The 55,635-nt window shown below is 72.2% G+C and carries 56 protein-coding genes (2 of these 56 running past the window's edge); 25 read left to right on the top strand and 31 right to left on the bottom strand.

The features are described 5' to 3' along the window. Window positions 1-515: the 5' end (the start) of an NAD(P)-dependent alcohol dehydrogenase gene (locus SOM35_RS04095; protein ID WP_320514484.1), read on the bottom strand. It extends 529 nt beyond the left edge of the window; only the first 515 of its 1,044 coding nucleotides appear in the window; the start codon lies at window positions 513-515; its stop codon lies beyond the left edge, outside the window. 195 nt (window positions 516-710) lie between these two features. On the opposite strand from SOM35_RS04095, the gene SOM35_RS04090 reads away from it, so the two are divergent. Beyond that, the gene (locus SOM35_RS04090; protein WP_320514483.1) at window positions 711-1,148 is read left to right on the top strand and encodes an OsmC family protein; all 438 of its coding nucleotides are present in this window, start codon (window positions 711-713) and stop codon (window positions 1,146-1,148) included. Between the two features lie 112 nt (window positions 1,149-1,260). Further along, window positions 1,261-2,763, top strand: a complete 1,503-nt coding sequence (locus SOM35_RS04085) for a threonine/serine exporter family protein (RefSeq protein ID WP_320514482.1) — start codon at window positions 1,261-1,263, stop codon at window positions 2,761-2,763. Between the two features lie 127 nt (window positions 2,764-2,890). On the opposite strand, the gene SOM35_RS04080 is transcribed toward SOM35_RS04085, so the two are convergent. Then, window positions 2,891-3,085 (bottom strand): DUF2795 domain-containing protein, encoded by a 195-nt coding sequence (locus SOM35_RS04080; protein WP_111075156.1) that lies wholly within the window; start codon window positions 3,083-3,085, stop codon window positions 2,891-2,893. Between the two features lie 160 nt (window positions 3,086-3,245). After that, window positions 3,246-3,938: a TetR/AcrR family transcriptional regulator gene (locus SOM35_RS04075; RefSeq protein WP_320514481.1), complete on the bottom strand. Its 693-nt coding sequence runs from the start codon at window positions 3,936-3,938 to the stop codon at window positions 3,246-3,248. A 204-nt stretch (window positions 3,939-4,142) separates the two neighbouring features. Here SOM35_RS04075 and SOM35_RS04070 point away from each other — a divergent pair, with 204 nt between their 5' ends. After that, window positions 4,143-4,463: a hypothetical protein gene (locus SOM35_RS04070; RefSeq protein WP_320514480.1), complete on the top strand. Its 321-nt coding sequence runs from the start codon at window positions 4,143-4,145 to the stop codon at window positions 4,461-4,463. Window positions 4,464-4,564: 101 nt separating this feature from the next. Here SOM35_RS04070 and SOM35_RS04065 read toward each other — a convergent pair whose 3' ends face one another. Both SOM35_RS04065 and SOM35_RS04060 read right to left on the bottom strand, forming a co-directional pair. Then, entirely contained in the window at window positions 4,565-5,476 is a 912-nt protein-coding gene (locus SOM35_RS04065) for an SDR family oxidoreductase (RefSeq protein WP_111075159.1), read from the bottom strand. Window positions 5,477-5,575: 99 nt separating this feature from the next. Further along, window positions 5,576-5,782: a hypothetical protein gene (locus SOM35_RS04060; RefSeq protein ID WP_320514479.1), complete on the bottom strand. Its 207-nt coding sequence runs from the start codon at window positions 5,780-5,782 to the stop codon at window positions 5,576-5,578. A 127-nt stretch (window positions 5,783-5,909) separates the two neighbouring features. Here SOM35_RS04060 and SOM35_RS04055 point away from each other — a divergent pair, with 127 nt between their 5' ends. Beyond that, window positions 5,910-6,722, top strand: a complete 813-nt coding sequence (locus tag SOM35_RS04055; RefSeq protein WP_320514478.1) for a hypothetical protein — start codon at window positions 5,910-5,912, stop codon at window positions 6,720-6,722. A gap of 20 nt (window positions 6,723-6,742) precedes the next feature. Here SOM35_RS04055 and SOM35_RS04050 read toward each other — a convergent pair whose 3' ends face one another. The 3 genes from SOM35_RS04050 to SOM35_RS04040 all read right to left on the bottom strand — a co-directional run bounded on the left by SOM35_RS04050 (window position 6,743) and on the right by SOM35_RS04040 (window position 9,703). Further along, window positions 6,743-7,525 (bottom strand): endonuclease/exonuclease/phosphatase family protein, encoded by a 783-nt coding sequence (locus SOM35_RS04050; RefSeq protein WP_320514477.1) that lies wholly within the window; start codon window positions 7,523-7,525, stop codon window positions 6,743-6,745. Continuing rightward, complete coding sequence (locus SOM35_RS04045) at window positions 7,522-8,136, bottom strand: sigma-70 family RNA polymerase sigma factor (protein ID WP_320514476.1); 615 nt, start codon at window positions 8,134-8,136, stop codon at window positions 7,522-7,524. The genes SOM35_RS04050 and SOM35_RS04045 overlap by 4 nt, the downstream gene beginning before the upstream one ends. A gap of 61 nt (window positions 8,137-8,197) precedes the next feature. After that, window positions 8,198-9,703 (bottom strand): LCP family protein, encoded by a 1,506-nt coding sequence (locus tag SOM35_RS04040; protein WP_320514475.1) that lies wholly within the window; start codon window positions 9,701-9,703, stop codon window positions 8,198-8,200. Between the two features lie 138 nt (window positions 9,704-9,841). Between SOM35_RS04040 and SOM35_RS04035 the strand changes: the two genes are divergently transcribed. Beyond that, entirely contained in the window at window positions 9,842-10,678 is an 837-nt protein-coding gene (locus SOM35_RS04035; protein ID WP_320514474.1) for a YdcF family protein, read from the top strand. A 39-nt stretch (window positions 10,679-10,717) separates the two neighbouring features. Here SOM35_RS04035 and SOM35_RS04030 read toward each other — a convergent pair whose 3' ends face one another. Together SOM35_RS04030 and SOM35_RS04025 are read right to left on the bottom strand one after the other, a co-directional pair. Continuing rightward, window positions 10,718-11,368 carry a GntR family transcriptional regulator gene (locus SOM35_RS04030; protein ID WP_221849814.1) on the bottom strand — a complete coding sequence of 217 codons (651 nt, stop codon included), beginning with the start codon at window positions 11,366-11,368 and terminating at the stop codon, window positions 10,718-10,720. 12 nt (window positions 11,369-11,380) lie between these two features. After that, the gene (locus tag SOM35_RS04025; protein WP_320514473.1) at window positions 11,381-13,525 is read right to left on the bottom strand and encodes an MMPL family transporter; all 2,145 of its coding nucleotides are present in this window, start codon (window positions 13,523-13,525) and stop codon (window positions 11,381-11,383) included. A gap of 87 nt (window positions 13,526-13,612) precedes the next feature. Between SOM35_RS04025 and SOM35_RS04020 the strand changes: the two genes are divergently transcribed. Both SOM35_RS04020 and SOM35_RS04015 read left to right on the top strand, forming a co-directional pair. Then, window positions 13,613-14,050: a MarR family winged helix-turn-helix transcriptional regulator gene (locus SOM35_RS04020; protein ID WP_320514472.1), complete on the top strand. Its 438-nt coding sequence runs from the start codon at window positions 13,613-13,615 to the stop codon at window positions 14,048-14,050. A 55-nt stretch (window positions 14,051-14,105) separates the two neighbouring features. Continuing rightward, on the top strand, window positions 14,106-15,113 hold the full coding sequence (locus SOM35_RS04015) for an LCP family protein (RefSeq protein WP_320514471.1): 1,008 nt from the start codon (window positions 14,106-14,108) through the stop codon (window positions 15,111-15,113). 72 nt (window positions 15,114-15,185) lie between these two features. Here the strand turns inward: SOM35_RS04015 and SOM35_RS04010 are convergent, their stop codons facing one another. The 5 genes from SOM35_RS04010 to SOM35_RS03990 form a co-directional block, all read right to left on the bottom strand. Beyond that, complete coding sequence (locus SOM35_RS04010; protein ID WP_111075285.1) at window positions 15,186-15,872, bottom strand: LysM peptidoglycan-binding domain-containing protein; 687 nt, start codon at window positions 15,870-15,872, stop codon at window positions 15,186-15,188. A 335-nt stretch (window positions 15,873-16,207) separates the two neighbouring features. Continuing rightward, window positions 16,208-17,359, bottom strand: coding sequence for a 23S rRNA (uracil(747)-C(5))-methyltransferase RlmC (gene rlmC, locus SOM35_RS04005; protein WP_320514470.1), 1,152 nt, complete (start codon window positions 17,357-17,359; stop codon window positions 16,208-16,210). Window positions 17,360-17,376: 17 nt separating this feature from the next. After that, on the bottom strand, window positions 17,377-18,279 hold the full coding sequence (locus SOM35_RS04000; protein WP_320514469.1) for an SMP-30/gluconolactonase/LRE family protein: 903 nt from the start codon (window positions 18,277-18,279) through the stop codon (window positions 17,377-17,379). A 53-nt stretch (window positions 18,280-18,332) separates the two neighbouring features. After that, a complete protein-coding gene (locus tag SOM35_RS03995; RefSeq protein ID WP_320514468.1) occupies window positions 18,333-18,956 on the bottom strand; it encodes a DedA family protein in 624 nt (207 codons plus the stop codon). Window positions 18,957-19,050: 94 nt separating this feature from the next. After that, window positions 19,051-19,803: an SDR family oxidoreductase gene (locus SOM35_RS03990; protein WP_253466328.1), complete on the bottom strand. Its 753-nt coding sequence runs from the start codon at window positions 19,801-19,803 to the stop codon at window positions 19,051-19,053. Window positions 19,804-19,854: 51 nt separating this feature from the next. Between SOM35_RS03990 and SOM35_RS03985 the strand changes: the two genes are divergently transcribed. The 7 genes from SOM35_RS03985 (at window position 19,855) to mnhG (ending at window position 27,320) form a co-directional block, all read left to right on the top strand. Continuing rightward, window positions 19,855-20,703, top strand: a complete 849-nt coding sequence (locus SOM35_RS03985) for an SDR family NAD(P)-dependent oxidoreductase (RefSeq protein WP_320514467.1) — start codon at window positions 19,855-19,857, stop codon at window positions 20,701-20,703. Between the two features lie 163 nt (window positions 20,704-20,866). Beyond that, window positions 20,867-23,737: a Na+/H+ antiporter subunit A gene (locus tag SOM35_RS03980; protein ID WP_320514466.1), complete on the top strand. Its 2,871-nt coding sequence runs from the start codon at window positions 20,867-20,869 to the stop codon at window positions 23,735-23,737. Continuing rightward, complete coding sequence (locus SOM35_RS03975; protein WP_320514465.1) at window positions 23,734-24,246, top strand: Na(+)/H(+) antiporter subunit C; 513 nt, start codon at window positions 23,734-23,736, stop codon at window positions 24,244-24,246. Before SOM35_RS03980 ends, SOM35_RS03975 begins: the two co-directional genes overlap by 4 nt. Further along, entirely contained in the window at window positions 24,243-25,976 is a 1,734-nt protein-coding gene (locus SOM35_RS03970) for a Na+/H+ antiporter subunit D (protein ID WP_320514464.1), read from the top strand. The genes SOM35_RS03975 and SOM35_RS03970 overlap by 4 nt, the downstream gene beginning before the upstream one ends. Continuing rightward, window positions 25,973-26,554: a Na+/H+ antiporter subunit E gene (locus SOM35_RS03965; protein WP_320514463.1), complete on the top strand. Its 582-nt coding sequence runs from the start codon at window positions 25,973-25,975 to the stop codon at window positions 26,552-26,554. Before SOM35_RS03970 ends, SOM35_RS03965 begins: the two co-directional genes overlap by 4 nt. Continuing rightward, complete coding sequence (locus SOM35_RS03960; RefSeq protein WP_181439275.1) at window positions 26,551-26,961, top strand: MrpF/PhaF family protein; 411 nt, start codon at window positions 26,551-26,553, stop codon at window positions 26,959-26,961. The genes SOM35_RS03965 and SOM35_RS03960 overlap by 4 nt, the downstream gene beginning before the upstream one ends. Beyond that, window positions 26,958-27,320, top strand: coding sequence for a monovalent cation/H(+) antiporter subunit G (gene mnhG / locus SOM35_RS03955; RefSeq protein ID WP_111075178.1), 363 nt, complete (start codon window positions 26,958-26,960; stop codon window positions 27,318-27,320). Before SOM35_RS03960 ends, mnhG begins: the two co-directional genes overlap by 4 nt. Window positions 27,321-27,333: 13 nt before the next feature. Here the strand turns inward: mnhG and SOM35_RS03950 are convergent, their stop codons facing one another. From SOM35_RS03950 to mgrA, 3 genes are all read right to left on the bottom strand, one after another. Further along, window positions 27,334-28,557: an MFS transporter gene (locus tag SOM35_RS03950; RefSeq protein WP_320514462.1), complete on the bottom strand. Its 1,224-nt coding sequence runs from the start codon at window positions 28,555-28,557 to the stop codon at window positions 27,334-27,336. A gap of 178 nt (window positions 28,558-28,735) precedes the next feature. Further along, window positions 28,736-29,914: a Fic family protein gene (locus tag SOM35_RS03945; RefSeq protein WP_320514461.1), complete on the bottom strand. Its 1,179-nt coding sequence runs from the start codon at window positions 29,912-29,914 to the stop codon at window positions 28,736-28,738. A 129-nt stretch (window positions 29,915-30,043) separates the two neighbouring features. After that, entirely contained in the window at window positions 30,044-31,087 is a 1,044-nt protein-coding gene (mgrA, locus tag SOM35_RS03940; protein ID WP_320514460.1) for an L-glyceraldehyde 3-phosphate reductase, read from the bottom strand. A gap of 54 nt (window positions 31,088-31,141) precedes the next feature. Here mgrA and SOM35_RS03935 point away from each other — a divergent pair, with 54 nt between their 5' ends. Next, complete coding sequence (locus SOM35_RS03935; RefSeq protein WP_221849771.1) at window positions 31,142-31,600, top strand: iron chaperone; 459 nt, start codon at window positions 31,142-31,144, stop codon at window positions 31,598-31,600. Here SOM35_RS03935 and SOM35_RS03930 read toward each other — a convergent pair. From SOM35_RS03930 to SOM35_RS03900, 7 genes are all read right to left on the bottom strand, one after another. Beyond that, entirely contained in the window at window positions 31,578-32,036 is a 459-nt protein-coding gene (locus SOM35_RS03930) for a MarR family winged helix-turn-helix transcriptional regulator (RefSeq protein ID WP_320514459.1), read from the bottom strand. The genes SOM35_RS03935 and SOM35_RS03930 overlap by 23 nt on opposite strands. A gap of 52 nt (window positions 32,037-32,088) precedes the next feature. Next, complete coding sequence (locus SOM35_RS03925) at window positions 32,089-32,823, bottom strand: phosphatase PAP2 family protein (protein WP_320514458.1); 735 nt, start codon at window positions 32,821-32,823, stop codon at window positions 32,089-32,091. Between the two features lie 82 nt (window positions 32,824-32,905). Continuing rightward, a complete protein-coding gene (locus SOM35_RS03920) occupies window positions 32,906-33,823 on the bottom strand; it encodes an ROK family protein (RefSeq protein ID WP_320514457.1) in 918 nt (305 codons plus the stop codon). Further along, complete coding sequence (locus SOM35_RS03915) at window positions 33,820-35,520, bottom strand: ABC transporter ATP-binding protein (RefSeq protein WP_320514456.1); 1,701 nt, start codon at window positions 35,518-35,520, stop codon at window positions 33,820-33,822. The genes SOM35_RS03920 and SOM35_RS03915 overlap by 4 nt, the downstream gene beginning before the upstream one ends. Further along, a complete protein-coding gene (locus SOM35_RS03910) occupies window positions 35,517-36,413 on the bottom strand; it encodes an ABC transporter permease (RefSeq protein WP_111075187.1) in 897 nt (298 codons plus the stop codon). Before SOM35_RS03910 ends, SOM35_RS03915 begins: the two co-directional genes overlap by 4 nt. 58 nt (window positions 36,414-36,471) lie before the next feature. After that, window positions 36,472-37,431, bottom strand: a complete 960-nt coding sequence (locus SOM35_RS03905) for an ABC transporter permease (RefSeq protein WP_221849767.1) — start codon at window positions 37,429-37,431, stop codon at window positions 36,472-36,474. Window positions 37,432-37,524: 93 nt separating this feature from the next. After that, on the bottom strand, window positions 37,525-39,321 hold the full coding sequence (locus SOM35_RS03900; protein WP_221849766.1) for a peptide ABC transporter substrate-binding protein: 1,797 nt from the start codon (window positions 39,319-39,321) through the stop codon (window positions 37,525-37,527). Between the two features lie 238 nt (window positions 39,322-39,559). Here SOM35_RS03900 and SOM35_RS03895 point away from each other — a divergent pair, with 238 nt between their 5' ends. Genes SOM35_RS03895 through SOM35_RS03885 form a run of 3 tightly spaced genes read left to right on the top strand, consistent with a single transcriptional unit; the run spans window position 39,560 to window position 43,024 of the window. Further along, the gene (locus SOM35_RS03895; protein ID WP_111075190.1) at window positions 39,560-40,744 is read left to right on the top strand and encodes an ROK family protein; all 1,185 of its coding nucleotides are present in this window, start codon (window positions 39,560-39,562) and stop codon (window positions 40,742-40,744) included. Further along, the gene (locus tag SOM35_RS03890) at window positions 40,737-42,275 is read left to right on the top strand and encodes a M81 family metallopeptidase (protein WP_320514455.1); all 1,539 of its coding nucleotides are present in this window, start codon (window positions 40,737-40,739) and stop codon (window positions 42,273-42,275) included. The genes SOM35_RS03895 and SOM35_RS03890 overlap by 8 nt, the downstream gene beginning before the upstream one ends. After that, window positions 42,272-43,024, top strand: coding sequence for a copper homeostasis protein CutC (locus SOM35_RS03885; RefSeq protein WP_320514454.1), 753 nt, complete (start codon window positions 42,272-42,274; stop codon window positions 43,022-43,024). The genes SOM35_RS03890 and SOM35_RS03885 overlap by 4 nt, the downstream gene beginning before the upstream one ends. Before the next feature lie 86 nt (window positions 43,025-43,110). Here SOM35_RS03885 and SOM35_RS03880 read toward each other — a convergent pair whose 3' ends face one another. Further along, on the bottom strand, window positions 43,111-44,067 hold the full coding sequence (locus SOM35_RS03880; RefSeq protein WP_221849764.1) for an AraC family transcriptional regulator: 957 nt from the start codon (window positions 44,065-44,067) through the stop codon (window positions 43,111-43,113). A 126-nt stretch (window positions 44,068-44,193) separates the two neighbouring features. Here SOM35_RS03880 and glgX point away from each other — a divergent pair, with 126 nt between their 5' ends. Genes glgX through SOM35_RS03865 form a run of 3 tightly spaced genes read left to right on the top strand, consistent with a single transcriptional unit; the run spans window position 44,194 to window position 47,363 of the window. Further along, window positions 44,194-46,212 (top strand): glycogen debranching protein GlgX, encoded by a 2,019-nt coding sequence (gene glgX / locus SOM35_RS03875; protein WP_320514453.1) that lies wholly within the window; start codon window positions 44,194-44,196, stop codon window positions 46,210-46,212. Window positions 46,213-46,252: 40 nt separating this feature from the next. Further along, a complete protein-coding gene (locus tag SOM35_RS03870; protein WP_290156248.1) occupies window positions 46,253-47,140 on the top strand; it encodes an SDR family oxidoreductase in 888 nt (295 codons plus the stop codon). A gap of 40 nt (window positions 47,141-47,180) precedes the next feature. Then, window positions 47,181-47,363, top strand: coding sequence for a hypothetical protein (locus SOM35_RS03865; RefSeq protein ID WP_320514452.1), 183 nt, complete (start codon window positions 47,181-47,183; stop codon window positions 47,361-47,363). Between the two features lie 96 nt (window positions 47,364-47,459). Here the strand turns inward: SOM35_RS03865 and SOM35_RS03860 are convergent, their stop codons facing one another. Further along, a complete protein-coding gene (locus SOM35_RS03860) occupies window positions 47,460-49,361 on the bottom strand; it encodes a BCCT family transporter (RefSeq protein ID WP_320514451.1) in 1,902 nt (633 codons plus the stop codon). A 93-nt stretch (window positions 49,362-49,454) separates the two neighbouring features. Between SOM35_RS03860 and SOM35_RS03855 the strand changes: the two genes are divergently transcribed. Then, the gene (locus SOM35_RS03855) at window positions 49,455-49,949 is read left to right on the top strand and encodes a CBS domain-containing protein (protein WP_320514450.1); all 495 of its coding nucleotides are present in this window, start codon (window positions 49,455-49,457) and stop codon (window positions 49,947-49,949) included. Then, window positions 49,946-51,232 (top strand): ArsB/NhaD family transporter, encoded by a 1,287-nt coding sequence (locus SOM35_RS03850; RefSeq protein WP_320514449.1) that lies wholly within the window; start codon window positions 49,946-49,948, stop codon window positions 51,230-51,232. Before SOM35_RS03855 ends, SOM35_RS03850 begins: the two co-directional genes overlap by 4 nt. Window positions 51,233-51,260: 28 nt before the next feature. On the opposite strand, the gene SOM35_RS03845 is transcribed toward SOM35_RS03850, so the two are convergent. Genes SOM35_RS03845 through SOM35_RS03835 form a run of 3 tightly spaced genes read right to left on the bottom strand, consistent with a single transcriptional unit; the run spans window position 51,261 to window position 54,189 of the window. Beyond that, a complete protein-coding gene (locus SOM35_RS03845; RefSeq protein WP_320514448.1) occupies window positions 51,261-51,731 on the bottom strand; it encodes a DUF4396 domain-containing protein in 471 nt (156 codons plus the stop codon). Further along, complete coding sequence (locus SOM35_RS03840) at window positions 51,728-53,956, bottom strand: heavy metal translocating P-type ATPase (RefSeq protein WP_320514447.1); 2,229 nt, start codon at window positions 53,954-53,956, stop codon at window positions 51,728-51,730. Before SOM35_RS03840 ends, SOM35_RS03845 begins: the two co-directional genes overlap by 4 nt. A gap of 5 nt (window positions 53,957-53,961) precedes the next feature. Next, window positions 53,962-54,189 carry a heavy-metal-associated domain-containing protein gene (locus SOM35_RS03835; RefSeq protein WP_320514446.1) on the bottom strand — a complete coding sequence of 76 codons (228 nt, stop codon included), beginning with the start codon at window positions 54,187-54,189 and terminating at the stop codon, window positions 53,962-53,964. 97 nt (window positions 54,190-54,286) lie between these two features. On the opposite strand from SOM35_RS03835, the gene SOM35_RS03830 reads away from it, so the two are divergent. Continuing rightward, a complete protein-coding gene (locus tag SOM35_RS03830) occupies window positions 54,287-54,613 on the top strand; it encodes a metal-sensitive transcriptional regulator (RefSeq protein WP_320514445.1) in 327 nt (108 codons plus the stop codon). Between the two features lie 117 nt (window positions 54,614-54,730). Continuing rightward, window positions 54,731-55,189 (top strand): DUF4383 domain-containing protein, encoded by a 459-nt coding sequence (locus SOM35_RS03825; RefSeq protein WP_111075199.1) that lies wholly within the window; start codon window positions 54,731-54,733, stop codon window positions 55,187-55,189. Between the two features lie 115 nt (window positions 55,190-55,304). Here the strand turns inward: SOM35_RS03825 and SOM35_RS03820 are convergent, their stop codons facing one another. Beyond that, window positions 55,305-55,635: the 3' portion of a VOC family protein gene (locus tag SOM35_RS03820; RefSeq protein ID WP_110903888.1), read on the bottom strand. Its footprint extends 26 nt past the window's final position; 331 of the gene's 357 nt are visible here — the last part of the coding sequence; the start codon falls outside the window, past its right edge; its stop codon occupies window positions 55,305-55,307.

Genomic DNA, 55,635 nt, shown 5'->3' with positions numbered 1-55,635 from the left:
CCGGCCAGGTTCGGCAGGGAGTTCTTGATCGCGTGGTACGGCGTCAGGGCCGCGTCGCTGAGGGGTGCGGCGGCGATCGGGTCGGCGTCACCGAGCGGGACGAGGTTGCGGGCCGGGACGGTCACGTACTCCGCCATGCCGCCGTCTCGCCCGAGGCCGATGCCCATGTACGGGTTGGTGGCGGCGTTCTCGCAGTAGGTGTCCTGCCCCTTGGAGCAGTACCGGCAGTGTCCGCAGCCGACCGGCCCGTAGACCAGGTACGCGTCGCCCACAGTGAAACCGGTGACGCCCTCGCCGACGGACTCGACCCAGCCGGAGTTCTCGTGGCCGAGGACGAACGCGGGCTGCTGTGCCCCGGGCTGACCCTCCTGGAACTCCCGGTAGACGGCGACGTCGGAGTGGCAGGCACCGGCGCCGGCCACCTTGAGGAGCACCTCGCCCGGGCCGGGGGTGGGCTTCTCGACGTCGGTCAGGGCGGGGAAGGTCTGGTACTGCTCGAAGACGACTGCACGCATGCCGCAAAACTACACCTGTCGCCGAAGTCACCACCGGGGCGACGGGCGGCCGACTGTCCGACCTGCGCGCCACCTGAGCCCGCGGGGCCACCAGGCTGCATCTTCCCCGGGAACCGGTTGCGAGAACGAGCGTTCTCCGATTGACTCGGCACCGAGGGTCGCACCCGGCCCACACCCCGAATGAAAGGAGCGGCCATGCCCACGCGCACCGCACGCACCGCCTGGAACGGCGGCCTCAACGACGGTTCCGGCCAGGTCGAACTCTCCAGCTCGAAGGTCGGCACCTACGACGTGTCCTTCCCGAAGCGCGCCGCTGACGAGGCCGGCGGCACCACCAGCCCCGAAGAGCTCATCGCCGCAGCGCACTCGGCCTGCTACGCCATGCAGTTCTCCGCCGTCCTCGGCGAGGCCGGCGGCACCGTCGAGTCCCTCGACGTCAAGGCCGACGTCTCGCTCGGCCCGGACACGGCCGGCTTCAAGCTCACCGGCATCGTCCTCACCGTGCACGGCGAGGTCACCGGCATCGACGAGGCGACCTTCCTCAAGGCCGCCGACGAGGCCAAGGCGACCTGCCCGGTCAGCAAGGCCCTCATCGGCGTCGACATCGAACTGCACGCCACCTTCGAGCAGTAAGCAGCGCGCACCGCACTGACGGGAGGCTCCGCACCGGACCGGTGGGGAGCCTCCCGTCCGTCGTCCCACCCGGCACCAGGCGGCGCACGAGGACGGCAGGCACAATGGTCCGATGGCCGAACCGCTCCCTCCCGGCCCCCGGCCGGGCCGTCCACCCCGTCCGCGCCCGAAGGCCCGGAGCGTCGCCCAGCACGACATGCGGGACGTCCGCGCGCGACTGCGCGGCACGATCTACGAGCACGTCACGCCGGACACGCGCTCGCTGCGGGAGCAGTACTCGGCCCGACAGATCGTCGACTTCTGCCTCGACCTGACCGAGGTGATGCTCGCCTCCGGTGCCGACACCCGGAGCGTCGAGACCGCCGTGATCGCGGTGGCCACGAAGTGGAACCTCGCGCCGCTCGACCTGGACTTCTCGGGCAGCTCGGTGACGATCCAGTACTCGCCGACCGAGGGCCCGCCGCTCGTCAAGATGCGCAGCACGCGCTCCGACGGTGCCGACCTGGGACGGCTGACGTGGGCGAACCAGATCGTCGACGACGTGATCCACGACGACCGGGACATGACGAGCGCCGTGAGCGCCCTCGTGGCGGTGCTCCGGATGCCGCCGCGGTGGCCGATGTGGCTCGCCGACGTGGGGCTGTCGGTGCTCGGGACCTCGATCGCGCTGCAGGCCGGTGGTGGTTGGCGGGCCGGCGTCGGGGCGTTCGTCCTGATGCTCGGCATCATCGTCTCCGGGCGGTGGCTGACCGGCCGCGGGTACCCGCAGTTCTTCGTCTCCGGCGCGCAGGGGGCGGTGGCGTCGGTGATCGGCACGCTCGCGATCTGGGCGGGTGTGCTCACCTCGACCGGTGCGGCGACGATGGTGGCGGCCCTCGTGGTGCTCCTGCTGCCGCACGTGCAACTGGTGACGTGGGCGCAGGACGCGATCTCGGGGTTCCGCGCGATGGCGGTCGCCCGGGCGTTCACGATCGGCATGCTCATCGCGGCGATCGTCGTCGGCGTGCCGGCGGGCATCGCCGTGACGCACTGGCTCCGGCTCGAGGTCGAGCCGTCCGGCATCGTCACCCAGGCCCTGCCGCTCTGGGCGTCGCTGTCCCTGACCGTGGCGTCGGCCGGGGCGAACTGCTTCGTGCAACAGGCGAGCGCACGGGTGATCCCGGTCGCGGTGGTGTTCTCGGTCGCGGCGGGGGCGGCGCTCTGGCAGCTCAAGGAGTTCGGCCTGCCGCTGCTCGGTGCGACGTTCCTGGCGGCGGTGCTGCTCGGCGTGCTCTCGACCTACGCGGCCGTCCGGATGCGCACGGCCGTCTCGGCGATCGCGGTGCCCGCGTTCTGCGGGGCGCTGCTGCCCGGTGTCGCGGTGTCGAACGCGCTGCTCAACGTGATGAGCGGGTCGTCGAGCTCGGTGCTGGACTTCGGGTCGGCGGTGACCGTGGCGCTCGCGATCGGGGCCGGACTGGTGCTCGGCGGGCTCTTCGCGACCCCCGGGGCACGGCGTGCACTGCGTCGCGGGCGCCGGATCGAGGTGCACTCGGTCCACAGCGACACCACCGCGCTGCCGGTCATCCGCGACTCCGGCTACGACCCGGGGAACGGCAGCGTCCCGCGCTGGTGAGCCGGCCGCGGCGCCGGAGTTCGCGCTGAGCGACACGGCGCGGGCACGGGGCCGCGCGCGGTGTCGCCCAGCGCGAACCTCGGCCGACCGCAGGCCGCAGCCGACGGGCCGCAGCAGGCCGCAGGCGCTAGCTCGCGTCCGAGACGGCCTTGGACACGTCGGTGGGGCCGTCGTACTCGCCGTCCGGGATCGCACGGAGCGCCTCGAGCACGTCGTCGGGGGCGTTCTCCTTCTCGGCGGTCGACACGACGTCGTCCTTCGAGGCGGGGTAGTCGATGCCGCTCAGGTACTTCTGGATCTGGATGGGGTTCGGTGCTGCCACGATCGTTCCTTCCGTTGGGCTTCCCGGCGTACCCGGGCTCCCCTCGGCGACGTCCCAGCGGGTGCGGTCGGCGGCCAGCACGGACGGGCCCTGCCTGCCCGGCAGGGCCGACCCGGCAGGGGCCGACCCGGCAGGGACAGTCCCGGCGGAGGCCGCTCCGTCAGACCGACCAGGTCTCGTCGTCGGACCAGGACACGTCGCCCCAGGTCGACAGCCGGCGCTGCGCGGTCGCCTCGTACCGTTCCATCCAGCCGCGCTCGAGGCGGGCCACTGCCCGGTCGAAGGCCGCGACCAGGTCGAGGTCGCTGCGCAGGAGCGCCTGCAGCTGCAGCCCCTCGTACAGGGCGATGAGCTGCTCGGCGCCGCGGCGCGGGTCCATCGTGTGCGGGGCTCGTCCGACCGCGATGTCGTGCTCCAGGCCGCGCTTCACCTGGGCGAAGAACAGCTGGTACCGCGACCGCAGGTAGTTCGACATGGCGTGCTGCGGGTTGCCGGCGACGCTGAGCAGTGCGACGAGCAGACGCATCAGTGCCGGGTCGTCGGCGTTCGAGGCGACGATCGCGCGGAGGAGCTCGACGGTGCTGCCGTCGCCGACCTCGCGGGTGACCTCGTCCATCCGGGCACCGTTCCACCGGTCCACCGCGGCCAGGACGAGCCCGTCCCACGACGGGAAGTGCTGCTGCAGCTCGTGCGTCGAGATGTCCAGCCGCTCGGCGACGTGTTCGGCGCGTGCCTCGTGGAAGGGCACGTCACGGAGCAGGTCGACGGTGGCACCCACGATCCTGATCCGCAGGTGCAGGGTCGCCGCAGCCGCAGCGGCAGCCATCGTGTCGGCGCTGGTGTCCTCGAGCATCGTGCCCTCCGTGTCCGGGACACACGGTCAGGTCGTGGCCGTCGCGTCCAGGCGGTGCGGACGTCCTGTCCGCACGTCGATCTTGGCGGAGATCGGGGGTCCGGCGCATCCCCGGTCCGGGGGTCGGCAACATGGGGGACAAGCGGAGGCGCTCGGCGGCCACTGCCTGGGCGTGTCCGCGGCCGGGTGTGTGACGATGCCGGGATGTCCCCGAACGACTCCACCGCACAGGGCCTGGCGACCATGGCGTCCGCCGGGTTCGAGTTCGCGAGCACCCCGGAGCAGGTGGCGCACGACGTCCGCACGATGTGGGAGCACCTCGGCCGTCCGGAGGGTGCGTTCGAGGCCGCCGCCGCCGCGATCGCCGTCCTGCCACAGCGGCCCGAGGTACCGGTCGCGCTGCAGGCCCGGCGTCGGCAGTTCGAGCAGGCCGTCGGCATCAACCCCGTCGAGGTCGAGCTGGCCGCCGCCCTCGCGGCGCGCGAACTGCTCGAGTCGATGGCGCGGACCTGCGGCACGCGCTGACGGTCCGCCGACACGCGGCCGGTCCGACCGCATGACGGGAGGCCCGTGGCTGAGCAGCCACGGGCCTCCCGTCATGCGCGGCGTCGCCGCCGGGTCACCGACTACGGCGTGGGCATGCCGCCGTCGACGTGCAGCGTCTCGCCCACCACGTAGGACGACTCCCCGCTGGCGAGGAACACGAACGCCGGCGCGAGCTCGGCGGGCTGGCCCCAGCGGCCGAGGTAGGTCTGCTCACCCGCGGACGGCAGCGCGTCGGACGGCTGGCCGCCGGCGGGCTGCAGCGGGGTCCAGATCGGGCCCGGTGCGACGGCGTTGACGCGGATGCCCTTCGGCGCGAGCTGCGCGGCCAGGCCCTTCGCCAGGTTGTTCACGGTCGCCTTCGTGGCGGCGTAGTGCACCAGGTGCGGGGACGGTGCGTACGCCTGGATCGACGTGGTGTTGATGATCGTCGAACCCGGCTTGAGGTGCGGCACGGCGGCCTTCGTGATGCGGAACGTCGCGTACGCGTTCGTCTTGAAGGTCTCGTCGAACTCGTCGTCGGAGATCTTCGTGATGTCGTCGACGTTCTGCTGCTTGCCGGCGTTGTTGACCAGGATGTCGAGGCCGCCGAGCTCCTGCACGGCCGTCTCGACGAGCTGCTCGCAGAACGCCAGGTCCTTGATGTCCCCGGGCAGGGCGACGGCCTTGCGACCGGCGGCCTCGATGAGGGCGACGATGCGGTCGGCGTCCTCCTGCTCCTCGGGCAGGTAGCCGATCGCGACGTCCGCGCCCTCACGGGCGTACGCGATGGCGACGGCCGCGCCGATGCCCGAGTCGCCGCCGGTGATGAGCGCCTTGCGGCCCTCGAGACGGCCGGAGCCGCGGTAGGTGTCCTCGCCGTGGTCGGCCGGGACGTTCTCCGCCATCTCGGCGTCGGTGCCGGCGCCCTCGAGGTACTGCTCGTCCGGCTTCTTGTCGGCGTAGAGCTTCGTCGGGTCCTGCATGGTGTACTGGTCGATCCGCTGGTCCGTCATGGCTGCGACGGTACGCACGGCCGCTCCGGTCCCCGTTCAGGAGGCTGTCCCCCGCCGCGCAGACCGGCTGCTGCCGCGTGGACCCACAGCGGGCGGCCCTCAGACCGGGCGGTACACCGCGATCGGCGGGGCGTCGTCACCCTGGTCCTCGGCGTCGCCGGTGCGCGCCCACGTCCGGCCGTCGTGGTCGATGGTCGCCGGCAGGTCGCCGTGCACGATCATCCGCACCGCCGGTTCGTCGCCTTCGATCAGGTCGACGCCGTGCGCCGCGTTGTCTCCGGTGCTGTCCACCACGTACTCCGCCATGGGTCCGACGGTACGCGGCGCGACCCCGTCCGGCCTGCGTCCTGGGAATGTCACGGTCCGGTGACGGTTGGACCCGTTTCGGTAACACCCGTCGCCCAGCCCGGCAGGGGCCGCTACGGTCGAGCGAGTGACTCCCAGGACTGTGATGACGATCGGCGCCGTGGCGCTCGCCCTCGTGGTGGGCAACGGCCAGGCGGTCGTGCACTGGTCCGGCCAGGACGCCGACCGCGCTGCTGCCGCTGAGCCGACCGCGTCCGCGACCCGCACCGCCGACCCCGTGCCGACCTGGCATCCGGTGTCGTCCGGCGCGCTGAAGTCCGTCGACGCCGTCGAGCTCCGCGCCGAGTCGATCGTGTTCCGTTCCGACGACCACACCGTCACGACCGTGTCCATGCGCGACGCCAAGCACACCGTCTCGGTCCTCAACCGCATCCTCGGCACGCCGGCCCGCGCGCAGACCGCCGTCGGCGACGCCGGTCGCTGCGTGCCGGCCAGCACGACCTCGACGTGGGGCGGTGCGATCCGCGTCGCCGCGTTGGCGGAGCCCGGCACCGCCGGCAACCGGGTCGAGGTCCGCGTGCTCCGCGACCACGTCCGCTCCCGTCTCGGCGCGGTCATCGAGCTCTCCGGGCCGGACGGGGTCCAGGTCGGTGACGACGTCTCCGAGCAGATCGACGACGCACCGTCGAGCGACCGCGAGTCCCTCGGGTCGGACGACGCCCAGGCGTGGCAGCTCCTGCTGCAGCGCGGGTGGACCGACGACAGCGACCACGCTGACGACCGCGGGACCGCTGGCCACCGCGGCACCGACGGTGCGGAGGGCGCCGACGATGACGGGGCCGATGGCGACGGGGCCAACGGCGTCTCGGTCCTGACCGACGACTCCACCGTCACCGTGATCGGGTCGCCGATGCCGATCCGCCCCGCTCGCGGCTGCTGAGGCCCCGCGGCTTCTGAGGTTCAGACCCGGATCGTCGCGATCACCGGGAAGTGGTCGCTCGCGAACCAGGTCTCCGGCCCGTCGTGGTCGATCCGCACCTGGTCGACCGCGGTGACGTCACGCGTGAAGACCCAGTCGATGCGCTCCCCGGTCGCCACCGGCGGCTGCCAGTCGTTGTAGGACGCCGTGTGGTCGTCCGGGTCACCCGCGACGCTCCAGGCGTCGGTGTACCCGGCGTCCGCGAACACCTGCGAGGCCGCCCCTGCCCCGGCGGGCTCGTTGCAGTCGCCCGCGAACAGCACCGGACCGTCGACGACCGACAGCCGCTGCACGACGAGCGCGGCGCTGCGGGCGCGGACCTCGTCGCCGTGCGGGCCCTGCTCGTGGTCCATGTGCGTGGTCAGCAGGGTGAACGCCGGGCCCTCGGCGTCGAGGAACTGCGCGTGGTTCGCGATCCGCGGGTACAGGCTGTCCCAGGTGTTCGAGACGGGCTCGTCCGGGGTGTCCGAGAGCCAGAACGACCCGGACTCGACGGGGCGGAACCGGTCGCGCCGGTAGAACACCGCGGCGTGCTCGCCGGCCGTACCGCCCTCCCGTCCCTGGCCGACGGCATCGTGGTCGGGCAGGCCTGCGCGGAGGGCGTCCATCTGGTGGTCGAAGGCCTCCTGCACGCAGAGCAGGTCGGGTTCGTGGCGGCGGATGACGTCGAGGACGACGGGCAGTCGGGCGGGCCAGTCGTGCACCGGGTCCGGGTTCTTGATGTTGTAGGTCATGAGGGTGATCGGGCGTGCGGTGCTGGTCACCCCTCGAACCTACCCAGACGGTCCCCGGAGCCCTCGCTGCCTTCGCCTGCCGGACCGACCAGGGTCCGCCGGAGCGTCAGCACGCCGTCGCGCGCCCGGGACTTCGCCGTGCCGGTGGGGACCCCGAGCGCCCGCCCGAGCTCGGGGCCGGACAGGTCGGCCAAGTAGCGGAGGACGACCGCGTGCCGCTGTCGCTCCGGCAGCGTGCCCAGAGCCCGGCGGAGCGCCTGTCGGTCGAGCACGGCCTCGGCGCGGTCCAGCGAGCTGTGGTCGAGTGCCTCGTGGTCGCGGATGCCCAGGCGCCGGTCCCGCTCGCGGTCCGCCTGGGCCTTCCGGACCCGGTCGATCGCCCGCCGGGTCGCGATGGTCCGGATCCAGGCGATCACCGGGTGCGACGGGTCGTAGCGGGGAGCGAGCCGCCAGACCTCGAGCATCACGTCCTGCGTGACGTCCTCGGCCAGCCAGACGTCGTGCAGCTGCCGCCGGGCGACCTGCAGGACGATCGGCCGGAACCGCTCGTCGATCCGGCGGAAGGCCTCCCGGTCCCCCGCGGCGACCCGCAGCAGCAGGGCGCGCTCCTCGTCCCGTCGTCGGCGCAGCTCGTCATCCACGCCCCGTAATGTGACATGCCAGTCTGGATGACAGCGGCGAGACGCGGCGGACGAGCCGGCGTCAGTTGATGCAGACGCCTTCCTGGCCGTACTCGTGGACTGCGGTGGACGACGGGCTCGGCTCGGCGGGCGCCGTCGTCGGCTTCGGCGCGGCGGCCTCCTTCGACGGTTCCGCCGGGGCGGACGTCGACGTGCCCGGCTGGGCGGCGGCCTGCGGGGTCTTGCCGTCGGTGCCGAGCACCAGGGTGACCCCCTGCACGGCGGTGCTCTGGACCGGCACCGCGCCGGGCACGACGGCGACCAGGGCCTTGGCCTGCGCCTCCATGCCGACCGGGTACTGCACCATCGTCGTCGCCGTGGTGTCCGAGGAGCCCGGGGCGCCGACCTGGAAGCCACGACCCGCGAGCACCGCGGAAGCGGCGGCCGCGGCGCCCGTGACGCCGCTGCCGTTCGAGACCGTTACCGAGACCGACCCGGCCGCAGCCGCGGTCGCCTTCGTGTACGCCGGCGGCTCGCCGACCAGGCTCTGCACGAACGCGGGCATGCCGGCGGTGTCGACCTCGACGATCGACAGTGCCGACCCGTTCGGGTAGATCGTCGGGGTGCCGAGGATCGGGATCGTCGCCGACTTGATGTTCGACGGGCGCAGGTTGCTCATCTGCCGCGCCAGGGTCAGCATGTCGAGCCCCTGGTCGGTCTCCACCGAGCTGCCGATCGCGTCGATGATGTTCGTCGTCTTCACCGGGTTGAGCAGGGTGCCGGCGGACAGGATCTTCCGGGCCTCCTGCGACAGGAAGTACTGCTGGCGGACCTGGCGGTCGAGGTCACCGTTCGGCAGACCGTGCCGCTGCCGGACGAACGACAGGGCCTGCGCCGCGTTGAGCTCGGAGACGCCGGCCGGCAGGTCGACACCCGAGAAGTCGTCCTGGGCGGCCTGGTTCAGGCAGACGTTCACCGGACCGAGCTGCTTGACGATCTCGTAGAACCCGAGCAGCGAGACGCGCACGTAGTGGTCGATCGTCAGCCCGCTGAGGCCCTGGATCGTCGCGATGAGCTTCTTCGCGCCGCCGGTGTCCCCGCCGCCGTTCATCGTGCCGTACGAGAACGCGCTGTTGAGCTTGCCCTTGCCGACGCCCGGGATGTCCACGTACGAGTCGCGCGGGAACGAGATCATCGTCGCGCTCCGGCCGTCCGCGGCGATGTGCAGCACGATCATCGTGTCCGTGTTGGTCGCGCCGCCGTCGGACTGGGTGTTGAGCTCCGCCATCTGCTCCGGCGTCGCGTTGTCCGGGCGGTGGTCGTCGCCGACGAGCAGGATGTTCATCGCGCGGCCGTCGACGTCGTCCTTCGCGGGCGGCGCACTGCCGATGGCGTCCACCTTCGTGACGCTGCTGGCCAGGCGGTTGTACGCGTACGCCGCGTACCCGCCGCTCAGCAGCACGGCCATCGTGAGGACGCCGGCGAGCGCAGGGAAGACGACTCCCCAGTGGCGCTTGCGGCGTCCGTGGCGGGGCGGCACGGCGCGATCGGCCCGGCGTGGCCTGGTCTCCTCGGGTGCGTTCGTCACGGGGAGAACCATAACCGTGGAGCGCGCAGATGACATGGATTCCGCCTGGACGTCCTGTACGCACCGTTCCGGGAGGCCCGGTGCCGGACGTGCGCACCGCCTCCCGTCCACCCATGCTCGCCCCGTACTGTCGGTCGCGTGTTCCTGACCGTCGTCGCCGTCTGCTGCGCCGCCGTGGCGGTCCCCCTGCTGGTGAACGGGGCCCGTGCGTTCCGGCGCGGCGCACGGAGCCTGACCCGCTTGCTGGCGCTCGTCGCCGGGCTGGCCGTCCTGGCGCTCGGTGTCCTGGTCGCGGTCCTCGCCGCCGTCGGGACCACGGTGAGCACGGCACTGCTCGTGCTGGTCCTGGCACTGGCGGGGTACCTGGCGCTGGTGTTCGCCGTCTTCCTCGGTGCCGCGGTCGCGTACGGGCACGTCCGGGTCACGGAGGAGGCCGAGTCACTCGTCGTCCTCGGCTGCGGGCTCGTGCACGGTGCGGTCTCGCCGATGCTGCGGTCCCGCCTGGACCGCACGCTCGAGGTGTTCCACCGCTCGGTCGCCGCCGGCCGCACCCCGGTCGTGGTGCCCTCCGGCGGCCAGGGCGAGGACGAGGACCGCACCGAGGCCGACGCGATGGCGGAGTACCTGGTCGCGCACGGTGTGCCCGCCGGGCTGGTACACCGCGAGGGCCGGTCGACGAACACCCGCGAGAACCTCCGGTACTCCGGCGAGGTGCTGCGCGACGCCGGGGTGCACGGCCGGACGCTCGTCGTCACGAACGACTACCACGTGATGCGCACCGCGATGACAGCGCGACGGACGGGCCTCGACGCCCGGGTGCTCGGGGCACCGACGGCCAGGCAGTCGGTGCCGAGTGCGTTCCTCCGCGAGTTCGCGGCCGTGCTCGTGATGCACGGGTGGTGGCACCTCGGCGCACTCGCCGCGATCGTGGTGCTGTGGGGCGTGGGGCTCACGACCGGGCTGCTACCGGCCTGAGCGACCGCCCGCCGCTCAGCTCCGCTCGGAGCCCACGTCTCAGCTCCGCTCGGGCAGCAGGTGCACGGCCTCCATGGCCAGCTCGGCGGCGATCGGGTCGTTCGCACGCACCGCGTCGCGGAGGTCCGCGATCCGGGGCGTGACGACGTCGACGGGCACGACCTCGGCGATCTCGGGCACGCGGAGCTTGAACGACAGCCCGTCGGTCGTCGCCTTGCAGAGCTGCGCGAGCGAGGCGTTGCCGCACGCGTCGGCCCACATCGCGTAGACGTCGGCGCCGTCGTGCGCCAGGGCCGCCTGCTCGCCCTTGCCGAGTCGTGTGAGCACCTGGTCGAGCGTCGCCACGACCCGGCGGCGCTCGGCGTCGGTGAAGCGCGGGACCGCCAGCCGGACGACACCGCCGTAGATCACGCCGAGGGTCTGGTACGCGTCGAGCAGCTCGGTCTTGGTGGGGGCGGCGACCCGGGTGTACCGGTTCGGCGCCATCTCGACCAGTCCGGCGCGGGCCAGTTCGGCGAGCGCTTCGCGGATCGGGGTGCGGGAGACACCGAGCCAGGCGATCAGGTCGTCGTCGTTGAGGCGTTCGCCGGGCTCCAGGGTGCCGTCCATGATCGCGTCGCGGATCTTGTCCTGGACGGTGTCACGGAGGAGCTTGCGCTCGGCGGCCGGCTGTGTGGAGGGTACGGGCATGCGCTCAGCGTGTCACATGTCACGCGGTCGGCGCGAGAGGCGCGACGGCCACCAGGCCCGACGACCGAGGTCGAGCACGAGCGCCGGCACGAGCAGGGACCGGACCACCACGGTGTCGAGCAGCACCCCGAACGCGACGACGAAGGCGATCTGCACGAGGAACAGGATCGGGATCACCCCGAGGGCCGCGAAGGTGGCGGCGAGTACGACGCCCGCAGAGGTGATCACCCCGCCGGTGGCCCCGAGTCCGCGCAGGACGCCCTCGCGCGGACCGTGGCGGAGTGTCTCTTCCCGCACCCGGGTCATGAGGAAGATGTTGTAGTCCACGCCGAGCGCCACCAGGAACACGAACGAGAACAGCGGCACCGACGGGTCGGCTCCGGGGAAGTGGAACAGGTGGTCGAAGACGAGCGCGCCGACGCCGAGCGCGGCCGCGAAGGACACGATGACGCTGCCGATGAGGACGAGCGGTGTCACGATGCTCCGGAGCAGCAGCATCAGGATGAGCAGGATCACGCCCAGGACGACGGGGATGATCAGGGTGCGGTCGCGGATGCCGGTGTCGTTCGTGTCGATCGCGGTCGCGGTGACCCCACCCACGCGGGCACCGGGGTCGACCCGTTCGACCGCGGTGCGGAGCTGTCGGACGGTCCGCTCGGCCGCGGCGGAGTCGGCCGGGTCGGCGAGGGTCGCCTCGAGGAGCACCTGGCCGCGTGACACGGTCGGGTCGGCAGCCGGGGCGCCGGTCGTGGTGCCGGTCGTCGTGCCGGCGGCGTCCGCGCCGACCGGAGTGGTGCCGGAGGGTGCGTCCTTCGCGGCCGCGGTGACACCGTCGACGCCGTCCACCCCGGTGACCGCGTCGGCGAGCCGGTCGATCCGGTCCGCGTCACCGAGCACGAGCGCCGGGCTGCCGGAGCCACCGGGGAAGTGGTCCGCCAGCACGGTCTGGCCGTCGCGGGCCTGCGACTGCCCGATCACCAGGTCGCTCTGCGGCACCCCGTCGGCGCGCAGCCCGAGCAGGCCGGTGCTCATCGCCAGGAGCCCGACCGTGCAGACGATCCAGACCACCCGGGAGCGCCGCCCGACGAGCCGGCCCACCCGGGCCCAGAGTCCCCGGGCGTCCGGGCCGGTGAGCACCGGGTGGGCGCCGCCGAACGCTGGGCGCAGCGGCCAGAACGCGGCTCGCCGGAAGCAGAGGAGGAGCGCGGGCAGCAGGGTGAGGGCGGCGAGCACACTGAAGGCGATGCCGATCGCCGCGACCGGGCCGAGCGCCTTGTTCGAGTTGAGGTCCGACAGCAGCAGGCACAGCACGCCGACGATGACCGTGCCGCCCGAGGCGATGATCGGCTCGAGGCTGCCGCGGAGTGCGGCCTTGGTGGCGTCCCAGCCGGTGCGGTGGTCGCGGAGCGCCTCGCGGTACCGGGACGTGTAGAGGAGCGCGTAGTCGGTCGCGGCACCGATCACCAGGATCGAGAGGATGCCCTGGACCTGCCCGTTCACGGTGACGACGCCGGCCTTCGCCAGTGCCCAGACGACCAGGATCGACGCGGTCAGGGCGAACACGGCGGTCGCGAGCACCAGGAACGGCAGCAGCGGCGAGCGGTAGACCACGATGAGGATGACGAGCACCGCCAGGAGCGCGACCCCGAGCAGCAGGCCGTCGATGCCCGCGAACGCCTCGGTGAGGTCGGCGGTGAAGCCCGCCGGACCGGTGACGTACCCGCGCAGCCCGTCCGGCAGGGCGTCGTCCACGTCCGCCCGGATCGCTGCGACCGCGTCCCCGGTCTCGGCCGAGGCGGTCAGCGTGGCGACGACCTCGACCGCGTCGCCGTCCCGGCTCGGGATCACCGGGCTGACCTGGTCGACGTCGGCACGGGCACCGAGCACGTCGGCGATCCGGTCGGCGGCGGCGGTGTCGGCGGAGGTCAGGCCGCCGTCCCGCTCGAGCACGACGATGGCCGGTGCCCCGCTGGCGTCCCGGAAGGCACTGCTGCGGTCCTGCACCGCGGTGGCGTCGGCGGAGGCCGGCAGGAACGAGGTCTGGTCGTTCGTCGAGACCTCGGAGATCCGCCCGAAGAAGGGGCCGCCGACCGAGGCGACGACCAGCCAGACGAGGATGACCAGGGCGGGGATCGCGATGCGGAGGGAGCGGGGCACGACGGCGAGCGTACACCGATCGTCAGCATGCTGAACACTTTGCGGCACACCGCGGTCGGGTGGACTGCTCCACCGTAGACTCGGGGCATGGAGGACCAGTCCGCGCAGTGGCCGATCGGACGCCTGCTCGCCGCTGCGTCCCGTGCCGTCGAACGCGAGTGGGACGAACGCCTCCGGGCCATCGGGCTGCAGCACGCCGCCCTCATCGCACTCGACATCGCCCTCCGCACCGGACCGACCGGCGCCGACGTCATCGCCCGTACCGCCCGCGTCCAGCCCCAGACGATGTCGCGCACCCTCGAGCGCCTGGAGCGCGACGGGATGATCGAGCGCAGCCCGCACCCGGAGGACGGCCGTCGGCGGCTCGTCACGGCCACCGACCACGGGCGGCGGATGTGGGAGACCGCGCGGCACATCGAGCGGGAGGTCCTGCCGGACGACCCGGAGCTCCGCGCGCGACTCGGCGCGATCCTGGCCGGCACGCGTCCGCCGGCAACCGACGAGGAGCTTGCACCTGATATGTGAGATGTGTCACCCTGGATTAGTCGGTGCCCAGGCCGGCCTGCACCCAGGGAGTCCCATGTCCGGCCGTCGTGCCCTTGCCCGGAGCCACCGCCGACGCCCCGTCCGCCGAGCGCTGCTGATCGCCGTCGGGCTGCTCACGCTCGTGACGATCGGCCTCGCCGTGGCCGTCAGCGCGTTCGTCGGCGGACTGGCACATCGCTACGACGCCGGGCGGACGGTCATCCAGTCCCCGTTCCCCGAGACGGGTCGTCCCGCCGCCACCGGGGACGCACTCGACGTGCTGCTCATCGGCTCGGACTCACGCGCCGGCCTCGACCCGGACCACGACCGCGCCGGTGGGAGTCGGGCGGACGTCCTGATGCTCGCGCACGTGTCGGCGGACCGCCGGCACGTCGCCCTGATCTCGATCCTCCGCGACTCCTGGGTCGACGTCCCCGGTCACGGCACCGCGAAGATCAACGCCGCGTACTCCTGGGGTGGTGTCCCCCTGACGGTGCAGACCGTCGAACAGCTCCTCGACGTCCGGATCGACCACGTGGCCGAGATCGACTTCGCGGGCTTCGCCGGCATGACCGATGCGCTGGGAGGCGTCACCGTCGAGTCGTCGACCGCGTTCGACGCCCGGGGACACCACTTCACCCTCGGCCCGAACCACCTCGACGGGGCCGCGGCCCTCGCCTTCGTCCGCGAGCGGTACGCCTTCGCCGACGCCGACCACACCAGGGTGCGGAACCAGCAGGCGTTCCTGCGCGCGGTCGTCCAACGGGTCGTCTCCCAGGACACCCTGACGAGCCCGCAGACGATCCAGCGGTTCGTGTCCTCGAGCAGCGAGTACCTCGCCGTCGACCCCGGCCTGGACTTCTCGACACTCGTCGGATTGGGCTGGTCGCTCCGGGACTTCCGCGTGGACGACCTCGACACCACGACCCTGCCGTCGGCCGGTGGCGGCACGAGCGACGACGGGCAGTCCTACGTCCGGGTCGACCGGTCGGCCATCTCCAGCCTGTCGATCGCGCTCCGCTCCGACGACGTGTCCGGCTGGGTCGCGACCCACCCCGGATGACGAAGCCCCCCACGCCGGAGCTCGTGGGGCCCTTCCGATCGGCGCGAGACGCTCAGCGCGAGAGGCTGGGCGTCAGGCCGGGAGCTGCAGGGTCTGTCCTGCGTAGATGAGGTTCGCGTCGTCGACGGTCGACGTGTTCGCCGCCCACAGCTGCTTCCAGCCGCCCTCGACGCCGAGCTTCGTCGCGATGGTGTCGAGCGTGTCGCCCGAGGCCACCTTGTAGGTCTTGCCGCTGGTCGGGACGGCGGCCGGCTTGGTCGCGGTCGCCGACGGAGCCGGCGTGCTCGCGACGGCCTTCGGTGCCGTGGCCTGCGGTGCCGGAGCCGCCTGACGGGTCGGTGCCGCCGGGGCCGCCGCCTGCGGAGCCGGAGCCGGAGCCGCCGGCTGGGCGACGGGCGCCGGGGCCGCGCCGCTCGTGCCGCTCAGGCCGAGCTTCGCGGAGCAGGCGGGCCAGGCGCCCCAGCCCTGCGAGGCGAGGACGTTCTCGGCCACGGCGATCTGCGTCGAACGGCTCGCGCCGGCCGGGCTGCCCGTGCCGCCGTTGGCGGTCCAGGTGCTCTGCGTGAACTGCAGTCCGCCGTAGTAGCCGTTGCCGGTGTTCGCGGCCCAGTTGCCGCTGGACTCGCAGGCCGCCAGGGCGTCCCAGGTCGAGCCGTCGGCCGCGCTGGCCGGTGCAGCCGCGAGACCGACGCCCGTTGCGGCGATGCCGGCGAAGGCGAGTCCGCCGACGAGGGCGCGAGTTCGGGTGTGGTTCTTCATGTCGTTGCTCCACCGGGGTCGCGTCGTCGTTCCCGACGTCGGCTGCCCACCCCGACCGATCGCGGTCAGTCTGATGGTGTCGCCGGGGGCAGCCTCCGCGCCGGCGTCACGGTGGGCCACCATAGGAAACTCACGCTCGTTATCAAACTGAGACCAACGGTTCTACCCAGTAGTGCTATGTACCCCGGACCGACCCTGTACGTCGCGATGCCCATGGGCGCGGCGATCGCACGTACCCGGGTACACGACCTTCCGAGTTCCCTGGCAATCGTGGACCCGGCGACCCGACGACGGACGGGAGGCGCGGGGCGGGCCCGCACCGCGCCTCCCGTCCGTCAGTCCCGCGACAGCAGCGTGACGGCCTCGAGGTGCCCCGTCTGCGGGAACATGTCGAGCACACGGACGCGCCGCAGCCGGAACGAGGGCATCACCGCGAGGTCGCGGGCGAGCGTCACCGGGTTGCAGCTGGAGTAGACGACGTGCCGGACCTCGGACGTCTCGAACCAGCCCGCGAGTTCGGCGCCGATGCCGCGCCGCGGCGGGTTGACGACGACGAGTTCCGGGGCGGTACCGGGGCGGGCGCGCAGCGCGTGGGCGGTGGCGTCGTCGGCGGCGAAGCGGACGTCGGTCAGGCCGGCCTCGCGGGCGGACTGCTTCGCGGACACGATCGCCTCGCGGCTGGTCTCGATGCCGGTGACCGAGCGACCCGGACGTGCGGCGTGCAGCGCGAACCCGCCGACGCCGCAGTACAGGTCCCACATCGAGGCCGGGCCGACCTCGTCGATCCACGCCGACGCCTGCGCGTACAGCTGCGTCGCGACGGACGTGTTCGTCTGGAAGAAGCTCTGCGGGCGCAGGTGCATCGTCACCGGCCCCAGGCGCATCGGCAGGGTCTGCTGCTCGGTGAGGACGACCTCCCGGTCCCCCTCGGTCACCGCCTTGTGCTCGGGCAGCAGGTTCGCGGTGACCACGACGGCCTGCGGCAGGACCCGGCGGAGCTCGCCGAGCCGGTCGCGCAGGCGCGGCAGCTGCCCCTCGCTGCGGAGCACGAACCGCACCATCAGCTCGCCGTCGGGCGACTCGGTGACGAGCACGTACTTCAGCTCACCACGGCGCTGCCGGACGTCGTACGGCATCAGCCCGGCGGACGCGATGAAGTCGGCCAGGACCGGCAGCGCGTGCTGGATGCCCGGCGTGCAGATGCCGCAGTGCCGCAGGTCGACCCCGCGCTGCCGCTCGTCGAGGATCCCGACGGTGGGCTGCTGCACCGTGCCGCCGACGACCATCTTCGCCTTGTTGCGGTAGCCGGACTCGGGGCTGGTGACCGCCGGCAGCCACTCCACCGCCCCCGGGCCGCCGGCCGCGTCGACGGCGTCGTGCAGGAGTTCGCGGGTACGGAGCTCCTTGTCGAGGACCTGGTCTCCGTATGGCTGACCCATCAGGGTGCACGACCGGCAGACCCCGCGGTCGAAGTAGTCGCACTGCATGGCCGAGTCAGGATACGTCAGCGGCGGGCGGCGTCCCGGGTGGTGGTCCGGATGCGGTGCACCGAGGTCGTCGCCGTGACGAACAGGTCGCGGCCGTCGTCGCCGCCGAAGCAGAGGTTCGCGACGGTCTCGGGCACCGGGATGACGCCGATCCGGGTGCCGTCCGGCTCGTGCACGAACACCCCGACCGCCGCCGAGGTCCAGATCCGCCCGTCCTCGTCCACCCGGAGGCCGTCGGGCACGCCCTCGCCCGGGGCGAAGCGCACCAGGTCGCGGCCGTTCTTCACCCGCACCCCGGGGACGCCGGGGGCGGCCGGACCGTCCGTGTCGACGTCGTAGGCGCGGATCACCGGGCGGTCGCCGTCCGAGCTCGCCACGTACAGCACCCGCTCGTCGGGTGAGAACGCCAGGCCGTTCGGCTCGTCGACGTCGAGGACGACCGGGCGCAGGTCCTCGCCGTCCGGGCCGCAGCGGAACACCCAGTGGTCGCCGTACTCCCGCTCGCCCGGGTGCCCCTCGCGCGGCTGCGTGATGCCGTAGGCCGGGTCGGTGAACCAGACGCTGCCGTCCCGGGCGACGACGACGTCGTTCGGGGAGTTGTACGCGACCGCACCCCACCGGGTCGTGATCGGGGTGACGACGCCGTCCCGGTCACGCTCGACCCGCCGTCGTCCGTGCGAGCACTGCACCACCGAGCCGTCGTGGTCGAGCGTCCGGCCGTTGGTGAACTCGACGCCCTGGGCGTACACCGACACGGAGCCGTCGGCCGCCGACCACTGCAGGACGCGGTCCCCCGGGATGTCGGACCACCGCAGTGTCCGGGTCGTGGGGACCCAGCACGGCCCCTCGGCCCAGGTGCTGCCGGTGTGCAGGGTCTCGAGCGCGGCGGGGTCGGGGACGAGGTCGGTGAGGCTCGGCACGGGTGCTCCTTCGGACGGTGCGACCACGCTAGTGCGCGGGCACCGGGGACGGATCAGACCGCCGCGGCCGCCGCCTCGCTGCGTCGCCGCACGGCCTTCTCGATCGCCGAGATCCCCAGGCCGAGCAGGATCGACGCCACGACCGCGAGCACGGTCACGAGGAACGGCTGCTCCCGGCTCCAGTGTCCGGTCGCTGCGGCGATCCCGACGCAGTACGCGGCCCACACGACGTCGGCGAGCGCGCAGCTGAGCAGGAACCGACGGAGGTCGAGCCCGCTGTCGGCACCGACAAGGTTCGTCGTCAGCCGACCCATCGGGATGAAGCGTCCGAGGACCGCGATGCGCCCCGGGGCCGCGCGGTACCGCTCGTCGATCGACTCCCGGGCCTTCCGGACCTTCGGCCGGGCGAACCAGGACTTCGAGCCGAGGTCGAACGACCGGGCCAATCGGTAGAGCGCCAGGTCGCCGAGCACCATGCCGACCGTGGCCGCGACGACCAGGAGCAGCACCGGCAGCAGCCTACCGTCACCGCCGACCAGGAGCGTGCCGATCGCGACGACCATGGCCTGGCTGGGCAGGAAGACCGCGATGCTGCCGACGGCGAGCACGAGGCCGACGACCAGGAACGCCCACGGGGTGCCGACGAGCTGCAGCACCACCTGTTCTGCTGCGTCCACTGCTCACCCTCCGCGGCACGAGCCTGACGCGCCGCTGTCGATCATCTCAGGTCGACGAGCAGGCCGCGCGCCGGTGCGGTCCCCGGCCCGGTCGTCAGTGCTGCGACACCGGTGACAGCACGAGCTCGTCGATCCGCACGTGTGCCGGAGCGCAGAGCACGAAGCCGATCGCTCGACCGACGTCCTCGGGCGTGAGCATGACCGCCCGGGCCGCGGCGTCCGGCACGCTCGGGCGCTGCTCGAGGAAGTCCGTCGCGACGTCGCCCGGGCACAGGTGCGTGGCGCGGACGCCGTGCTGCGCCTCCTGCTGGTTGAGCGTGCGGACGACGGGACCGAGCGCGGTCTTGCTCGCCGAGTACGCCACCCCGGCTCCCGGCTGCGACGACCACCCGGCGTACGAGGACACCACGACGACGACCCCGCCGGACCGTCGGAGCGCGGGGAGGGCCGCGTCGACGACCTGCACCACCGCGGTCAGGTTGGTGTCGATCACGGCGCGGAGGTCCGTCATGCTCTGGTCGTCCCAGCGCCGCCGCGGCGAGTTCAGCCCGGCGGACAGCACGAGTCCGTCGATCCGCCCGTGGCGTTCGAGGAGGGTGTCCCGGGCCGCGGTCACGGCCTCGGGGTCGGTGGCGTCGAGGGGCAGGACCTCCGCGGTGCCGCCCTCGGCGCGGATGCCGGCGGCGACCGCCTCGAGACGCTCGGTGCGACGGCCGCTGAGGACGAGCCTCCAGCCCGACCGGGCCGCCACCTGCGCGGCCGCAGCCCCCATGCCGCTGCCACCGCCGGTGACCCAGAGGACGCGGTCGTCCGTCGTGCTCCGGTCTGCTGTGCGCTCGTCCGTCATGGGTGGGACAGTAGACGCGTCGGCGTCGACGGACGCCCCGAAGGAGCGACGATGCACCTCGACCTCAGCGACCGGGTGGTGGTCGTCACCGGCGGCGCCCGCGGGATCGGCCGGACCATCGCGGAGCGGTTCCGACGGGAGGGCGCGCACGTGGTCGCGCTCGACCTGGCCGCGGCGCTCGCGGACCGCGGGGCGGACGACCAGCCGGGAGGCCCGCCCAGCGTCCCCGACGGTGCCCACGCAGTCGGGGCCCCCGGTGTCGGGACCCCCGCTGTCGAGGCCCACGCGCTCGAGGTGCTCGCCTGCGACGTCACCGACCCGGCGTCGGTGCGCGCCGCCGTCGACGCGGTCGTCGCCCGGCACGGCACGGTCGACGTCCTCGTCAACAACGCGGGCATCAACGTCGAGGGCCGGGTGGCGGACCTGGAGTGGGACGCCTGGCGGCGGTGCATGGACGTGAACCTCGGCGGCACCTTCCTCATGAGCCAGGCGGTGGCGCCGGTGATGCAGCGGGCGGGGCGCGGCCGGATCATCAACGCGGCGTCCTTCGCGGCGATCGTGCCGAGCGTCGGCAGTGCGGCGTACGCGGCGTCGAAGGCGGCCGTCGTGCAGTTCACCCGGGTCCTGGCGTCCGAGCTCGGGCCGTGGGGCATCACCGTGAACGCGTACGCGCCGGGGATGGTGCCGACCGCGATGAACGGCTTCGCGACCATGCCGACCGCCGACCAGGACCGGCTGCTCGACACCCTGTCGATCCGGCGGTGGGAGACGCCGGACGACGTCGCGGACGTGCTGCTGTTCCTGGCGAGCGACCTGGCGGGGTACGTGACGGGGACGCTGCTCGACGTGTCCGGCGGCAAGCTCGCGACCCAGATCCCGTCGCGCGCGTACGAGGACTGAACCGGGCCGGGCAGTCCTGCCGGCGAGCGGGCAGAGTCGGAGGCAGTCTGGACCATCGCGACGGACCCTGTCCGCTCGCACAGGATCTGCTCATGCGGCTCTCCGTAGGCTGTGAGGTACCAAGAGAGCCGGACTGCAGCCCGACCCCCGAGGAGGTGCCCCTGTGTTCACCGTCCTCATCGCGTTCGGCGTCATCGCACTCGTCGTCCCCGCACTCACTCCCCTGCTGGGGCGTCGCGTCTTCTTCGTCGCCGCCCTCGCACCCGCCGCCGCCGCGGTCCTCACGCTGACCCAGACCGCTCCGGCGCTCGGTGACGGCGTCACGGAACGCGTCCGCTGGATCCCGCAGCTCGCCCTCGACCTGGCGTTCCGGGTGGACGCCCTGTCCTGGGTGCTCGCCCTCGTGGTCACCGTGGTCGGTGCGCTCGTGCTGGTCTACTGCGCCTCGTACTTCGCCGACGACGAGCCGGGTCTCGGTCGGTTCGCCGGCGTCCTGACCGCGTTCGCCGGGTCCATGTACGGCCTGGTGATCGCCGACGACGTCATCGTGCTCTTCGTCCTGTGGGAGGCCACGACGGTCTTCTCCTACCTGCTCATCGGGCACGACGCCGTGAAGCGGGCGAGCCGGGCCGCCGCCATGCAGGCACTCGTCGTCACCACGGCCGGTGGACTCGCGATGCTGGCCGGGCTCGTCGTCATCTCGGTCGCCGCCGGCACCACCTCGCTCTCCGGCATCATCGCCGCGCCCCCGACCGGCACGGCGGTCACGGTGTCGGTGATCCTCGTCCTGGTCGGCGCACTGACCAAGTCGGCGATCGTGCCGTTCCACTTCTGGCTGCCCGCCGCGATGGCCGCGCCGACCCCGGTGAGCGCGTACCTGCACGCCGCCGCGATGGTGAAGGCCGGCATCTACCTGGTCGCCCGGCTGGCCCCGGCGTTCGCGCTGCTCGACGGTTGGCGCGAGACCATCACGGTGCTCGGCGTGCTCGGCATGCTCGTCGGCGGGTACCGGGCACTCCGGCAGACCGACCTCAAGCTGCTGCTGGCGTACGGCACGGTCGCCCAGCTCGGGTTCCTCGTGCTCGCCGCGGGCTGGGGCGTGCCGGAGATCGCCCTCGGCGGGGTCGTCCTGCTCGTCGCCCACGCCACGTTCAAGTCCACGCTCTTCCTGGTCGTCGGCACGGTCGACCACGTCAGCGGCACCCGGGACCTCTGGAAGCTCAGCGGGGTCGGTCGACGACTGCCCGGGCTGGCGGTCGTCGCGGTGCTCGCCCTCGCGTCGATGGCCGGGATCCCGCCGCTGATCGGCTTCGTCGCGAAGGAAGCCGTGCTCGGCGGCTTCCTCGAGGAACTGCACGGCACCGACGCCGGCTGGGCCTGGGTCGCACTCGTCGGCGTGACCGTCGGGTCGGTCCTGACCGTGGCGTACTCGTGCCGGTTCTTCTGGGGCACCTTCGCCCGGAAGACCGGGGTGGCCCAGACCGAGCCGCACGCGCTGCACGGGCTCTGGGTCGTCCCCACCGTCCTCGGCGTCGCGGGGCTCGTCCTCGGCCTCGCCACCCCGTTCGTCGCGCACGGGTTCGAGTCCGCCGCCACGGCCGCCCGGCACGGCAGCGCCGAGGTCCCGCACCTGGCGCTCTGGCACGGGTTCGAGCCGGCCCTCGGCATCTCCGCCCTGACCCTGGTCGGCGGTGGCGTCCTGTTCCTGCTCCGCACCCGGGTCGAGTCCGTCCAGCACCGCCTGGCCGGGTCGCCGTCCGCCTCCGCCAACTACCGACGGCTGATGCGCGGCCTCGACCGGTTCGCGACCTGGCTGACAGCCAGCCTGCAGCGCGGTTCGCTGCCCTACTACCTGACCGTGATCCTGTCGGTGTTCGTCGCCGGTGCCCTGGCGAACCTCGTCGTCGGCGGCCCCTGGGCCTTCCACATCCGGTTCGCCGACTCCTGGGGCCAGCTGCCCGTCGTCGTCGTGATGGCGATGGCCGCGATCGCCGTCCTCGCCGCGAAGACCCGGTTCGCCGCTGCCGTCCTGGTCGGCGTGACCGGGTACGGCACCGCGATCCTGTTCCTGCTGCACGGCGCCGTCGACCTCGCCCTCACCCAGCTCGTCGTCGAGACCGTCACGCTCATCGCGTTCGTCCTGGTGCTGCGCCGACTGCCCCCGCGGATCGGCACCGCCAACCCGTCGCGCTTCCGGGTGCTCCGCGCACTGTTCGCCGCGCTCGCCGGGCTGACCCTGGCGATCGTGGTCATCGTCGCCGCGTCCGCGCGCACCGCCGAGCCGCTCTGGCCGGACCTGCCGGCGCTGACCAGTTCCTTCGGGCACGGCCTGAACGTCGTGAACGTCGCCCTGGTCGACCTCCGCGGTTGGGACACCCTCGGCGAGCTGACCGTCGTCGTCGCTGCGGCGACCGGCGTCGCGAGCCTGATCTTCGTGCGCTCCCGCGAGGACACCCTGCCCCGGCTCCGGGACATGCCGTCCTCGGTCGCGAGCGGGGACGACCGGGCCGACGGCGAACCGCGCGCCTGGCTGCCGACCAGCGCGGCGATCCCGACCGGACGCTCGGCACTGCTCGACATCGTCGTGCGCCTGCTGTTCCACGGCCTGGTCGTGCTGTCGGTGTACCTGCTCTTCGCCGGTCACAACTCGGCCGGTGGTGGCTTCGCCGGCGGGCTCGTCGCCGGCATCGCCCTCGCTGCCCGCTACCTGGCCGGCGGGCCGGCGGAGCTCGGGGCCGCGGCACCGATCCGTGCCGGCCGACTGCTCGGCCTCGGCGTCGCCACGGCCGGCATCACCGCGATCACGCCGATGTTCTTCGGCAAGGACGCGCTCTACTCCGAGTTCTTCGAGGCCACCGTCCCCGTCCTCGGCCACGTCGAGTTCGTCACCGCCACGTTCTTCGACATCGGCGTGTACCTGGTCGTCGTCGGACTCGTGCTCGACGTGCTCCGCTCGCTCGGGGCCGAGGTCGACCGCCAGCGCCTCGAGGACCGCCGCGTCCCCACCGCCGACACCCTGGAGGGACCCGCATGACCGTCACCCTCGTCCTCGTCATCGCGATGGCCGTGCTGTTCTCGTGCGGCGTCTACCTGCTCCTCGAACGCTCCCTGACCCGGATGCTGCTCGGGTTCCTGCTGCTCGGCAACGCCCTCAACCTGCTGCTCCTGACGATGTCCGGCGCCGCGGGTGACCCGCCGATCGGCAAGACGGCGGACGGGATCACCGACCCGCTGCCCCAGGCGTTCGCCCTCACCGCGATCGTCATCACCTTCGCGGTCAGTGCGTTCCTGCTCGCCCTCATCCACCGATCGTGGCGGCTGTCCCGCGCCGACGAGGTCGAGGTGGACGAGGCCGACGTCGCGATCCGCACCGACCGCCAGGACCCGGCCGACGACGACCCCGAACTCGCCGAGGACGACAGCCCGAGGCGGCACGACCCGAAGTCCCCCGAGGACGCGGACGACCCGCACGAGACGACACCACACGCCACCGCCCCGCACGACACCGCCCCGCACGAGACCGAGAGCAGGCCCCGCACGTGACCTTCCTCGTCCCGCTCCTGGTCCTCGTCCCGCTGCTCGGCGCCGCCGTCGCCCTGGGGCTGCTCCGACACCAGCAGCTGCAGCGCGCCATCACGGTCGCGGTGCTCGTCATCGCCGTCGCGGTCGCCGTCACGCTCATGGTCCTGGTCGACCGGCACGGCACGATCGTCGTGCAGGTCGGCGGCTGGCAGGCGCCGTACGGCATCTCGCTCGTGGTCGACCGGTTGAGCGCCCTGCTCCTCACCGTGTCGAGCTCGGTGCTGCTCGTCGTCCTGCTGTTCTCGATCGGTCAGGGCCTGGCCGACGACGACGAGGACGCCCCGGTCACGATCTTCTACCCGACCTACCTGGTGCTGGCGGCGGGCGTGCTCGACTCGTTCATCGCCGGCGACCTGTTCAACCTCTACGTCGCGTTCGAGATGCTGCTGGTGGCGAGCTACGTGCTCATCACCGTCGGCGGCAGCGTGCAGCGGGTCCGCGCCGGCACGACGTACATCGTCACGAGCCTCATCGCGTCGTCGATCTTCCTCGCCGCCATCGGCCTGGTCTACGGCGCGACCGGCACCGTGAACATCGCGCAGATCAGCCAGCGGGTGGCCGAGCTGCCGGACCACGTCCAGCTGCTGCTGCACACCATGCTGCTCATCGGGTTCGGCATCAAGGCCGCGGTGTTCCCGCTGGCGTTCTGGCTGCCCGACTCGTACCCGACCGCTCCGGCCCCGGTCACCGCCGTGTTCGCGGGTCTGCTCACGAAGGTCGGCATCTACGCGATCATCCGGCTCGAGACGATCATCTTCCCGGGCCCACAGCTCAACGGGGTCCTGCTCGTCGTCGCCGTCCTGACGATGGTGGTCGGGGTGCTCGGCGCGGTGTCGCAGACCGACGTGAAACGGCTGCTGTCCTTCACGCTCATCAGCCACATCGGGTTCATGGTGATGGGCATCGGGCTCGGGTCGGTGGTCGGCACCGCGGCCGCGGTCTTCTACACGGTGCACCACATCGTCGTGCAGACCACCCTGTTCCTGGTCTCCGGGCTGATGGAACGGGTCGGCGGCACCACGTCCACGAGCTCGCTCGGCGGCCTGCTCAAGGCGGCTCCCCTGCTCGCAGCGCTCTACCTGATCCCGGCCTTCAACCTCGGTGGCATCCCGCCGTTCTCCGGCTTCATCGGCAAGCTCGGGCTGTTCCGCGCCGCGGCCGAGGACGGCTCGCCACTCGCGTACGTGACGATCGGTGCCGGGGTCGTGACGAGCCTCCTGACCCTGTACGCCCTGATGCGCGTCTGGGACGCGGCCTTCTGGCGGCCCAAGCCGGCGGCCGAGGCCGCCGCCCCGCACGCCAGCGTCGCCGAGCCGCACGAGCACCTGCGCGCGCCGGAACCCGCGCCCGTCACGGTCCCCGAGACGGAGACCGACGGTCGGACAGGAGGCTCGTCCGACTCCGGTACGCCGGCTGCGGTCGTCCGCGCCCCGGCCGGCGACGGCTCGGTCGCGACGCTCGACGACCCGACACGGTCGGACGCCCACCGCCACGGCAACGCACCGACCAACGACGAGGCACGGGCGAAGCTGCCGCCGATGCTCGTCGCGGTGACCACCATCGCCGTGCTCGGTTCGGTGGCCCTGACGGTCCTGGCCGGCCCCCTCTACGGCTACGCGACGCGGGCGGCCGAGTCGCTCGAGTCCCCCGACCGGTACGTGCAGGCCGTCCTCGGCGGTGCGGCCCGATGAGCGACGTCAAGCGGTTCACGAACGCCCGTCGGATGGCGCTGGCGTGGCGGTACGACGTGCCGCTCGTGCTCGGGCTCACCGTCCTGTGGGCACTGCTCTGGGGCAGCTGGACCCCGCTGACGCTGCTGTGCGGTGTCGTCGTCGCCCTGCTCGTCACCCAGTCGCTGCCGCTGCCGCCGGTGCCGCTGTCCGCCCGGTTCTCGGTCGTGCACGTCGTCTGGTTCCTGCTCGTCTGGGCCGGGTACGTCGTGGTCGCCTCCTTCCGGGTCGCCTGGGTCGCGATCCGGCCGCGCGGGGTCCGGAAGAGCTCGATCGTCCTGGTCCAGTTGCACACCACGTCCGAGATGACCTTCACCCTGTCCACCATCGCGATCTCGCTCGTCCCCGGCTCCTACGTCATCGACGAGGACCTGCGCCGCCGACGCCTGCTGCTGCACGTGCTCGACACCGAACGGGTCGAGCAGGTCGACGACGCCCGCCGGGAGGCCATGCGCATCGAGGCCCTCGTGATCCGGGCGATCGGCTCCGCGCAGGACGTCTCCGAGCTGTCCGAGCCGCTGCCCGAGGTCGTCCGGTGAGCGCCGCCGTGATCGTCCTCGCCGTCGGGATCGCCCTGGTCCTGGCGTTGCTCGGTGCCACCCTCGTGCTGGCGGTCGGGCGGATCGTCCGTGGTCCGACGATCCTCGACCGGATGATCGGGTCGGACATGGTGCTCACCACCGTCCTGCTCGTCATCGCCGCCGCGATCGTCGTGCGGCAGGACCCGAGCGCCGTGCCGGTCCTGGTCGTGATCGCCGCCACGAGCGTCTTCGCGACCGTCGCCGTCGCCCGCGCCGTCACCCCGTCGACCGACCCCGAGGACGAGGGCATGGACGCCACCACCCCCGAGCACGCCGCCGAGGCCGCCGATGAGGCCACGGTCGCCGGGCAGGCGGACGACGCACACGCCACGGATGAGGGCCACACCGCAGGAGGCCAGCGATGACCGAGATGACCGACATGCTGCAGGCGTTCCTCGACGACGCCGGCATCCGGGCGTGGATCGCGCTCGGACTGCTGCTCGTCGGCGCCGGGCTGTCACTCGGTGCGGCGATCGGCATCGTCCGCTTTCCCGACCCGCTGGTCCGACTGCACGCGATGTCGAAGCCGCAGGTGCTCGGGCTGGCCTGCTGCCTGGCGGCCGTCGTCGTCGCGGTGTGGACCTGGTCCGTGCTGTGGATGGTGATCCCGGCGATGGTGTTCCAGCTCGCACTCGTGCCGGTGTCCACGCACATGATCGCCCGCGCCGGCCTGCGCTCGGGCGACTACCGGCACGAGGACCTGCTGGTCGACGACACCGAGTGACGCCGGAGCGGCGTCAGCGCAGCGCGTCGCGGCGGGACAGCACCAGGTTCGCCGCACCCGCCAGCACGACGACGGCGGCCGAGAACGCCGGGAACGCCATCGCGGCCGGGGTGCCGGCGCGTTCGGCGACCTCGCCGACGACCGCACTGGCGATCGACTGTCCGACGATGACCGCCGAACCGAGGATGGTCATCGTGGTCGCCGAGCGGCCCACCGGCGACCGGTCGGACCCCAGGCTGTACTGGGTGACCAGGGTGGGGCCGATGCCGATCCCCATCACGGCGAGGACGATCCCGACCGCCAGCACGGAGCTCGCGCTGGCGAAGACGATCGCCGACCCGAGCAGCACGACGCCGAAGAGCAGCCACCGCCAGCCGAGCCGGAAGGCCCGGGGGAACGCCGCCGAACCGAGCGCGAGCCCGGCCGAGCCGATGCCCATCAGGCCGTAGAGCAGCCCGGCCCGCGAGGACCCGCCGTGGTCGGCCATGAACGCGGTCAGCGCGGTCAGCGTCGAGCCGAAGAAGAACCCGATGCCGAGGATGCCGACGACGACGACCACCAGTCGGGGCCGCAGCAGCTGGCGCGCCGGAGCCGGACGCGGGTCGGACGCGTGCCCGAGGGTCAGACGACCGGTCGGGTGCAGGGCGAACGCCGTGACGAAGACGAACGTCAGGACCGAGGCGCCGGCGACGGCGACCCACGGCGCGATGGCGCTCGCCAGGACGCCGACCAGGAACGGTCCGACGATGAAGACCGTCTCGTCGGCGGCGGACTCGTACGCCATCGTGCCGCTGAGCACACGCTCGTGCCGCTTCGGTTCCATCCGGTTCCGGATGATGGCGACGAGCCGGGTGCGGGACATCGGCGCGACCTGCGGCGCACTCGCCCCGATGAGGAACGACATCGCCAGGACGGCCAGGTCGGGGGCGCTGCTCTGCACGACGAACGGCAGCGCACCGAGCAGCACCGCGTTGGCCAGGCCGACGGGCACGAGCACGGCGCGCTGCCCGTACTTGTCCGCGGCGGCACCGACGAGCGGCCCGAACAGCGCGGAGCCGATGCCGACCGAGGCCGAGTTGATGCCACCGAGGGCGACCGAGTCACGTGCGGCGACGACGAGCGTCAGCACGCCGACGACCATCATCGCGAAGGGCAGTCGCGCCACGAAGGCGATGGGGAAGTAGGACCGCCCGGCGAGGGCGATCAGGGAAGCGCCGGAGGAACGCGCCTGGAGCATGGTGGGGGTGTGCCTTCTCGGCCCACTCGTGTGGAGCGGACCCATCGGGTGCCGCCGCTGTCCGCCGGGGTGCCGGCGTCCGGTAGATACACGGTTGTTGCTGGATTGCGTGTCCAGGGTACCCGCCGGACGCACGGCGCATCCAGGGACCGGCGCCGGGCCTCCCGTCAGGACGGGCTCAGCCGCGACGACCGGCTCGGGCAGCGAACGCGTCGAGAGCCGCCAGGACCTCGTCGCTCCGGTACACGCGTGACCGGAGCGAGTACTCGGACTTCGCTCGCAGCACTCCCGCTGCCACCAGGGTGTCGAGGGCGCGGTAGACGTTCACGGCCGGTCCGAGGGCGACGGCGAGCGTGCCGGCGGTGACGACGGGCTGTCGCGCGATGACCTCGAGGACGCGCCAGACGGCGGAGTCGCTGCGGGACCGGACCGTCGTCCGCCAGCGCTCCTGCACGGCGTGCACGTCGTCGACCAGGGCGGACGCGTTCTGCACGGCACGGAAGCACGCTTCGGCCGTGGCCGTGACGATCGCCTCGACGTCGCCAGCGCGGTAGGCATCGAGCGCAGCGTGGTAGCCCGCAGTGTCGGTGAGCAGCCCGGCGGACACGGGGATGGTCACGTTCCGCGTCAGGCCGGTCCCTCGGAACATCGCCTGCATGAGCGCCCGTCCGGTCCGGCCGTTGCCGTCCGTGAACGGGTGGACCGTCTCGAACTGGGCGTGCACGACGGCGATCTGGACGAGCCGTGGCAGGTCCGTCCGACGCGCGAAGCGCATGACGTCGTCGACGAGCCCCGGCACGCGGTCGGCTCGGGGCGCGACGAAGTCGGCGCCGTCGGGAGAGTCGGCGGACCGGCCGATCCAGACCGGCTCGTCTCGCCAGGTGCCGGCGTCGTGGTTCGGGTCGCCGTCGAGCAACGCGGCGTGCATCGACAGGACGGTCTCCGTCGTCAGCTCGTCGGCCAGGTCCAGTGCAGCTTGCACAGCCCGGGTGTTCGCGACGATCTGGGCGGCGTTCTGCCGGGAGGTGTCCCCGAGCTCGGCGGTGAAGACCGCGCGCGCACTTGCGGTCAGGTGCTCGATCTGCGACGAGGCGGCCGCTTCAGAACGCATCAGCAGCGGCGCGAAGGCGGCGATCTCACCGCCGAGCCCGGCATCGAAGCGGACCAGCGCCTCTGTTGCCTCGTCGACCACTGCGGCGGTCGCGGAGGACACCGTCGGGTCGAGGTCTGCGATGAACGGGGGGACGGCGGCGCGGTAGGTGTGCCCGACGGTGGCACGCCGGCTGACGGCGACACCGAAGCCGGCGTACCGGGACTCGAACCACAGTTCCTCGGAGTCGATCGCGGGCCATGGCATGTCGTGCTCCGCTCGTCAGTCACGTGTCAGCTCGCGGCCGCGAGTTCGACACTTAGCGTACCAAGTGTCGAACTCGCGACTCGCTGATCACACTTGCGTGCGCTCCAGGGACCGGCGCCGGGCCTCCCGTCAGGAGACCTCGCCGGAGCGGGCACCCGCCCAGAGGTCGACGTCGGTGATCCCGACGCTGTGCTCGTCGATGGTGCGGAGCTCGTCGTCCGAGAACGACGTGTTCGCGAGCGCCGCGACGTTGTCCTCGAGCTGCTCCACCCGGGAGGCGCCGATCACCAGGGACGTGACGCGCTCGTCCCGCAGGGCCCACGCCAGGGCGAGCTGCGCCATCGTCTGTCCGCGGGACTCGGCGACGGCGTTGAGTGCGCGCAGGTGCTCGACGACCTCGGGGGTGATCGAGGACGGGTCGAGCGACTTCCCGGCCGCGGCACGGGAGCCCTCGGGCACGCCGTCCAGGTACTTGCCGGTGAGCAGGCCCTGCGCCAGGGCGGTGAACCCGATCACGCCGAAGCCCAGTTCGCCCGCCGCGTCGAGCAGCCCCTCGGTCTCGATCCAGCGGTTCAGCATCGAGTAGGAGGGCTGGTGGATCAGCAGCGGCGTGCCGAGGTCGCGGAGGATCGCGGCGGCCTGGCGGGTGCGCTCGGCGTCGTAGGACGAGATCCCGACGTACAGCGCCTTGCCCTGCTGGACGGCGGTGTGCAGGGCGCCCATCGTCTCCTCGAGCGGGGTGGAGGAGTCGAGCCGGTGCGAGTAGAACACGTCGACGTAGTCCAGGCCGGTGCGGCGCAGCGACTGGTCGAGCGAGGCGAGGACGTACTTGCGGGAGCCGCCGCCCTGGCCGTAGGGACCGGGCCACATGTCCCAGCCGGCCTTCGTCGAGACGACCATCTCGTCGCGGTAGGGCGCGAAGTCCTCGCGCATGAGCTTGCCGAAGTTCAGCTCGGCGGCGCCGTAGGGCGGGCCGTAGTTGTTCGCCAGATCGTGGTGGGTGATGCCGAGGTCGAACGCCCGGCGGCTCACCGCACGCTGGGTCTCGAACGGGACGTCGTCGCCGAAGTTGTGCCAGTAGCCGAGGGAGAGCAGCGGCAGGTCGAGGCCCGAGTGCCCGGTCCGCCGGTAGGTCATCGAGTCGTAGCGGTCGTCGGCCGCGGTGTAGGTCATGGACCCGAGCCTGCCACGACGCTACCGTGGGTCGCACCGACGAGGGAGCCCACCATGGCAGCACGCGACGACGCGTCCGAGACCACGTTCACCGCCGAGGAGCGCGCCGCGATGCGCGAGCACGCGGCCGAGGTGAAGGCGAGCCGGAAGCGTGGGACGACGAAGGCCGAGAAGGCCGCGCTCGACGCCCAGGCCGTGGTCGACAAGATCGCCGCGATGCCCGAACCCGACCGGGGCCTGGCGGAGCGCATCCACCGCATCGCGCTCGAGGCGGCTCCCGACCTGGCACCGAAGCTCTGGTACGGCATGCCCGCGTACGCGAAGGACGGCGCGGTCGTGTTCTTCTTCCAGGACGCCGCCAAGTTCAAGGCGCGCTACTCCACGCTCGGGTTCCAGGACCCGGCGACGCTGGACGACGGGTCGTTCTGGCCGACCTCGTTCGCGGTGACGCCGGAGTTCTCCGACGTCGACGAGCAGACGGTCGCCGAGCTCATCCGTCGCGCGACGGCCTGAGCCCCTCCTCCAGCCGCTCGAGCAGGCCGACGGCGGACACCACGCCCGCAGCGTCGATGCCCTGCGCGTCGAGGGCGGTCCTGAGCGTCTCCGCCCACCGGGCCCGCAGCAGACCGATGCTCTCGGCCGCGAGTGCCGTCGGGAACAGCTGTGCGGTCCGGGCGTCGTCCGGGTGCGCCCTTCGTTCGACCATGCCCTTCGCGACGAGCGATCCGAGCGCGACACTGAGGTTGCTCCGCCGGAGTGCGGTCGCGTCCGCCGTGGCGCTCGGTGTCGTCCCCGGGTTCGTGTCGACCCAGCGCATCACCAGGACCTCGGTGCCGGTCAGCGGAACCACGTCGACGGCCCGCGGTCCGGTCGGGTCGAGCTCCCGCGCGACGCTGAGGACGACGTCCGCCAGTCGGGCCAGCGCGTCGTCGGATGGCAGGGAGGTCACCCCCGAACCGTAACCCGCGCGGATGGGCAGCCCACCGCGGTGGGACGCCGGGTCAGTGCCGTGCGGTCAGCGCCGGGCGGCGCAGGACGGGGATGCGCGGCATCGCCCAGTCCACCCAGACCAGCCGGGCGGCCGGGGCGACCGCGAGCGCCCACACCACGGACGCGACGGTGTCGGTCGGGTAGTGCACGGCGTCGATGGTGAGCGAGAGCACGACCACCACGACGACCACGGTGCCGAGCGTCACCGCGAGGGTGTGCCACCGGGTGTCGCGGAGCACCCACGTCAGCGCGATGACGATGGCGACGATGAACACGGTGTGCCCGCTCGGGTACGACGGGTCGGGCTGTGTCGCGAACGGGTGCGGCAGCAGCGCGGTGTCCGGTCGGGGGCGCTGGACGAGTTCCTTGACGAGGTCCGAGGGCACCCAGGTGATCGCGACCGTCCCGGCGAACGCGGCGGCCGGGCGGATGTCACGGTGCACGGCCCAGAGCACCCCGGTGACGACGACGGTGATGCCGATCGCCGGCGCCGGGCTGATGACGTGGTAGACCGCCGTGGTGACCGCGCCGAGCGCCCCGGTGTGCAGGGAGTTCAGCGCGTGTGCGAGACCGAAGTCGACGTCGCCGAGGACGAACCCGACGATCGTGATGACGATCACGGTGCCGAGGGCGATCGCGATGGTCGCGAGCGGGTAGGGCGTCCGGACGAGGATGCCGGTCGGCGTGCGCTCCCGGAGGGCAGGCGACTCCCGGCTGGCAGGCGTCGGGGCGGGCGCGTCGGTCATCCGATGATCCTCTCAGGCTGTGTGCTGCTGGCGTGCCGGGAGTCCCGCCCGGCAGATCAGAGAGCGCTCAGCAGCGCGGGGCTCACACCGGGACGACGAGCCGCCGCACCTGCGCCGCCGCACCGAGCGCCACGGCGTCCGGCCCGAGCGTGGAGGGTTCGACCCGGATCGCCGCTCCGCTGACCGGCGGCTCGTCCGCGAGCGCCGACGCGATGGCCGGCGCGAGCAGGTCCCACGACCGGGCGACCCCGCCGCCGATGACGACCGTCGTCACGTCGAGGATCCCCGCGGTGAGCAGGACGGCCCGGGCGACGCCCCAGCCGGCGGTCGCGAACACGGCCTGGGCGTCCGGGTCGCCGGCGCGTGCGGCCTCGGCGACCTGGTGGGTGCCGAGGCGTCGGCCGGTGCGCGCCGCGTAGCGGTCCGCCATCCCGCGGGCGCCGGCGACGGTCTCGAGGTGGCCGCGCTGCCCGCAGGTGCAGGGGGTGTCGCCGAACCCGGGGACGTGGCCGATCTCGCCGGCCGCACCGTGCGGGCCGCCGAACAGGGTGCCGCCGAGGACGAGCGCCCCGCCGACGCCGGTGCCGAGGGTCATGCCGAGCACGTCGGGCTCCCCCGCGACGGCGCCGGCCGCGACCTCGCCGAGGAGGAACGCGTTGACGTCGTTGTCGAGCGTCGCCGGGACCCCGAGCCGTGCGGTCACGGCGTCGGTGACGCCGTAGCCGGCCCAGCCGGTGAACGAGTTCGCGGTGACGAGCACCGTGCCCGTGGTCGGGTCGACGACGCCGGCAGCGCCCACCCCGACACCCGCCAGGGAGGCCCGGTGCCGGTCGAGCAGGGAGCGCACCGCCGCCTCGGCCCCGTCGAGGATCGCGTCGCCGCCGTCGTGTGCGGGTGTCGGCAGGTCGATGCGGTCGAGGACCTCGAGGTCGGTGGTGGCAACGAGGACCTTCGTGTTCGTGCCCCCGACGTCGATGCCGGCGAGGACCTCCGCACTCACGGGGTCACCGCGGCGAGCGAGGCCAGCCGTTCGGTCCGACGTTGCCGTTGCACCACCGGGTCGGGCACGGGGACGGCGGCGAGCAGGCGTCGGGTGTAGTCGGTCGTCGGGTGCAGCAGGGTCTCGCCGGTCGCACCCTGCTCCTCGACCGCACCGGCGCGCATCACGACGACCCGTTCGGCGAACTGCTGCACGACGGCGAGGTCGTGCGAGACGAACAGGCACGCGAAGCCCAGGTCGGCCTGCAGGTCGGTGAGGACCTCGAGGACGGCTTCCTGCACGCTGACGTCGAGGGCACTGGTCGGTTCGTCGGCCACGAGCAGCCGCGGGTCGAGCACGAGCGCCCGGGCCAGGCTGACGCGCTGCCGCTGCCCGCCGGAGAGCTCCCGCGGGGCACGGGTGGCCAGGGCGCGGGGCAGGCGGACGGCGTCCAGGACCTCGTCCACCCGGCGACGACGGTCGGCGGCCGAGGTCCGTCGACGGTGGATGGCGAGCGGTTCGGCGATGCACTCGCCGACGGACATCCGCGGGTCGAGCGAGGCCACCGGGTCCTGCAGCACGACGCCGATGCCGGAGCGGAGGGCCAGGCGGTCCCGTCCCCGGGTGCGGCGGAGGTCGGAGCCGAACAGCCGGACGCTGCCGGCGGTGGGGCGGACCAGGCCGAGGGCGACACGGGCGGCGGTGGACTTGCCGGAGCCGGACTCGCCGACCAGGCCGACGGTCTCCCCGGCGTGCACGACGACGTCGATGCCCCGCAGGGCGTGCACCGCGCGGGCGCCGCGGCCGAAGGTGACCGACACGTCACGCAGGTCGACCACCGGGGTGGAGGCGGGCCTCCCGTCCGGTTCGTCGGCGGACGTCGGTCGGTCCGTCACCACGGGCCGCTCCGCCGACGACGCGGTGGTCTGGAGGCGCGGCACCGCGGCCAGCAAGCGCTCGGTGTACTCGTGCTGCGGCCGGAGCAGGACGTCCTCGACACCGCCGGTCTCGACGATCGAGCCCTGCAGCATCACCGCGACCCGGTCGGCGAAGTCCGCGACGACGCCCATGTTGTGGGTGACGAGCAGCACGCCGGTGCCGGTGTCGGCGGCGAGCGCCCGGAGCAGCTCGAGGATCTCGGCCTGCACCGTGACGTCGAGCGCGGTGGTCGGCTCGTCGGCGATGAGGAGCGCGGGCTCGTTGGCGATCGCCATCGCGATGACGACGCGCTGCCGCTGCCCACCGGACAGCTGGAACGGGAAGGCCTTCGCGCGGTCCTCGGGCGACGGGATGCCGACGCGGCGGAGGAGTTCGACGGCCTCGGCGGCGGCTGCGGCTGCGGACACCGGCCGGTGGTTCCGGATGACCTCGGCGATCTGCTTCCCGACCCGGGTGAGCGGGTCGAGGGCGGTGGCGGGTTCCTGGAACACCATCGAGACGGTCCGGCCGCGCAGGGCACGGAGGGACGGTTCGGCGGCACCGACGACCTGGTGTCCGTCGACGACGGCGCTGCCGGTGACGGTGGCGTTGCCGGAGAGCAGCCCCATCGCGGCGAGCGCGACGGTGGACTTGCCGGAGCCGGACTCACCGACGAGCGCGAGGGTCTCGCCCGGTGCGACGGTCAGGGAGACGCCCTGGACGGCGTGGACGTCGCCGGACTCGGTGCTGAAGTGCACGCCGAGGTCGTCGACGGCGAGGATCGGTTCGGTGGCGGTCATCCGCGGCCCTTCACGTCGAATGCGTCCCGGAGTCCGTCGCCGACGGCGTTGAGCGCGCAGACGACGAGGATCACGGCGAGTCCTGGCGGCACGATCAGCCACCAGCGACCGGAGTAGGCGGCGGTGAGTCCCGCCGAGAGCATGCCGCCCCAGTCCGTCGCCGGCGGCTGCACGCCGAGGCCCAGGTAGGAGACGTAGGCGACCAGGAGGATCGCGTCGGCCACCTGGAACGTCGCGGCGACGACGATGGTCGACACCGAGTTCGGCAGCAGGTGCCGGCCGATGGCCCGGGCGTGCGAGCCGCCGATGGCGCGGAGGGTGAGCACGAAGTCACGGTTCTTCAGCGTCAGGGTCTCGGCGCGGATGAGCCGGGAGGGCACCAGCCACGACACGAACCCGAGGATCACGATGAGCCCCCAGACGCCCGGGGTGGTGATCGCCGAGATGACGAGCAGGATGAACAGCGCCGGGATCGCGATGCCGGCGTCGACGATGCGCATCATCACCGCGTCGACCCAGCCGCCGACGTACCCGGCGACCGAGCCCCAGAGCGTGCCGACGACGGTCGCCAGGATCCCGGCGGCGATGCCGACCATGAGCGACACCTTGCCGCCGTACATCAGCCGACCGAGGACGTCGTGGCCGACGGCGTCGGTGCCGAGCAGGTGGGCGCCGCCGGGGCTCTGGTTCGCCTGCTGGAGCATGGTGTGCGTCTGGTCGGTCGGGTACAGGAACGGGCCGACGAAGCAGAACAGCACGATGACGACGAGCACCACCAGGCCGATGACGGCGAGGGTGTTGTGTCGGAAACGGCGGGCGGCCAGCCGGAAGCCGGTGGCGGCGACCGTGACCGGTGCGCCGGGCGTCTCGGGGGCGAGTTGGACGGTGGTCATGCACGGCCTGCCTTCACGGTGCTCGTCCGGTACGTGTCGATGAGGGACTGGACGGTGGTCATGCGCGGCCTGCCTTCACTCGCGGGTCGATCAGGGACTGTGCCACGTCGGCGAGGAGCGTGCCGACGACGGTGGCGACGGAGATGACGAGCACGCAGCCGAGGAGCGTCGGGTAGTCCGACGTCTGCGCCGCGTTCCAGAAGAGCAGCCCCATGCCGGGGTAGTTGAACAGCTGCTCGGTGACGAGCGCACCGCCGAACAGCACCGGCAGGTAGTAGCCGAGCATCGCGACGACGGGCGTCAGCGAGTTCCGGAAGACGTGCCGGCGGAGGATCGTCGCCGTCGACGAGCCCCCGGCGCGGGCGGTGCGGACGTAGTCCTCCTGCAGGTTCTCCAGCGTCGCCGCGCGCATGTACCGGCTGAAGACGGCGATCATCGCGAGGGCGCCGGTGAGCACCGGCAGGACGAGGCCGGCCGGCTGCTGGAACACCTCGGCGAGGGTGGTGCCGCTCGGCGCCTGCGACGGCAGCCACGGCAGCTGCTGGCTGAACACGATGATGAGCACGAGGCCGAGGAAGAACGCGGGCGTCGAGTAGAAGACGAACGCGAGGGCGGTGGCGGCGTAGTCGATCGCGCCGTTGCGTCGCGCTGCCTGCCACATGCCGACCGGGATCGCGATGACGATCCCGAGCACGGCGGAGAGTCCGGTGAGGACGAGGGTCTTCGGGATGCGCTCCTGGATGAGCTGCGAGACCGGTTCGTTGAGCGTGTACGAGGTGCCGAGGTCGCCGGTGAGCAGCCGTCCGAGGAACCGCAGGTACTGCACGGGCAGCGCCTGGTCGAGGCCCTGTGCCTGGTTGAACGCGGCGATCTGGGCGGGGGTCGCGGAGACGCCGAGCACGCCGCGGGCGGGTCCGCCGGGCAGCGCGTGCAGCAGGCAGAACACGACGATCGTGACGATGAGGATCACCGCGAGCGCCTGCAGGACGCGGCGGGTGAGGTAGAGGGCAGTGGTCATGCTGCTTCCGATGGTCGGGTCCGGGACGTGGGGCGGACGGGAGGCGCGGTGCGCGTCGGACGCGCGCCGCGCCTGCCGTCCGTGGTCACGGTGCTACTTGCTCCACTTCCACTGGGCGGGGTGGAAGTTCGCGAGCGAGTCCTGGTCGAACCCGGTCAGGCCGCTCTTCTTGACGGAGATCTGGTAGTCCGGGCTGGGCAGCCAGATCACCGGCAGGTCCTTCGCGACCGCGGCGCTGTAGTCCTGCACGGCACTCGCGTCGGTGGAGGTGGTCGTCGCGTCGATGAGCGAGTCGACCTGCTTGTTCGAGTAGCTGCCGAAGTTCGCCGAACCACCGGTGGAGAACAGCGACTCACCGGTCGGGTAGGCCGGGAAGTACCAGCTGCCGGCGGTGCCGAAGAAGGACAGGTCCCAGTCGCAGCTGGACTCGTCGGCGGTGCAGGTCGGGGTCTGCGACAGGACACTCGACACCGGGGCCGTCTTGATCGAGAAGCCGATGCCGGTCTTCTCGAGCGACGACTGGATGGCGCTCATCATGTTGTCGGTGACGGTCGAGCCGGACTGCGAGAGCACCTTCATGGCGAACTTCGTGCCCGCCGCGACGCCCTCGCCGCACTGGCTGGACGAGGTGCCCGGGTCGGTGCAGACCATGGTGCCGCCCTGCTTCGTCCAACCGTGGCTCGTCAGCAGTGCCGCGGCCTTCTTCGTGCTGAACGGGTACGGGTTGTCCTTCTGCACGTCGGAGACGTAGTCGGACTCCTGCGCCTGCGGGATCGGACCGTAGGTGGAGGTGGCGGTGCCGTTGAAGACGACCTTCGACAGCGACTTCTGGTCGATCGACATCTGCACGGCCTGGCGGGCGTACAGCTGCTTGAAGACGGCGCCCATGTCCGGGTTGTTGAAGTTGTACGGCATGTACGTGATCGCCCAGCCGGTCCAGGGGTCGACCTCGTAGCCCTTCGACGTGAAGGAGTCCTTCTGGTCGAGGTCGGTGGCGTTGATGTAGCCGTAGTCGACCGCACCGGAGCGCAGGGCGTTCGTCTCGGCGTCCGCGGTGGTGAAGGGCAGCAGGTTGACGGTCTTGATCGACGCCTTCTCACCGCCGTCGTACTTCGGGTTCGCGGTCAGCTGGACCTTGCCGGCGGTCGTGAACGACGACAGGCCGTAGGGGCCGGAGATCGTCTTCCACAGGTCGTCCGAGTCGTAGTCGGCGATCTTGCCCGCGGCGGTGTTGAGGTACTTCCAGACCTGCTTCGCCCCGGTCGTGGTGCGGTCGGCGTCGCTCACCTGGCCGGAGGCGCTGGTCTTGTCCCAGGCGTGCTGCGGCAGCGGGATGATGTAGCTCAGCTGGTTCGCGAGCATCCAGTCCTTGTTGTACGCCTTGTCGAACGTGATCGTGAAGTGCGTGTCGTCGACGGTCTTGAAGGACGTCCAGTTGTCCGGCGCCTTGCCGGCCGAGTACGAGCCCCAGTCCTTCGCGTTCGCCTTGATCAGGTTGAACCAGAACTCGACGTCACGGCTGGTGATCGGCTTGCCGTCGGACCAGTGCCGGTCGCCGAGCGTGATCGTGACGCTCTTGCTGTCCGACGCGAAGTCCGCGGCGGTGGCGACGGAGCCCGGCTTGTCCCACCCGATCTTGCCGGTCGACCCGTCGTAGGCGATGAGGCGCTCGTACAGCGACTGCGCGATCGAGCCGTTGTTGGTGTTGAGGTGCGCGGCGGTGCCGATCGGCAGGATCCAGTTCGGCGTGAAGTTCGCCGGCAGCGCGTAGTTGATCTCGTCGGACGACGAGCCGGTGGTGGCGGAACCGCCCCCGGAACAGCCGGCGAGCAGGGCGCTCACCGCGAGCGCGGCTCCGGTGAGGAGGGCCCAGCGACGGGGCTTGGTCATGCGTGACTCCTTGCGCGAGGACGCCATCGTCGGCGTGGTGGAGGGACGGGAGTGTGACCGGGACCAGGCCCCGGTGGCACGTGCACAGTCAATGGCCGAAGTCGTTGGAAAAACAAACGTTCTCGTGTAAATAGTCTGTTTCTGCGGAACGGCGGAAAGCGCGGACCGGTCCTTCTGCCCCGTAGGCTCGGTGACATCGGGCGGCCATCGCGCCCGGTGACGCCGATTGGAGAAAGTCGTGCCGGACCTCAGTGCGCGCGTGCTCGAACTCATCGCCAGTGGCCAGGCCTCGAGCCGGACCGAGATCGCCCAGCTCCTCGGTGCCGCGCCGTCGACGGTGTCGCACGTCGTCGGACAGCTCCTCGGCCACGGCATCCTGGCCGAGGAGGGCACCGACGTCTCCACCGGCGGCCGACCCCGCAAGGTCCTGCGGATCGGCGGCTCGGACGAGTACGCGGTCGCCGCGGACGTCGGTGGCGGTCACGTCCGGATCGGCATCGTCCTGCCGGGAGGCGCGCTCGAGTCCGTCTCGACCGTCCCGTTCGCGCTCGCCGACGGTCCGACGGCCGGCCTCGCCGCCCTGGCGGAGCTCCTCGACGCCCTGGTGACCGAACGCGGACGCGACGGTCTGCGCGGGGTCGGGTTGAGCCTCCCGGGTCCCGTCGACGTCGAGGCGGGCGTCGTCGACCTGCCGAGCCGGATGCCCGGCTGGAACGGGTTCCCGGTCGCCGCGTGGCTCACCGAGCACTTCGGTGTGCCGGCCGCGATCGACAACGACGCGAACTGCATGGCCGCGGGCGAGCAGACCGTGCAGCCGTCCACCCGACGCCAGGCGATCACGGTGAAGGCCGGATCGGCGATCGGTGCGGGCATCATCATCGACGGCCACCTGTACCGCGGGTCGACCGGAGCCGCCGGGGACATCACGCACGTGCGCATCGACGCGGCCGGCGACACCCCGTGCTCGTGCGGCAACACCGGCTGCCTCGAGACCGTGGCGTCCGGGGCCGCGCTCGTCCGGATCCTCCGCGAGGCCGGCGTCGACGTCAGCACCACCCAGGACGTGGTCCGGCTGGCGCTCGAGGCGCACCCGGAGACCACCCGTGCAGTCCGCCTGGCCGGGCGGTACCTCGGCGAGGTCCTGGCCGCCAACGTGAACTTCTTCAACCCGGACGCCGTCTCCCTCGGCGGCATCCTGTCCACCCTCGAGCCGTTCGTCGCCGCCGTGCGGAGCCAGCTCTACGAGAGCTGCCACCCGCTCGTGACGCAGCACCTCGTCATCGAGCGGGCCTCGCTCGGCGCCGACGCCGGACTGGTCGGAGCCGGCCAGTTCGCCCTGCAGCGCGGCCTGGCGGCATCGCTCGAGGAGCTGTCCACCCCCGTCCCGCTGCGCACCACCAGGAACAGGAGCACCCGTGTCTGACACCGGAACCACCGCCGAGGCCCGCCGCCCGGTCATCGCCATCGCCGGCCTGGCCATCGAGACGTCGACGTTCACGCCGACCCGCACCCCGGCCGCCGCCTTCCACCCGGACCGTGGCGACGAGGTCGTCGCCCGGTACGACTTCCTCGCACCGCTCGCCGAGCGCGCCGACTTCCGGGGCGCCCTGATCGGCCACGCGCTGCCCGGCGGGGTCGTCCTGCGCGAGGCCTTCGAGGAGCTCAGCGCCGAGATCACCGACCGGCTGTCGGCGATCGCCGCCGACACCACGATCGACGGGCTGTGGTTCGACATCCACGGCGCGATGGTGGTCGAGGGACTCGACGACGCCGAGACCACGCTGCTCGAACGCATCCGCGCGGTGATCGGCCCGGACGTCGTCGTCTCGGCGTCGATGGACCTGCACGGCAACGTCTCGCGCGGCCTCGCCCACCAGTGCGACCTCATCACCTGCTACCGGCTGGCCCCGCACGAGGACGCCCTCGAGACGAAGGAGCGCGCCGTCCGGAACCTGGTCGACGTGCTCACCACCCGACCGGTCGGGGCACAGCGCCCGGTGAAGGCCTGGATCCCGGTGCCGGTCCTGCTGCCCGGCGAGAAGACCTCGACCCGCATCGAGCCGGCCGCGTCCGTGTACGCGCAGGTCGCCGAGGTCGAGTCGACCGACGGCGTGCTCGACGCCGCGATCTGGGTCGGCTACGCCTGGGCCGACCAGCCGCGGAACCGCGCCGTCACGGTCGTCACCGGCTGGGACGAGGACGCGGTGAGTGCCGGTGCCGAACGCCTGGCCCGGTCGTTCTGGGACGCCCGCGAGGACTTCGCCTTCGTCGCCCCGGCCGGCTCGTTCGACGAGTGCCTGGCCGCCGCCCTCGCCCCGGGTGCCGCCCGCCCCTACTTCGTCTCGGACTCGGGCGACAACCCGACCGCCGGCGGCTCGGGCGACATGACCTGGGGGCTGACGCAGCTGCTCGCGCGCGACGAGTTCCGGAGCGCCGACGGCCTGGTCGTCCTCTACGCCAGCGTCCCCGGCCCCGCCGCGGTCGCCGCGTGCGTCGCGGCCGGCGTCGGCGCGACCGTCACCGTGACCGCGGGTGCCGAGGTCGACGACCTCCACGCCGGACCGCTCACCATGACCGGACGTGTGCACGCGGTGAAGACCGGCGACCGGGACGCCCGGACCGAGGCCGTGCTGCAGGTCGGCAGCGTCTTCGCGATCCTCACCGAGCTGCGGAAGCCGTACCACCACGAGCACGACTTCACCGACCTGGACCTCGACCCGCGCAGCGCCGACCTGGTCGTCGTGAAGATCGGGTACCTCGAACCGGAGCTCTACGACATGGCCGCCGACTGGATGCTCGCGCTGACCCCGGGCGGTGTCGACCAGGACCTCGAACGCCTCGGCCACCACCGGATCGAACGGCCGGTGTACCCCTTCGACCGGACCTTCCCGGAGCCCGACCTGACCGCCCGGGTCATCCCGGCGTCCGACCGACCCCTCGGAGCCCACGCATGACCGGACGCAGCACCTCCCCGTCGCTCGAGATCGCCGTCACCTCGGCGACCGGCGCCGCGACCGCCCTGGCCGGGGGCGCCGACCGCGTGGAACTCTGCAGCGCGCTCGAGCTCGGCGGCCTCACCCCGTCGCAGGGGCTCGTCGAGGCCGCCGTCGCCACCGGCCTGCCCGTGCACGTCCTGGTCCGCTGCCGTCCGGGCGGCTTCGTGCACGACGCCGACGAACTCGACCTGATGGAACGCGAGCTCGTCGCCGTGCTGCGCTCCGGGGCGACCGGCGTCGTGGTCGGGGCCCTCCGCCCCGACCGCACGCTCGACACCGACGCCCTGGCCCGCTTCGTGGCCGCCGCCCGCACCGAGCGGTCCGACGCCGAGGTCACCCTGCACCGGGCGATCGACCACGCCGCCGACCCCGTCGCCGCCGCGGCCGGACTCGCCGAGCTCGGGTTCACCCGCGTCCTGACCTCCGGCGGGGCCCCGACCGCCCTCGCCGGCGCCGACACCATCGCACGGATGGTCGCGGCCGCCGGGTCCGTCCAGGTGATGGCCGGCGCCGGCGTCACGCCCGCGGACGTGCCCGTGCTGCTCGGGACCGGGGCCGCCGCCGTGCACCTCTCGGCGAAGCGGCTGGCGGACACCGCGCACGGGGGCGTGCCGATGGGCGCAGGGGACTCCGGGGACGGGCACTTCGAGACCGACGCCGAGGTGGTGCGGGCAGCGCGGGCTGCGGTGGACGCGCACCGCGACTGACGGAGGCGGCGGGGCGGGGGCGATCCGGGCCTCCCGGCCGCGCCCTGTCGCGCCCGGCCGCGCCCGGCCGCGCAGCGAGCTCGCGGTCAGTCCGCGTGCACGCCGCTCCGCAACGTCGCGCTCGGCAGCTCGCCGAACCGTGCCCGGTACGCGCCGGAGAACCGGCCGAGGTGGGCGAAGCCCCAGTCCCGGGCGACCTCGGCCACCGCGGCGGTCGACGGGTCGGCGGACCGGAGTGCCTCGTGCACGGCGTCGAGCCGGACGTTCCGCAGGTGCGCCAGCGGGGAGACGCCGACCGACCGGTTGAACGACTGCTGCAGCCCGCGCGGGCTCATCCCGGCGGCGGTGGCGATGTCCGCGAGCGTGACCACCCCGTGTGCGTGCTCCTGGATGTACGTCAGCGCGACCCGCAGTCGCTCGCTGCTCGTCGTCGCGGGGGCGTCCACCGGGAACGTGGCGACCACGGTCCGGGCGACGCGGGCGTTCAGTTCGGCGCGCTCGCGGCCGGCGACCGACTCGTCCGTGATCGCTGCACCGAGCTCCTGCAGGACGGACCGCAGCGGGGCGAGGTCGGCGTCGGACTCGGTCCGGCGGAACCGCAGGGGGCCGGCGACCTGGATGCCCTCGGCGGCGAGCGCTGACCGCAGGAGCCGGTCCGACAGGTGCAGCATCGACACACGGCCGGTGGCGGCCTCGAAGTCGTAGCGGAACGCGGCGGCGATGAGGAACGGCTGGCCGGGGCGGACCGTGGTGCGGACACCGTCCTGGTCGGTGATGACCGCGCTGCCGTCCCCGATCCAGAAGACGATGTGGTCGGCGCGGGGCTCCATCGTGCCGGTCCGGCGGCCCTCGACCGCGGATCCGCGGAGCGACAGGTCGGCGTCACCGGCGCCGGTGTACCGGAACGCCGAGCGCTCGTCGCCGATGCCACCGCCGGTACCGTACGTGTCGCTGAGACTCGCGGGTCGGGTCGCACTCGTCCCCGCCAACCGGACGGCACGGAAGCCGTCGGGGGTCCCCGAGCTCGGGCGCAGATGGGTCACGCCCTGATGTTCCCATGTCTGTCCGTCGTGCGCGAGCACCCGGTGCGTCGCGTCGGGCGGCACCGGGGGCGACGCCGGGGTACGCCGATCGGTGCCGGGCACAGTCGCCGACCGGTAGAAGGAGTCATGACCTCCTCCACGCGGAACCCCCTCGGCGTCACCCTCGTCGACGGCGGCGCCAACGTCGCCGTCTTCTCCAGCACCGCCGAGCGCATCGAGTTCTGCCGGTTCGACGACGACGGCACCGAGCACCGGACCGAGCTGACGAACCGCACCGGCTACACCTTCCACGACGTCGTGCCGGACGTCACCGTCGGCACCCGTTACGGCTTCCGCGTGCACGGCGCCTGGGACCCGGCGAACGGCCTGCGCCACAACCCGGCGAAGCTCCTGCTCGACCCCTACGCCACCGCGATCGACGGCGGGTACCAGTGGGGCCAGGAGCTGTTCGGCCACGACATGGACGAGCCGGAGCAGATGGACGAGTCCGACTCGGCCGCCGCCATGCCCCGCTCGGTCGTCGCCGACCGCTCGTTCGACTGGGACGGCGACACCCGCCTCGAGACCCCGCTGGCCGACACCGTCGTCTACGAGGTCCACGTGAAGGGCTTCACCAAGCAGCACCCCGACGTGCCCGAGGAGATCCGCGGCACCTACGCGGGCCTGGCGCACCCGGCCGCGATCAAGCACCTCACCGACCTCGGCGTCACCGCGGTCGAGCTGCTGCCGATCCACCAGTTCGTGCAGGACTCCACGCTTGAGGACAAGGGCCTCCGCAACTACTGGGGCTACAACAGCATCGGCTTCTTCGCCCCGCACAACGAGTACGCCGCCTCGGGCACCGCAGGCCAGCAGGTCGCGGAGTTCAAGGAGATGGTCAAGGCCCTGCACGCCGCGGACCTCGAGGTCATCCTGGACGTCGTCTACAACCACACCGCCGAGGGCAACCACATGGGCCCGACGCTGTCCTTCAAGGGCCTCGACAACCAGTCGTACTACCGGCTGGTCGAGGGCGACGAGGCGAACTACTTCGACACCACCGGCACGGGCAACAGCCTCAACGTGTCGCACCCGACGGCGCTCGGCCTCATCACGGACTCGCTCCGCTACTGGGTCGAGGAGATGCACGTCGACGGCTTCCGCTTCGACCTCGCCACGACCCTGACCCGTCAGGACGGCGAGGCCGAGAAGCACTCCGCGTTCCTCGACATCATCCACCAGGACCCGGTGCTCCGCGACGTCAAGATGATCGCCGAGCCCTGGGACACCGCCGGCTACCAGGTCGGTGGCTTCCCGGCCGACTGGTCGGAGTGGAACGGCAAGTACCGCGACGACCTCCGCTCGTTCTGGCGCGGCGACGAGGGCGCCCTCGGTGACGCCGTGCAGCGTGTCCTCGGCTCCCCCGACGTCTACGAGGGCTCCCGCCGCTCGCCGCTCTGCTCGGTCGACTTCGTCACCGCGCACGACGGCTTCACGCTGGCCGACCTCACCATGTACGCCGAGAAGCACAACGAGGCGAACGGCGAGGACAACAACGACGGCGAGAGCAACAACACCTCGTTCAACGGCGGCATCGAGGGCCCGACCGACGACGGCGCGGTGAACGACTACCGCGACCGCCAGCGCCGGAACTTCCTCGGCACGCTGCTGCTCTCGGCCGGTGTCCCGATGATCCTCGGTGGTGACGAGATCGCCCGCTCGCAGGGCGGCAACAACAACGCCTACTGCCAGGACGACGAGATCTCGTGGTTCGACTGGGCCGCGGCGGACCAGGACCTGCTCGCCTTCACGACCGCGGCGATCGCGTTCCGCCAGCAGCACGTCGCGCTGCGCCCGGAGTGGTACCGCACCGCGCCCGGCGACTCGCCGTCGACCGTGTCGGTGCTCCGCGCCGACGCCAACGGCTTCGAGGACGGCGACTGGACCGACGGCGGCAACCGCGCCGTGATCCTGGTGCTCGCGCAGGGTGACGACAGCATCGCGCTGCTCCTCAACGCCTCCGAGACGACCGTCGAGTTCACCCTGCCGGAGCGTCCGGGCGGCGGTACCTGGTCCCTCGGCCTGTCGAGCGACCCCGACCAGGCCGTCGACGGCGACGCGACGACGCTGCTCGTCCGCGACGCCTCCTTCACGGCCCTGCAGTAGCCCGAGAGGCCTCCAGTCACCCCGAGAGGACAGTGAGAGCATGAGCCAGTACGAGAAGCACGATCCGACCACGCTGTACCCGGTCCCGCCGTTCCCGAAGCAGGAGCAGTCGCTGCCCGGGGCCGCGTGGAAGATGGACCCGAAGCCGGACCACGGCGAGGAGAGCTACGTCGGCAAGGCCCGGCTGGAGGGGTTCCGCGGCATCGTCACGGGCGCCGACTCCGGCATCGGCCGGGCCGCCGCCATCGGTCTCGCCCGGGAGGGCGCCGACCTGGTGCTGTCCTACCTGCCCGACGAGCAGCAGGACGCGGAGGAGGTCCGCGACCTGCTCGCGGGCGAGGGCCGGAAGATCGTGCTGTTCCCCGGTGACATCTCGGACGAGCAGTACTGCATCGACCTGGTGCAGAAGGGCGTCGACGAGCTCGGCGGCCTCGACACCCTGGTGATGGTCGCCGGCCGGATGGACAGCAACGACGACATCCTGACCCTCGACACGTCGATGTTCGACTCCACCTTCAAGACGAACATCTACTCGCTGTTCTGGCTGACGAAGGCCGCGGTCCCGCACCTGGAGCCCGGCTCGACGATCGTCACGACGGGCTCGATCCAGGCGTCCACCCCGTCGCCGGACAAGATCGACTACGCCGTCTCGAAGGGTGCGATCAAGCTCTTCACCGAGGCGGTCGCCCAGCAGCTCGCGCCGAAGGGCATCCGCGTCAACTCGGTCGCCCCGGGTCCGGTGTGGACGCCGCTGCAGCCGGGTTCGGACGACGCCGAGACGGTGTCGACCTTCGGGCAGCAGGCGCCCTACGGCCGACCGGGTCAGCCGGCCGAGCTGGCCGCGGCGTACGTCCACCTGGTCAGTCCAGAATCGAGCTACCAGTCCGGTTCCACGATCACGGTCGCCGGCGGCACACCCGCCTTCTGAGCCCGATCCGAGTCCGGTCAGCACTGCGAAGGAGCACACGATGAGCAACGACACCACGGCGCACGACCCCGGGGGCACGCCGAAGCCGGACGGACTCGGCGACGACGGGACCGTCCCCAACGAGCCCGGCGGTGTGGCGGCCGGGTTCACCGGGGACGACTCGCACTTCAACCCGGAAGAGGACGCCGCCGACGGCGACACCGACGGCGACTCCGACGCCTGACCGGACGGCGCACACGCGCTGACCGCATGACGGGAGGCCCGGTACCAGCTGGTACCGGGCCTCCCGTCATGTCGTGTGGTCGCGACCGGTGCCGGGTCAGCGCTCCGAGCGGGACGTGTCGGTCGCGTCACCGGCGGCCGTCGCGTCCACCGGGGCGTCGAGCCGAGGGTCGAGTGCCGGGTCGGGCGAGACCGTCTCGGTGCCGGGCACGGGGTCGTCCGCCAGGGCGATCCGCTCGGCCGGCGTGGTCCCGAGCACGGCGCTCGAGGTGGCGTCGACCGCGGACCGGCGGCCGCGGACCCGTTCCTTCACCGCACGCCACGGGCGACCGAGGCTGCTGCCCACCGGCCTCTCGGTGGGTGCGTCGACCTCGAGCCCGTAGTACTCGCCGACCTTCTCGAGCAGCAGGGCGCGCTCGGCCTTGTCGTACGCCCGACGCTCGCGGCTGAACGCGATGATCGTCGCCCAACAGGTGAGCAGCAGGACGACGCTGAACGGCAGCGCGGTGGTGATCGCCGCCGTCTTCAGCGCGTTCAACCCGCCGGTCAGGAGCAGGGCCACGGCGAGCAGGGCCGAGACCGTCGCGAAGAAGACGCGGAGCCAGTTCTTCGGCTCGATGTCGCCGCCGGACGCGATCATCGCCATCACCAGCGAGCCCGAGTCGGACGACGTGACGAAGAAGACGCCGATGAGCAGGATCGCCCCGAAGGTCAGGACGACCCCGGCCGGCAGGCCGCCGAGCAGCGCGAAGAGCGACCCCTCGACGTCCACGGAGCCGTCGGCGCCGACCAGCCCGCCGGAGCCGTCGGTCTGCTGGTGGATCGCGGCGCCGCCGAGGACCGCGAACCACAGGAACGTGAGCGCGGTCGGGACGAGCAGGACGCCGAAGACGAACTGGCGGACCGTGCGCCCCTTGGAGATGCGCGCGATGAAGATGCCGACGAACGGCGCCCACGACATCCACCAGCCCCAGTAGAACGTGGTCCAGGCGCCCTGCCACTCCTCGCCCGCAGCACCCTGCTGGGCGGTGACGTTGAAGGACAGGCCGACGAGGTTCTGCAGGTACGCACCGATCGACTGCACGAAGTCGCGGAGCAGGAACTGGGTCGGGCCGACGATGAGCACGAAGAGCAGCAGCGCCGCGGCCAGCACCAGGTTGAAGTTGGACAGGATCTTCATGCCCTTGGTGACCCCGGTGACCAGGGACACGATCGTCACCGCGGTGATCACGCCGATGATCGCGATCTGGCTGACCACGCTGCTCTCGGCGATGCCCGCGGCCTCGAGCCCGGCACCGATCTGGATGACCCCGAGGCCGAGCGAGGTCGCGACGCCGAACAGGGTGCCGATCAGGGCGATGACGTCGATGAGGTTGCCCCAGCCGCCACGGACGCGGCTGCCGAGGAGCGGTTCGAGTGCCCAGCGGATCGAGACCGGACGCCCACGTCGGTGGATCGCGTACGCCAGGGCCAGACCGAGGACGACGTAGATCGCCCATGCGTGCAGCCCCCAGTGCAGGAACGTCTGGGTGAGGGCCTGCTGCGCGAGCTCGCTCTGGGTGCCGGTGACGCCGGGCCGCGGCGAGGCGAAGTGGCTCAGCGGTTCGGAGACGCCGTAGAAGACCAGGCCGATGCCCATGCCCGCTGCGAAGAGCAGCGAGAACCAGGACCCGGTCGAGAACTCCGGTTCGTCGGCGTCCTTCCCGAGCTTGATGTCACCGAACCTGCCGAACCCCACGAAGAGCGAGAAGCCCACGAAGAACGCGGCGACCAGGACGTAGTACCAGCTGAAGTTGCGGACGATGCCGCTCTGCAGCGTCTGGAACACGGACTCGGCGGATGCCGGTGCGATGAGCGTCCAGGCCACGAAGCCGAGCACGATCACGGCAGCGGGCCAGAACACCCACGTCCGGAGGCGTGGGGTGGTGGTCACGGGCTCTCCGAGGGGTGCGCCATCGGCGGTCACGGCCCCGGAGGCGGGTGGTTTCGTCGTTGCCATGCAGTCCATGGTGCCTGCCATCGGCTCCGAACGCCGATCTCGGCGGGTGGTTGACTCGACTGGTTGCCCACCGAACGCATCCCTGGAGGGACCGTGCACGCCTCCGACATCACCACGACACTCGTCGTCGTGGACCGCTCGACATCCGCCCTCGACGCCGTCCGGCTCATCGCCGACCAGGACCTCATCGGCCTCGTCATCGCCGAGGACGGTGCTCACCCGTCGTCGGTGGTGTCGAGCGTCGACGTCCTCCGGTACCTGCTCCCCCGCTACCTGCTCGACGACCTGTCCCTGACCAACACGGTCGGGGACGTCGGCCTCGACGACCTCCGGCAGGGGCTGGAGGGTCGGACGATCGGTGACCTCGTGGACGACTCGACCGTCCGGACACGTCCGGTCCTCGTCGTGCCCGCTGACGCCGGCCCGATCGAGATCGCCGCCCGGATGGTCGACCAGGGCACGCAGGTCGCCCTGGTCGAGGACCCCTCCCGCCGCGAACCGGCGTTCGTCACCCTGCCCGCACTGCTCGACGCGATCGTCGCCCGCTGGGACGCGCCCGGCCCCTCGGACGCCGGGGACCGCTCGTGACGGTGCAGATCGTCCTGGCGATCGCGGTCTTCGTCGTCGCCTACGTCTTCATCGCGACCGAGAAGCTGCCCCGGGTGCTCGTCGCGCTCGGCGGAGCCGCGATCATGGTCGTCATCGGAGCGACGGACGACGCGTCCGCGTTCTTCTCCGAGGAGACCGGGATCGACTGGAACGTCGTCTTCCTGCTGCTCGGGATGATGATCATCGTCGGGATCCTCCGGCAGACCGGGGTGTTCGAGTACCTGGCGATCTGGTCCGCGAAGACCGCCAAGGGGCGCCCGTTCCGGATCATGGTCATGCTCGTCGTGATCACCGCCGTGCTGTCGGCCTTCCTCGACAACGTGACCACGATCCTCCTGGTCGCCCCGGTGTCCCTGCTCGTCGCCCAGCGACTCGGGAAGTCGCCCGTGCCCTACCTGCTGGCCGAGGTCTTCGCGTCGAACATCGGCGGGACCGCGACCCTGATCGGCGACCCGCCGAACCTCATCATCGGCAGCCGCGGCGGCATCGGCTTCAACGAGTTCATCCTGCAGCTCGCGCCGATCGTCGTCGTGCTCATCGCCGTGCTCATCGGGCTCTGCCGGATCCTGTTCCGCTCGACCTTCGCGTACGACGAGGAGCGCGCCGCCCGTGTGATGGCCCTGGACGAACGCGAGGCGATCCGCGACCGCGGTCTGCTCGTCCGTTCCCTCGTCGTCGTCGGACTCGTCCTGGTCGGGTTCCTCACCTCACAGCTCACCGGACTCGAGCCGTCGATCGTCGCCCTGCTCGGCGCCGGACTGCTGGTGCTGCTCGCTCGGCTGGAGCCCGCGCGGGTCTTCGGCGACGTCGAGTGGGAGACCCTGCTGTTCTTCGCCGGCCTGTTCGTGATGGTCGGGTCGCTCGTGAACCTCGGCGTGATCGAGGCCATCGGTCAGGCGGCGAAGAGCGCCGTCGGTGACCACTACTTCGCGGCGTCGGGCGTGCTGCTGTTCGGGTCCGCGCTGTTCTCCGGCATCGTCGACAACATCCCCTACGTCGCCACGCTCGCACCGCTGACCAACGACATCGTGCAGTCCGGCGGCGGCGATGCCCGACCGCTCTGGTGGGCGCTCGCCCTCGGCGCGGACCTCGGCGGCAACCTGACGGCGGTGGGCGCCAGTGCCAACGTCGTGATGACGGGCATCGCCAAGCGCAACGGGCACCCGATCTCGTTCTGGGAGTTCACGAAGTACGGGGCGATCGTGACCGTCGTCACGGTGGGACTCTGCTTCCCGTACCTCTGGCTCCGCTACTACCTCTGAGTGGTCCACCACCGCTGAGTGGTGGCGGTCAGTGGTGCCCGTGCACCTTCGCGTGCCCGAGCCCACGCCGCATCAGCGCCCGGTTGACCGGGGTCGTGACGACGAAGGCCAGGGCGAGGGACAGCGCGAGCGAGCCCCAGAACAACCACTGGTCGAGCTGCGCGTCGAGGGCGCCCGGGATCGCGACCACGACCGTGTTGTCGATGACCTCCATCACCGCGATCGAAACCGTGTCGGCGGCGAGCGCGACCCGCAGTGCCGCGCCGAGCGACAGCCCGGAGCGGAGCACGCCGCGCATGGTCAGGGCGTAGCCGAAGACGAACGCCAGCACGATCGACAGCACCACGGTGCCGACGTTGTGGAGCCCGGTGGCGGTGCCGATCACCATGCCGAGGACCTCGCCGATCGCGCACCCGGTCAGGCAGTGCAGGGTGGCCTGGGCCGCCATCGACCACGTGGTGGTGCCGTGGCCGCTCATGTCGTCGCTGTGCCCGCTCACCGGGCGCTCCCGTCGACGGAACGGAACCGGCGGAGGCGCAGGCTGTTGGTCAGCACGAAGACCGACGACAGCGCCATGGCGGCCCCGGCGATGACTGGGTTCATCAGCCCGGCCATCGCGAGCGGGATCGCGGCGACGTTGTAGGCGAAGGCCCAGAACAGGTTCGTCCGGATGGTGCGGAGTGTCCGGCGCGACAGCCGGACGGCGTCCACGGCGGCCCGGAGGTCGGCACGCACCAGGGTGATGTCGGCGGCCTCGACGGCGGCGTCCGTGCCGGTGCCCATCGCGATGCCGAGGTCCGCGGCGGCGAGGGCGGCGGCGTCGTTCACGCCGTCGCCCACCATCGCGACGGTCCGGCCGGCGGCCTGCAGCTCGGTGACGATCCGGTACTTGTCCTCGGGTCGGACGCCGGCGGTGACCCGGTCGATGCCGACCTCCGCGGCGACGCGCTCCGCGACCCCGGCGGCGTCCCCGGTGAGGAGCGTGGTGTCGAGGCCGAGCTCGTGCAGCCGACGGACGGCTTCGGCGGCTCCGGGCGCGACGGTGTCCTCGACGACGACGAGCCCGCGGACCCGGCCGTCCCAGGCGACGGCGACGGCGGTCCGTCCGGCGGTCTCGGCTTCGGTCGCCGCGGTGGACAGGGACTCGGGCATGGCGACCGACCAGGCGTCGCGGAGCCAGACCGGACGGCCGACCAGGACCAGCACGCCGTCCACGAGCGCCTGCACACCCAGTCCGGCGGTGGACGCGAACGACTCCGGACGGGTCTCGGATCCGCCGCGGTCGGTGCCCGCGGCGACGACCGCGCGGGCGATCGGGTGCTCGGACCCGGACTCGGCGGCGGCCGCGGCACGGAGGACGGAGTCGGCGTCCTCGCCCGCGGCGGGCAGGACCTCGGTCACGCGCATCGTGCCGGTGGTGACCGTGCCGGTCTTGTCGAGCAGGACGGTGTCGATCCGACGGGTGGCTTCGAGGACCTGCGGCCCGCGGATCAGGATGCCGAGCTGCGACCCACGCCCGGTGCCGACCAGCAGGGCGGTCGGCGTCGCGAGCCCGAGCGCGCAGGGGCAGGCGATGACGAGGGTCGCGACCGCGGCCGTCAGGGCGGCCTCGACGTCGCCCGTGAGCACGAGCCACCCGACCAGGGTCAGGGCGGCGAGTCCGAGCACGACGGGCACGAAGACGCCGGAGACCCGGTCGGCCAGGCGCTGGACGTCGGCCTTGCCGGTCTGCGCCTGGGTCACGAGCGTGCCGATCCGGGCGAGCTCGGTGTCCGCGCCGACCCGGACGGCCTCGACGGTGAGCAGGCCGCCGACGTTGACGGTCGCACCGGTCACCGCGGTGCCCGGGCCGACCTCGACGGGGACGCTCTCCCCCGTCATGACGCTGGTGTCGACCGCGCTCGTGCCGTCGACGACCGTGCCGTCGGTGGCGATGCGCTCACCGGGGCGGACGACGAACCGCTCGCCGACGCGGAGGGACGCGGCCGGGACCTCGACCTCGCGGCCGTCGCGGAGCACCCGGGCCGTGCTGGCACCGAGGGCGAGCAGGGCGCGGAGGGCGGCGCTCGACCGGGTCTTCGCGCGGCCCTCGGCGAACCGGCCGGCGAGCAGGAACACGGTCACGGCGGCCGCGACCTCGAGGTACGGCTCCGGGGCGGCACCGCGGGGGGCGGTGAACGCGAAGGTCATGTGCATGTCGGGCCCGCCGGCACCGCCGAACACCAGCGCCCAGAGGGACCAGAGCCCGGCGGCCACGATGCCCAGGCTGACGAGGGTGTCCATCGTCGCGGAGCCGTGCCGGGCGTTCAGGGCTGCGGCGCGGTGGAACGGCCAGGCACCCCAGGTCGCCACCGGGGCGGCGAGCACGAGGGCGACCCACTGCCACCACGGGAACTGGAACGCCGGCACCATCGACAGCGCGACGACCGGGACCGCCAGGACGGTGGAGACCACCAGGCGTCGGCGGAGCGGGGCGAGGGCGTCCACGTCGGGCTGCTCGGGCTCGGGGCGGCGGGCGCCGTAGCCGGCCTGCTCGACGGTGGCGATGGCGTCGTCGACCGCGGTGCCGTCGGGCAGCGAGACCGTCGCGGTCTCGGTGGCGTAGTTCACGGTCGCGGAGACGCCCGGCATCTTGTTGAGCTTGCGCTCGATGCGGTTCGCGCACGAGGCGCACGTCATGCCCTCGATCGCGAGCTCGACCGGAGCCGGGGTCGTCGTCGCCACCGGGCTCAGCGCTCCGCCTGGGTGTAGCCGGCCTCGTCCACCGCGGCGTCCACGGCGGTGTCGTCCAGCGGCTCGGTGCTCGTCACGGTCGCGGTGGAACGGCCGCCGGCGACCAGGTCGACCCGCACGTCGGTGACGCCCGGCAGTTCCCGGAAGGCTTCGTCGATGCTCATGACGCAGTGCTCGCACGTCATGCCGTCGATGCCGTAGGTCGCGGTCTGCTGGTCGGTCATCCGGTCCTCCTCGTGTCACCCGTCGGACGGGTACGCTGCTCGCATACCCTCAGGGGGTACCCCCCACCGTAACGCCGACGACGAGGATCTGTTCCCGATGAGCGAAGAGACAGCGGAGACCGCACACCACGAGCCCGCGCACCACCACGGCTACATCTCCGCGAAGGACGACTACCGCAAGCGCCTGCGCCGGATCGAGGGCCAGGCCCGCGGGCTGCAGCGCATGGTGGAGGACGAGGAGTACTGCATCGACATCCTCACCCAGGTGTCCGCGATGACGAAGGCACTGCAGGCGGTGTCGATGGGGCTGCTCGAGGACCACCTGCGCCACTGCGTCACCGACGCGGTCGCCCGGGGTGGCGACGAGGCCGAAGCGAAGATCCAGGAAGCCACACTGGCCATCAAGCGCCTGGTCCGGTCCTGACACCCCCTTCTCGTGTACTGCTGGGTTCTCCCACCAAACCGACTGCTGGTCCACTCCGAATGTCCTGCGAGGCGCATGGCAACCGACCGCGTCGACTCCTGACGAAGGGTTCCCCTGATGACCACCAACGCATCCGCACGCTCCGGCTACGGCACCACGCTCACCCAGAAGGGCGCGCTGCTCTTCGGTGTCGTCTTCATCATCGTCGGCATCGCCGGCTTCATCCCCGGCCTGACGATGGACATGGGCACCATGTCGGTCGGCGGCAACGACTCGATGGCCAAGCTGCTCGGCATCTTCCAGGTGTCCGTCCTGCACAACATCGTCCACCTGCTGTTCGGCATCGTCGGCCTGCTCGCCGCCCGCTCGCACGGCTTCGCCCGCCAGTACCTGCTCATCGGCGGCATCGTCTACGCCGTGCTCTTCATCTACGGCCTGTTCACCGCCGGCATGGCCAGCGCCGCGAACTTCGTGCCGCTGAACGTCGCCGACAACGTGCTGCACCTGGTCCTCGCCGTCGCGATGATCCTGCTCGGCATCGTCCTGCCGCGCGCCGGGGCCCGCACCGCCCGCTGAGTGCGGTGCCGGCCCGCGCCCCGCGCTGACCACATGAGGGGAGGCCCGTGACCAGCTGGTCACGGGCCTCCCGTCATGCGGTCCGACCGTGCGACGACGCACGGCCGGTCCGTCGTCAGCCCTGCGGCGGCGAGTACAGCTGCAGGTCGTTGCCCTCGCTGTCCTTGAAGGGGATGATCTTCCCCCACGGGTGCTCGCTGATCTCGCCCTGGATGTCCGCGCCGCGCTCCTTGAGCGAGGCCACTTCGTCCTCGATGCTGCCGTCCGGCTGGAACGAGACGACCGCGCCGCCGTCGCTCGACTGGCTGGCGGACTCGCGTCCGTTGAGGCCGATCATCAGCCCACCGGCGTCGATCTCGCTCCAGTCGTCGGACTGGTCCTTGACCGTGAGACCGAGCGTGTCGCGGTAGAACGCGACGGCGCGCTCCATGTCGCTGACCGGGACC

Origin of the sequence: Curtobacterium sp. CFBP9011 (assembly GCF_034045095.1) — a bacterium.
GTDB lineage: Bacteria > Actinomycetota > Actinomycetes > Actinomycetales > Microbacteriaceae > Curtobacterium.
This window is presented reverse-complemented; position numbering and strand designations above follow the sequence as displayed.

Bases quoted from the DNA above. Each gene is read 5' to 3' on its own strand.
- SOM35_RS04090 (WP_320514483.1), top strand. From the start codon at position 711: ATGCCCACGCGCACCGCACGCACCGCCTGGAACGGCGGCCTCAACGAC.
- SOM35_RS04085 (WP_320514482.1), top strand. From the start codon at position 1,261: ATGGCCGAACCGCTCCCTCCCGGCCCCCGGCCGGGCCGTCCACCCCGT.
- SOM35_RS04075 (WP_320514481.1), bottom strand. From the start codon at position 3,938: ATGCTCGAGGACACCAGCGCCGACACGATGGCTGCCGCTGCGGCTGCG.
- SOM35_RS04070 (WP_320514480.1), top strand. From the start codon at position 4,143: ATGTCCCCGAACGACTCCACCGCACAGGGCCTGGCGACCATGGCGTCC.
- SOM35_RS04065 (WP_111075159.1), bottom strand. From the start codon at position 5,476: ATGACGGACCAGCGGATCGACCAGTACACCATGCAGGACCCGACGAAG.
- SOM35_RS04060 (WP_320514479.1), bottom strand. From the start codon at position 5,782: ATGGCGGAGTACGTGGTGGACAGCACCGGAGACAACGCGGCGCACGGC.
- SOM35_RS04030 (WP_221849814.1), bottom strand. From the start codon at position 11,368: ATGCCCGTACCCTCCACACAGCCGGCCGCCGAGCGCAAGCTCCTCCGT.
- SOM35_RS04020 (WP_320514472.1), top strand. From the start codon at position 13,613: ATGGAGGACCAGTCCGCGCAGTGGCCGATCGGACGCCTGCTCGCCGCT.
- SOM35_RS04015 (WP_320514471.1), top strand. From the start codon at position 14,106: ATGTCCGGCCGTCGTGCCCTTGCCCGGAGCCACCGCCGACGCCCCGTC.
- SOM35_RS04010 (WP_111075285.1), bottom strand. From the start codon at position 15,872: ATGAAGAACCACACCCGAACTCGCGCCCTCGTCGGCGGACTCGCCTTC.
- rlmC (WP_320514470.1), bottom strand. From the start codon at position 17,359: ATGCAGTGCGACTACTTCGACCGCGGGGTCTGCCGGTCGTGCACCCTG.
- SOM35_RS03990 (WP_253466328.1), bottom strand. From the start codon at position 19,803: ATGACGGACGAGCGCACAGCAGACCGGAGCACGACGGACGACCGCGTC.
- SOM35_RS03985 (WP_320514467.1), top strand. From the start codon at position 19,855: ATGCACCTCGACCTCAGCGACCGGGTGGTGGTCGTCACCGGCGGCGCC.
- SOM35_RS03975 (WP_320514465.1), top strand. From the start codon at position 23,734: ATGACCGTCACCCTCGTCCTCGTCATCGCGATGGCCGTGCTGTTCTCG.
- SOM35_RS03965 (WP_320514463.1), top strand. From the start codon at position 25,973: ATGAGCGACGTCAAGCGGTTCACGAACGCCCGTCGGATGGCGCTGGCG.
- mnhG (WP_111075178.1), top strand. From the start codon at position 26,958: ATGACCGAGATGACCGACATGCTGCAGGCGTTCCTCGACGACGCCGGC.
- SOM35_RS03950 (WP_320514462.1), bottom strand. From the start codon at position 28,557: ATGCTCCAGGCGCGTTCCTCCGGCGCTTCCCTGATCGCCCTCGCCGGG.
- SOM35_RS03945 (WP_320514461.1), bottom strand. From the start codon at position 29,914: ATGCCATGGCCCGCGATCGACTCCGAGGAACTGTGGTTCGAGTCCCGG.
- mgrA (WP_320514460.1), bottom strand. From the start codon at position 31,087: ATGACCTACACCGCGGCCGACGACCGCTACGACTCGATGACCTACCGG.
- SOM35_RS03935 (WP_221849771.1), top strand. From the start codon at position 31,142: ATGGCAGCACGCGACGACGCGTCCGAGACCACGTTCACCGCCGAGGAG.
- SOM35_RS03925 (WP_320514458.1), bottom strand. From the start codon at position 32,823: ATGACCGACGCGCCCGCCCCGACGCCTGCCAGCCGGGAGTCGCCTGCC.
- SOM35_RS03915 (WP_320514456.1), bottom strand. From the start codon at position 35,520: ATGACCGCCACCGAACCGATCCTCGCCGTCGACGACCTCGGCGTGCAC.
- SOM35_RS03910 (WP_111075187.1), bottom strand. From the start codon at position 36,413: ATGACCACCGTCCAACTCGCCCCCGAGACGCCCGGCGCACCGGTCACG.
- SOM35_RS03905 (WP_221849767.1), bottom strand. From the start codon at position 37,431: ATGACCACTGCCCTCTACCTCACCCGCCGCGTCCTGCAGGCGCTCGCG.
- SOM35_RS03900 (WP_221849766.1), bottom strand. From the start codon at position 39,321: ATGACCAAGCCCCGTCGCTGGGCCCTCCTCACCGGAGCCGCGCTCGCG.
- SOM35_RS03885 (WP_320514454.1), top strand. From the start codon at position 42,272: ATGACCGGACGCAGCACCTCCCCGTCGCTCGAGATCGCCGTCACCTCG.
- glgX (WP_320514453.1), top strand. From the start codon at position 44,194: ATGACCTCCTCCACGCGGAACCCCCTCGGCGTCACCCTCGTCGACGGC.
- SOM35_RS03870 (WP_290156248.1), top strand. From the start codon at position 46,253: ATGAGCCAGTACGAGAAGCACGATCCGACCACGCTGTACCCGGTCCCG.
- SOM35_RS03865 (WP_320514452.1), top strand. From the start codon at position 47,181: ATGAGCAACGACACCACGGCGCACGACCCCGGGGGCACGCCGAAGCCG.
- SOM35_RS03860 (WP_320514451.1), bottom strand. From the start codon at position 49,361: ATGGCAACGACGAAACCACCCGCCTCCGGGGCCGTGACCGCCGATGGC.
- SOM35_RS03835 (WP_320514446.1), bottom strand. From the start codon at position 54,189: ATGACCGACCAGCAGACCGCGACCTACGGCATCGACGGCATGACGTGC.
- SOM35_RS03830 (WP_320514445.1), top strand. From the start codon at position 54,287: ATGAGCGAAGAGACAGCGGAGACCGCACACCACGAGCCCGCGCACCAC.
- SOM35_RS03825 (WP_111075199.1), top strand. From the start codon at position 54,731: ATGACCACCAACGCATCCGCACGCTCCGGCTACGGCACCACGCTCACC.